The sequence below is a fragment of the Caballeronia sp. INML3B genome, assembly GCF_023631305.1.
GTDB classification, from domain to species: domain Bacteria; phylum Pseudomonadota; class Gammaproteobacteria; order Burkholderiales; family Burkholderiaceae; genus Caballeronia; species Caballeronia turbans.
Genome location: NZ_JALQDI010000005.1, coordinates 113578 through 170406, shown reverse-complemented (window position 1 = coordinate 170406; position 56829 = coordinate 113578). Strand labels below are relative to the sequence as shown.

Annotated in this window: 52 protein-coding genes, 1 tRNA gene and 1 riboswitch (2 of these 54 cut by a window edge); of the genes, 26 read left to right on the top strand and 27 right to left on the bottom strand. The window is 62.7% G+C overall.

Annotated elements, in window-relative coordinates; genetic code table 11:
* Together kdpA and kdpF are read right to left on the bottom strand one after the other, a co-directional pair.
* A protein-coding gene (gene kdpA / locus NCS58_RS05570) for a potassium-transporting ATPase subunit KdpA (RefSeq protein WP_061119867.1) crosses the window boundary here: on the bottom strand, positions 1-1619 show its 5' portion. Its footprint begins 166 nt before the window's first position; only the first 1619 of its 1785 coding nucleotides appear in the window; its start codon is at positions 1617-1619; the stop codon falls past the left edge of the window.
* On the bottom strand, positions 1616-1711 hold the full coding sequence (kdpF, locus tag NCS58_RS05565; protein WP_040049727.1) for a K(+)-transporting ATPase subunit F: 96 nt from the start codon (positions 1709-1711) through the stop codon (positions 1616-1618). The genes kdpA and kdpF overlap by 4 nt, the downstream gene beginning before the upstream one ends.
* Positions 1712-2018: 307 nt before the next feature.
* Here kdpF and NCS58_RS05560 point away from each other — a divergent pair, with 307 nt between their 5' ends.
* The 3 genes from NCS58_RS05560 to xth all read left to right on the top strand — a co-directional run bounded on the left by NCS58_RS05560 (position 2019) and on the right by xth (position 5036).
* Positions 2019-2633 carry a phage integrase central domain-containing protein gene (locus NCS58_RS05560; RefSeq protein ID WP_409241791.1) on the top strand — a complete coding sequence of 205 codons (615 nt, stop codon included), beginning with the start codon at positions 2019-2021 and terminating at the stop codon, positions 2631-2633.
* A gap of 226 nt (positions 2634-2859) precedes the next feature.
* Positions 2860-3825, top strand: coding sequence for an acyltransferase family protein (locus tag NCS58_RS05555; RefSeq protein ID WP_311766296.1), 966 nt, complete (start codon positions 2860-2862; stop codon positions 3823-3825).
* Between the two features lie 428 nt (positions 3826-4253).
* The gene (gene xth / locus NCS58_RS05550; RefSeq protein ID WP_250476511.1) at positions 4254-5036 is read left to right on the top strand and encodes an exodeoxyribonuclease III; all 783 of its coding nucleotides are present in this window, start codon (positions 4254-4256) and stop codon (positions 5034-5036) included.
* An 18-nt stretch (positions 5037-5054) separates the two neighbouring features.
* Here the strand turns inward: xth and ntrC are convergent, their stop codons facing one another.
* Both ntrC and glnL read right to left on the bottom strand, forming a co-directional pair.
* The gene (gene ntrC / locus NCS58_RS05545; RefSeq protein WP_061119872.1) at positions 5055-6539 is read right to left on the bottom strand and encodes a nitrogen regulation protein NR(I); all 1485 of its coding nucleotides are present in this window, start codon (positions 6537-6539) and stop codon (positions 5055-5057) included.
* 109 nt (positions 6540-6648) lie between these two features.
* Entirely contained in the window at positions 6649-7791 is a 1143-nt protein-coding gene (gene glnL / locus NCS58_RS05540) for a nitrogen regulation protein NR(II) (protein WP_061119873.1), read from the bottom strand.
* A 22-nt stretch (positions 7792-7813) separates the two neighbouring features.
* Between glnL and NCS58_RS05535 the strand changes: the two genes are divergently transcribed.
* Positions 7814-7966 (top strand): hypothetical protein, encoded by a 153-nt coding sequence (locus NCS58_RS05535; RefSeq protein ID WP_250476510.1) that lies wholly within the window; start codon positions 7814-7816, stop codon positions 7964-7966.
* Here NCS58_RS05535 and glnA read toward each other — a convergent pair.
* Positions 7954-9369 (bottom strand): type I glutamate--ammonia ligase, encoded by a 1416-nt coding sequence (gene glnA / locus NCS58_RS05530; RefSeq protein ID WP_061119874.1) that lies wholly within the window; start codon positions 9367-9369, stop codon positions 7954-7956. The two genes, NCS58_RS05535 and glnA, sit on opposite strands and share 13 nt — an antisense overlap.
* A 370-nt stretch (positions 9370-9739) precedes the next feature.
* On the opposite strand from glnA, the gene NCS58_RS05525 reads away from it, so the two are divergent.
* On the top strand, positions 9740-10204 hold the full coding sequence (locus NCS58_RS05525; protein WP_250476509.1) for a rhodanese-like domain-containing protein: 465 nt from the start codon (positions 9740-9742) through the stop codon (positions 10202-10204).
* A 9-nt stretch (positions 10205-10213) separates the two neighbouring features.
* On the opposite strand, the gene NCS58_RS05520 is transcribed toward NCS58_RS05525, so the two are convergent.
* The 6 genes from NCS58_RS05520 to hrpA all read right to left on the bottom strand — a co-directional run bounded on the left by NCS58_RS05520 (position 10214) and on the right by hrpA (position 19546).
* Positions 10214-10909 carry a copper homeostasis protein CutC gene (locus NCS58_RS05520; RefSeq protein WP_061119876.1) on the bottom strand — a complete coding sequence of 232 codons (696 nt, stop codon included), beginning with the start codon at positions 10907-10909 and terminating at the stop codon, positions 10214-10216.
* Positions 10906-11733 (bottom strand): molybdopterin-binding protein, encoded by an 828-nt coding sequence (locus NCS58_RS05515; RefSeq protein WP_250538063.1) that lies wholly within the window; start codon positions 11731-11733, stop codon positions 10906-10908. Before NCS58_RS05515 ends, NCS58_RS05520 begins: the two co-directional genes overlap by 4 nt.
* 16 nt (positions 11734-11749) lie before the next feature.
* The gene (locus NCS58_RS05510; protein WP_061119878.1) at positions 11750-12601 is read right to left on the bottom strand and encodes an EI24 domain-containing protein; all 852 of its coding nucleotides are present in this window, start codon (positions 12599-12601) and stop codon (positions 11750-11752) included.
* 78 nt (positions 12602-12679) lie between these two features.
* On the bottom strand, positions 12680-13699 hold the full coding sequence (locus NCS58_RS05505) for a sterol desaturase family protein (protein WP_250538062.1): 1020 nt from the start codon (positions 13697-13699) through the stop codon (positions 12680-12682).
* 84 nt (positions 13700-13783) lie between these two features.
* The gene (locus NCS58_RS05500) at positions 13784-14797 is read right to left on the bottom strand and encodes a beta-propeller fold lactonase family protein (protein WP_061119880.1); all 1014 of its coding nucleotides are present in this window, start codon (positions 14795-14797) and stop codon (positions 13784-13786) included.
* 135 nt (positions 14798-14932) lie between these two features.
* Positions 14933-19546 carry an ATP-dependent RNA helicase HrpA gene (gene hrpA / locus NCS58_RS05495; protein ID WP_250538061.1) on the bottom strand — a complete coding sequence of 1538 codons (4614 nt, stop codon included), beginning with the start codon at positions 19544-19546 and terminating at the stop codon, positions 14933-14935.
* 22 nt (positions 19547-19568) lie between these two features.
* Between hrpA and argA the strand changes: the two genes are divergently transcribed.
* The 3 genes from argA to proP all read left to right on the top strand — a co-directional run bounded on the left by argA (position 19569) and on the right by proP (position 23420).
* Positions 19569-20939: an amino-acid N-acetyltransferase gene (argA, locus tag NCS58_RS05490; RefSeq protein WP_061119882.1), complete on the top strand. Its 1371-nt coding sequence runs from the start codon at positions 19569-19571 to the stop codon at positions 20937-20939.
* Positions 20940-20997: 58 nt separating this feature from the next.
* Positions 20998-21270 (top strand): oxidative damage protection protein, encoded by a 273-nt coding sequence (locus tag NCS58_RS05485; RefSeq protein ID WP_035506430.1) that lies wholly within the window; start codon positions 20998-21000, stop codon positions 21268-21270.
* 674 nt (positions 21271-21944) lie between these two features.
* Entirely contained in the window at positions 21945-23420 is a 1476-nt protein-coding gene (gene proP / locus NCS58_RS05480) for a glycine betaine/L-proline transporter ProP (protein WP_061119883.1), read from the top strand.
* Positions 23421-23471: 51 nt separating this feature from the next.
* On the opposite strand, the gene NCS58_RS05475 is transcribed toward proP, so the two are convergent.
* Positions 23472-23924, bottom strand: coding sequence for a metallophosphoesterase family protein (locus NCS58_RS05475; RefSeq protein ID WP_250538071.1), 453 nt, complete (start codon positions 23922-23924; stop codon positions 23472-23474).
* Positions 23924-24508 (bottom strand): TMEM175 family protein, encoded by a 585-nt coding sequence (locus NCS58_RS05470; RefSeq protein ID WP_250538060.1) that lies wholly within the window; start codon positions 24506-24508, stop codon positions 23924-23926. The genes NCS58_RS05475 and NCS58_RS05470 overlap by 1 nt, the downstream gene beginning before the upstream one ends.
* A gap of 130 nt (positions 24509-24638) precedes the next feature.
* Here NCS58_RS05470 and NCS58_RS05465 point away from each other — a divergent pair.
* Positions 24639-24723 (top strand) — tRNA-Leu (locus NCS58_RS05465).
* A gap of 114 nt (positions 24724-24837) precedes the next feature.
* On the opposite strand, the gene NCS58_RS05460 is transcribed toward NCS58_RS05465, so the two are convergent.
* Together NCS58_RS05460 and NCS58_RS05455 are read right to left on the bottom strand one after the other, a co-directional pair.
* On the bottom strand, positions 24838-25050 hold the full coding sequence (locus NCS58_RS05460) for a hypothetical protein (protein ID WP_062252909.1): 213 nt from the start codon (positions 25048-25050) through the stop codon (positions 24838-24840).
* Positions 25051-25159: 109 nt separating this feature from the next.
* The gene (locus NCS58_RS05455) at positions 25160-25444 is read right to left on the bottom strand and encodes a hypothetical protein (protein WP_061119947.1); all 285 of its coding nucleotides are present in this window, start codon (positions 25442-25444) and stop codon (positions 25160-25162) included.
* Between the two features lie 154 nt (positions 25445-25598).
* Between NCS58_RS05455 and NCS58_RS05450 the strand changes: the two genes are divergently transcribed.
* From NCS58_RS05450 to NCS58_RS05440, 3 genes are all read left to right on the top strand, one after another.
* A complete protein-coding gene (locus NCS58_RS05450; RefSeq protein WP_250538058.1) occupies positions 25599-25955 on the top strand; it encodes a hypothetical protein in 357 nt (118 codons plus the stop codon).
* Between the two features lie 36 nt (positions 25956-25991).
* Positions 25992-26792 (top strand): phosphodiesterase, encoded by an 801-nt coding sequence (locus NCS58_RS05445; RefSeq protein WP_250538057.1) that lies wholly within the window; start codon positions 25992-25994, stop codon positions 26790-26792.
* Between the two features lie 62 nt (positions 26793-26854).
* Positions 26855-28051, top strand: coding sequence for an MFS transporter (locus NCS58_RS05440; RefSeq protein WP_250538056.1), 1197 nt, complete (start codon positions 26855-26857; stop codon positions 28049-28051).
* Positions 28052-28056: 5 nt separating this feature from the next.
* Here NCS58_RS05440 and NCS58_RS05435 read toward each other — a convergent pair whose 3' ends face one another.
* From NCS58_RS05435 to NCS58_RS05415, 5 genes are all read right to left on the bottom strand, one after another.
* A complete protein-coding gene (locus NCS58_RS05435; protein WP_250538055.1) occupies positions 28057-28494 on the bottom strand; it encodes a response regulator in 438 nt (145 codons plus the stop codon).
* A gap of 46 nt (positions 28495-28540) precedes the next feature.
* Positions 28541-29173, bottom strand: a complete 633-nt coding sequence (locus tag NCS58_RS05430; RefSeq protein ID WP_061119891.1) for a response regulator transcription factor — start codon at positions 29171-29173, stop codon at positions 28541-28543.
* A 93-nt stretch (positions 29174-29266) separates the two neighbouring features.
* Positions 29267-29842, bottom strand: coding sequence for a bacterioferritin (locus NCS58_RS05425; protein WP_061119892.1), 576 nt, complete (start codon positions 29840-29842; stop codon positions 29267-29269).
* 194 nt (positions 29843-30036) lie between these two features.
* Positions 30037-30198: a DUF1328 family protein gene (locus NCS58_RS05420; RefSeq protein ID WP_016344888.1), complete on the bottom strand. Its 162-nt coding sequence runs from the start codon at positions 30196-30198 to the stop codon at positions 30037-30039.
* 53 nt (positions 30199-30251) lie between these two features.
* Positions 30252-30428, bottom strand: a complete 177-nt coding sequence (locus NCS58_RS05415; RefSeq protein ID WP_008350561.1) for a DUF1328 domain-containing protein — start codon at positions 30426-30428, stop codon at positions 30252-30254.
* Between the two features lie 149 nt (positions 30429-30577).
* Here NCS58_RS05415 and NCS58_RS05410 point away from each other — a divergent pair, with 149 nt between their 5' ends.
* Both NCS58_RS05410 and NCS58_RS05405 read left to right on the top strand, forming a co-directional pair.
* On the top strand, positions 30578-32107 hold the full coding sequence (locus NCS58_RS05410) for a sensor histidine kinase (RefSeq protein ID WP_250538054.1): 1530 nt from the start codon (positions 30578-30580) through the stop codon (positions 32105-32107).
* 196 nt (positions 32108-32303) lie between these two features.
* Positions 32304-32438 (top strand): entericidin A/B family lipoprotein, encoded by a 135-nt coding sequence (locus tag NCS58_RS05405; RefSeq protein ID WP_016344885.1) that lies wholly within the window; start codon positions 32304-32306, stop codon positions 32436-32438.
* A gap of 187 nt (positions 32439-32625) precedes the next feature.
* Here the strand turns inward: NCS58_RS05405 and NCS58_RS05400 are convergent, their stop codons facing one another.
* The gene (locus NCS58_RS05400) at positions 32626-33408 is read right to left on the bottom strand and encodes a DUF4397 domain-containing protein (RefSeq protein ID WP_061119894.1); all 783 of its coding nucleotides are present in this window, start codon (positions 33406-33408) and stop codon (positions 32626-32628) included.
* Positions 33409-34186: 778 nt separating this feature from the next.
* Between NCS58_RS05400 and NCS58_RS05395 the strand changes: the two genes are divergently transcribed.
* The gene (locus tag NCS58_RS05395) at positions 34187-34519 is read left to right on the top strand and encodes a hypothetical protein (RefSeq protein WP_250538053.1); all 333 of its coding nucleotides are present in this window, start codon (positions 34187-34189) and stop codon (positions 34517-34519) included.
* A 112-nt stretch (positions 34520-34631) separates the two neighbouring features.
* Here the strand turns inward: NCS58_RS05395 and NCS58_RS05390 are convergent, their stop codons facing one another.
* The 3 genes from NCS58_RS05390 to NCS58_RS05380 all read right to left on the bottom strand — a co-directional run bounded on the left by NCS58_RS05390 (position 34632) and on the right by NCS58_RS05380 (position 38825).
* The gene (locus NCS58_RS05390) at positions 34632-36326 is read right to left on the bottom strand and encodes a YadA-like family protein (protein ID WP_250538052.1); all 1695 of its coding nucleotides are present in this window, start codon (positions 36324-36326) and stop codon (positions 34632-34634) included.
* Between the two features lie 924 nt (positions 36327-37250).
* A complete protein-coding gene (locus NCS58_RS05385; RefSeq protein ID WP_250538050.1) occupies positions 37251-37664 on the bottom strand; it encodes a hypothetical protein in 414 nt (137 codons plus the stop codon).
* Between the two features lie 219 nt (positions 37665-37883).
* Entirely contained in the window at positions 37884-38825 is a 942-nt protein-coding gene (locus NCS58_RS05380; RefSeq protein WP_250538049.1) for an EamA family transporter, read from the bottom strand.
* Between the two features lie 247 nt (positions 38826-39072).
* Positions 39073-39217, top strand: a riboswitch (TPP riboswitch).
* A 142-nt stretch (positions 39218-39359) separates the two neighbouring features.
* Between NCS58_RS05380 and thiC the strand changes: the two genes are divergently transcribed.
* The 11 genes from thiC to NCS58_RS05330 all read left to right on the top strand — a co-directional run bounded on the left by thiC (position 39360) and on the right by NCS58_RS05330 (position 53214).
* Positions 39360-41291: a phosphomethylpyrimidine synthase ThiC gene (gene thiC, locus NCS58_RS05375; RefSeq protein ID WP_250538048.1), complete on the top strand. Its 1932-nt coding sequence runs from the start codon at positions 39360-39362 to the stop codon at positions 41289-41291.
* A gap of 262 nt (positions 41292-41553) precedes the next feature.
* Positions 41554-41766 (top strand): glycine zipper 2TM domain-containing protein, encoded by a 213-nt coding sequence (locus tag NCS58_RS05370; RefSeq protein WP_061119899.1) that lies wholly within the window; start codon positions 41554-41556, stop codon positions 41764-41766.
* A 211-nt stretch (positions 41767-41977) separates the two neighbouring features.
* Positions 41978-42469: a hypothetical protein gene (locus NCS58_RS05365; RefSeq protein ID WP_250538047.1), complete on the top strand. Its 492-nt coding sequence runs from the start codon at positions 41978-41980 to the stop codon at positions 42467-42469.
* A gap of 293 nt (positions 42470-42762) precedes the next feature.
* Positions 42763-42891, top strand: coding sequence for a hypothetical protein (locus tag NCS58_RS34165; RefSeq protein WP_284502139.1), 129 nt, complete (start codon positions 42763-42765; stop codon positions 42889-42891).
* Between the two features lie 264 nt (positions 42892-43155).
* On the top strand, positions 43156-44766 hold the full coding sequence (locus NCS58_RS05360) for an L-lactate permease (RefSeq protein WP_061119902.1): 1611 nt from the start codon (positions 43156-43158) through the stop codon (positions 44764-44766).
* 115 nt (positions 44767-44881) lie between these two features.
* On the top strand, positions 44882-45814 hold the full coding sequence (locus tag NCS58_RS05355) for a DMT family transporter (protein WP_250538046.1): 933 nt from the start codon (positions 44882-44884) through the stop codon (positions 45812-45814).
* A 643-nt stretch (positions 45815-46457) separates the two neighbouring features.
* Positions 46458-50081 (top strand): type VI secretion system Vgr family protein, encoded by a 3624-nt coding sequence (gene vgrG, locus NCS58_RS05350; RefSeq protein WP_250538045.1) that lies wholly within the window; start codon positions 46458-46460, stop codon positions 50079-50081.
* Between the two features lie 61 nt (positions 50082-50142).
* A complete protein-coding gene (locus NCS58_RS05345) occupies positions 50143-51468 on the top strand; it encodes a hypothetical protein (protein ID WP_250538043.1) in 1326 nt (441 codons plus the stop codon).
* Positions 51469-51536: 68 nt separating this feature from the next.
* A complete protein-coding gene (locus NCS58_RS05340; protein WP_086961353.1) occupies positions 51537-51794 on the top strand; it encodes a PAAR domain-containing protein in 258 nt (85 codons plus the stop codon).
* Positions 51791-52813: a hypothetical protein gene (locus NCS58_RS05335; protein WP_250538042.1), complete on the top strand. Its 1023-nt coding sequence runs from the start codon at positions 51791-51793 to the stop codon at positions 52811-52813. The genes NCS58_RS05340 and NCS58_RS05335 overlap by 4 nt, the downstream gene beginning before the upstream one ends.
* A gap of 2 nt (positions 52814-52815) precedes the next feature.
* Positions 52816-53214, top strand: a complete 399-nt coding sequence (locus NCS58_RS05330) for a hypothetical protein (RefSeq protein WP_250538040.1) — start codon at positions 52816-52818, stop codon at positions 53212-53214.
* Between the two features lie 270 nt (positions 53215-53484).
* Here NCS58_RS05330 and arfB read toward each other — a convergent pair whose 3' ends face one another.
* The 3 genes in view from arfB to recB are tightly spaced (at most 25 nt apart) and all read right to left on the bottom strand, a layout consistent with a single transcriptional unit that may run on beyond the window.
* Entirely contained in the window at positions 53485-53898 is a 414-nt protein-coding gene (gene arfB / locus NCS58_RS05325) for an alternative ribosome rescue aminoacyl-tRNA hydrolase ArfB (RefSeq protein ID WP_409219257.1), read from the bottom strand.
* Positions 53899-53923: 25 nt separating this feature from the next.
* Positions 53924-55933 (bottom strand): AAA family ATPase, encoded by a 2010-nt coding sequence (locus tag NCS58_RS05320; protein WP_250538038.1) that lies wholly within the window; start codon positions 55931-55933, stop codon positions 53924-53926.
* Positions 55930-56829 carry the final stretch of an exodeoxyribonuclease V subunit beta gene (gene recB, locus NCS58_RS05315; protein ID WP_250538037.1) on the bottom strand. 2805 nt of this gene lie beyond the right edge of the window, so the window shows 900 of its 3705 coding nt (coding positions 2806-3705); the start codon falls outside the window, past its right edge; it ends in the stop codon at positions 55930-55932. Before recB ends, NCS58_RS05320 begins: the two co-directional genes overlap by 4 nt.

The window sequence follows — 56829 nt, the reverse complement described above, 5'->3', positions numbered from 1 at the left end:
GCGAGCGAGCCCGCGATGGCGAGCACGGGCACGATCGAGCCGAAGCGGCCGAACCACATCGCGATGGCGAGCATCGAGTTATAGAACGGCGTGTTCACCGAAAGGCCCGCGAACGCGCTGCCGTTGTTGTTGGCGGCGGAGCTGAACGCATAGAGGATTTCGGAGAAGCCATGCGCGCCGGGATTCGCGATACCCGCGGTGCCCGACGCCGTGAGCACGGCGATCGACGTGCCCACGAGCACGATCAGCGGTGTGAGCAGGATCGCGATCGACACCATCTTCATTTCGAAGGACTCGATCTTCTTGCCGACGTATTCCGGCGTGCGTCCGATCATCAGCCCCGCGACAAAAACCGCGAGCAGCGCGAAGACGAGCATGCCGTAGAGCCCAGAGCCGACGCCGCCGAAGATCACTTCGCCGAGCTGGATCAGCAGCATCGGCACGAGGCCGCCCAATGGCGTCAGTGAATCGTGCATGTTCGCAACCGCGCCGCACGACGCCGCCGTGGTCGCGACCGTGAAGATGCCCGATTGCGCAATGCCGAAGCGCGTTTCCTTGCCTTCCATGTTGCCGCCCGCCTGCGATGCGAAGGCACGCGTATCGACGTGCAACGACGCGTAGAGCGGATTGCCCGCCTGCTCCGCCGAAATCTCGCCGACGCACGCGGCCGCGAACGCGATGGTCATCGCGGCGAGCACGGCATAGCCTTGCCGGCCGTCGCCGACCGTGCGGCCGAACACGACGCACAGCGCCGCCGGGATGATCAGCATCGCGAGCATCTGCATGAAGTTCGAGAATGGCGTCGGGTTCTCGTACGGATGCGCGGAGTTGGCGTTGAAGAAGCCGCCGCCGTTGGTGCCGAGCATCTTGATCGCTTCCTGCGACGCGACCGGGCCCATCGGCAACGTCTGCTTGTCGGCCGTGAGCGTTTGCGTGACGGACTTGCCCTGCGCGTCAGTCGATTGCATCTGATAACGCGTGACCTGAAGCGTCGGCACGTCCTGAGACGCCTTGAAGTTCTGGATCGCGCCCTGGCTCACGAAGACGAGCGCGAAGACGACGGCGAGCGGCGCGAGGATGTACAGCGTCGTGCGCGTGAGATCCACCCAGAAGTTGCCGATGGTCTGCGCCGAGTGCCGCTTGAAGCCGCGAATCAGCGCGACGACCACCGCGATGCCCGTCGCCGCCGACAGGAAGTTCTGCACGGTAAGGCCGAACATCTGCGCGAGATAGCCGAGCGTGCTTTCGCCGCCGTAGTCCTGCCAGTTCGTGTTGGTCACGAAGCTGACGGCGGTGTTGAACGCGGCATCGGGCGTCATGCCGCTCATGGATTGCGGATTGAGCGGCAGCATGCCTTGCAGGCGCAGCAACGCGTACAACACGAGCGCGCCGAGGACATTGAAGAGCAGCACGGCAAGCGCGTAATGCTTCCATGACATCTCGGCATCGGGGTCGACGCCGGCGATGCGGTAGAGCATCGATTCGAGCGGGCGGCCGATTCTGCGCACGACGATCGACGTGCCGTCGAGCACGCCCGCCATGTAGCGCCCGAGCGGAATCGCGAGCGCGATGAGCACGACGATGAAGATCGCCGTCTGCACGAAGGTATTGGCGTTCATTCGAGATCCTCCGCACGCAGGAGCGCGTACACGAGGTACACGAGAAGCAGCAGCGTCGAGGCTGCCGCGAGCCACATCATCCAGGCGTTCATGAGCGGCCTCCGGGCACGCGGCGGCGCAATCGCTCGCAGCCGCCCGCGAGCGCCACGCATAGTCCCCAAAAAAGGACGATGCCGGCGAGGTAAAGCAGGTCCATGTCGTGTTCTCCCCTTGTGTGGTTCAGGACAGGGTCGAGATTAAGGAAATGGACGTAAAGGGCGCGACAAAGGTGGGAATCGGGGCGTAAAAATCGCGTAAACAGGCTGTCGTCACGACACAAGGGCCGCGCGCACGCATCGCGCCGCAGTAGATGCCGGGCACGATCCAGCCGCTGGGAAGCGCGCCGAAAAGGTCCGATCGATTGCCGCGTGGAACGTCTCGGATCTGATCGATGACTTCAAAGACAAGACGCTGAAAGCGCCTCTCGCTGACGGGACGATCTATTACCGAAAGTGGGATCTGGAAAACGTGCTTCGCCCGAAGATCGGCTCGATGGAAGTTCGCAAGGTCACGCCGGCTGACATCATGCACATGCTGGAACGCAGCAAGCGATCGTGGACCGTCTGCAAACGCATCCTCACGACATCGACGCAACTGTTTGCGCACGCCTCAGGGAAGCGGATGATCGACGTCAATCCGTGCGTCGGCATCACGCAGAAGTCGATCATGGGCCCGCGTCCGACGGTCAGATCACGCGTCATGCTATCCGAGGACGAGTTGCGTAAGTTGCTCGGCGAGATCGACGAGACGATCGGCCGCGAGCACGGCCTTGCTCTTCGTGTACTGCTTGCGACATGCGTGCGCACGGTCGAGCTGGCCTACACTGCGCCCACGTTTCTCGGCTACCTCGGACTCGTATATCTCGTGTCCTGGCTGTCGTATCGATACATCGAGTTTGGGGCGGTCAAGGAGTGGAGGGCTCTGCTGCCATCAACGCGAAAGGTCGATGCGGCCGTTGCTGCACCAGCCGACTAGTCGTCTCCCGAGGCTGCATCGCCTGCCGCAGGACGGCCGGAAGACGGTCGTAACCTCAAAAGAAAAAGCCACCCGAAGGTGGCTTGGTGTGACCGGTCTGCACCTGCTTGCCGCCTCGCGGGCGGCTGGTTTGTCACTGGTAAAATGCGCGCTCTAAAACAGGGGGAGCAGTGGCAAAGCGCAGAGTGGATTGGATCGACGCGGCTAAGGGAATCGGCATTTTCTTGTGGTTCTCGGGCACAGCCCGCTCTCCTACGAGAGTCGAGCGTTCGTGTACGCGTTCCACATGCCGTTGTTCTTCTTTCTTTCAGGGTTTCTCGTCGCCAATGCGAATTCGCTTTCAATGGCTGACAAGGCCAAGTCATTGCTGATTCCCTACTTGCTGTTGTGCCTCATACAGCTTGCGATTTTCACGTCTTACGAAAAGGCGCTCATCGACGACCCGACGACGACTGCGCAGGCGATATGGGGTTTTCTGTACTCGTCTGCCCCGGCGCTGAAAATCGACAAGCCATACTGGTTCCTGCCGTGCCTGTTCGTGACCTTCGCGTATTTCAAGCTTCTCACAAGACTAAGGACTACCCGGGGATTAGCAGTAGCAGTCGTTTTTCTTTCGATCGTCGCCTACGAATACAGCTCAATCGCAAGGTCAATGCACCTGCCTAGGTGGCCCTGGAGTTCCGATACAGCATTGATGGCTGTTTGCTTCATGATTGCTGGCTACCTATGCCGGCCGCTGTCGCCCGTTGTCGAGAGTTTGCGAAGACGCACTTCGTTTTGTATCGCAGCGCTTTTATTCTTCTCGGTATGGGTCGTGGTGCAGTTCAATAGCCGAAGCGACATGCTCGGACTCGGCTACGGGCGAAACCTGTACCTCTATGCTGCCGGATCAGCCGCAGGCATTGTTGCCTGCATCTCGCTGGCGCAAGCGCTGTCGCGCGTCCGAGTATTGAAGTGGCTAGGCGAGAACAGCCTCACGCTTTTCATGTTCCAAGGCAACGTTTTAATACTTATCAACGTTGTCATCGGGCAGTTGAACAATGCGCAGATCACTGATTGGCATGTCCAGGACACACTCAAGTGGGGAGTGATCTACGCCCTGGTCGCGATCGTTGCGTTGATGCCGTTCTGTTGGCTTGTCAACAGGTACGCCCCCTGGTTGGTGAGGGGCATACCTCGATCGGCCCCGTAGCGCTGCATCCGTGGCCCGCGCTCGGGCACCCACAGGAATTGACGTGCCCGGGAGACCCAAGCAGGTCGCCGTGACTGTGGTCGGCAGCGCCGGGTGACGCTCGATGAAGTAGATGCGCCCGATCGCGTCCTGGAATCGGCCGGCCGATGTGTCAGGATCTACGCCGTTCACGACCTCGAGGATGTCGTCGTTTTTTGCGCCGACGATCGCTGCTGTGCTCGAGGCAAGCTGGCCCTGCGGTGTGCTCAGATTAGGCGTGCCGTCGGCGTTCGTCGTGCCAATCGAAGTGAGCGCGGATAGAATGGCTGGCGCCCTCCCCCCGCCCGATCGCCCACCAAGGCCCGGGGGGTAGCCAAGTGAATAGCTAGACCCGCGCCCAAGGCGCCCGCCCTCCTCAAAGCCTTACTGACAAAGCCTCTCTGAATCTCGTGAAAATCGCCACCTGGAACGTCAACTCCCTCAAAGTCCGCCAGCAACACGTCATCGACTGGCTCGCGCTCTCGGGCGTCGACGTGCTGTGCCTTCAGGAACTGAAGATGCCCGACGAGAAATTCCCTCGCGCCGAACTCGAAGCCGCCGGCTACAAGAGCTGGTTCGCGGGACAGAAGACGTACAACGGCGTCGGCATTCTGGTGCGAGCGGACGCGGGCTTCGAAGTGGATGAAATCAGCGTGGTGCGCAATATCCCCGGTTTCGAGGACTTGCAGCAACGGGTGATCGCCGCGACGATCGACGGCGTGCGCATCGTCTCGGCCTATTTCCCGAACGGTCAGGCGCCCGGCTCCGAGAAGTTCGCCTACAAGATGCGCTGGCTGGATGCGCTGCGTGAATGGCTGCGCGAGGATATGGCGCGTCACCCGCAGCTTGCGCTACTGGGCGATTACAACATCGCGCCGGAAGACCGCGATGTGCACGATCCGAAGGCCTGGGAAGGACAGAATCTCGTCTCGCCCGAAGAGCGCGCGCACTTCGCGCAGCTCGTCGAGCTCGGCCTGACCGATGCCTTCCGCAAGTTCGAGCAGCCCGAGAAGCTCTTCACGTGGTGGGACTACCGGATGATGGCGTTCCGCCGCAACGCGGGGCTGCGCATCGATCACATTTTGTTGTCGGAACAGCTCGCGGCGCGCTGCACGTCATGTGAAGTGGATAAGGTGCCGCGCAAGTGGGATCAGCCGTCCGACCACGCGCCCGTGATCGCGACGATCGACTGATCCCTGTTCAAGCGCCGCTCACGCGTCGAGATGCAGTTCCTGAATCTTGCGCGTGATCGTATTGCGGCCGATGCCCAGCCGCTCCGCCGCCTCGACCTTGCGCCCGCGCGTGAAATCCAGCGCCTCGCGGATCACCGCGGCTTCGAAGCGGCGCGCGAGTTCATCCATCACGTCGGCGGAATTTTCGCGCAACAGGCGCGCGACTTCGGTGCGCAAGCCGTTCTCCCACACGCTCGTCGCGACGCCCGCGACCGTCGGCGCCGACGCGATCGCGCCGTTCGGCGCAGCGGGCGCCGGCGCCACCGCGCCATCGGAAGAAACGGCAATGACCTCCGGCGCATAATCTTGCCGCGGCGTGAGATCGGGCGGCAGATCCTTCTGCTCGATCACCTGCGCGGGCGCCATCACCGTGAGCCAGTTGCAGAGGTTCTCGAGCTGACGCACGTTGCCGGGAAACGGCAGCGACGCGAGATACGCGAGCGCCGCATCCGACACACGCTTGGGCTCGACGCCGAGATCCCGCGCACTCTTTTGCAGGAAATGGCGCGTGAGCAGCGGAATATCCTCGCTGCGCTCGCGCAGTGCCGGCAGACGCAGGCGAATCACGTTCAGGCGGTGATACAAGTCCTCGCGGAACAAGCCCTGCCGCACGCGCGCATCGAGATTCTGGTGCGTCGCCGCGATCACCCGCACGTTCGCCTTCAGCGGATTGTGCCCGCCCACCCGATAGAACTGTCCGTCCGACAGCACGCGCAACAGGCGCGTCTGAAGGTCGAACGGCATGTCGCCGATTTCATCGAGAAAGAGCGTGCCGTTCTCGGCCTGCTCGAAGCGGCCCTGGCGCATCGCCTGCGCGCCCGTGAATGCGCCGCGCTCGTGGCCGAACAGTTCGGACTCCAGCAGATCCTTCGGAATCGCCGCCGTGTTCAGTGCGATGAACGGTCCGTTCGCGCGTGGGCTATGTCGGTGCAAAGCGCGCGCGACAAGCTCCTTTCCGGTGCCTGATTCGCCCGTGATGAGCACGGTCGCCGCCGAATGCGACAAGCGGCCGATCGCGCGGAACATATCCTGCATCGCGGGCGCCTGGCCGAGCATCTCGGGCGTTTCCGTCACCCGCTCGTCGACGGCCGCCTCGCCGCGCATGCTTTCGTCGACGGCGCGGCGGATCAGCTCGACGGCCTTGTCGACATCGAAGGGCTTGGCGAGATATTCGAACGCGCCGCCCTGGAATGCGGCCACGGCGCTATCGAGATCCGAGAACGCCGTCATGATGATGACGGGCAGACCCGGCAGGCGGTCGCGCACGGTCTGCAGCAGCTCCAGCCCGGAGCCGCCCGGCATGCGGATGTCGGAGACGAGCACTTGCGGGCTTTCTCCTTCGAGCGCGGCGAGCGCATCGCGCACACCGGAGAAACTGCGCGTCGTGAAGTTTTCTCGGGCCAGCGCCTTTTCCAGCACCCAGCGGATGGATTGGTCGTCGTCTACTATCCAGATCGGCTTCATATCGTTCGGCGAGAAGTCTTCGTATGGTTCGGTGTGAGCCCGTCGAAACGGTCAGGCTTCGATGCCTGATGTGTCACGTGCTTCGCGTGACGTCGCTGGTCGATCGTGATCAATTCTCAAACGGCAACAAGATGGCGAATTCGGTGCAACCCGGCCGGCTCTCGACTTCGATCAAGCCATCGTGTTGATGCACGAACGACTGCGCGAGCGTGAGACCGAGTCCGCTGCCGTCTTCCCTGCCCGACACGAGCGGGAAGAAGATCCGGTCGCGGATTTCGCTGGGGATGCCGGGACCGTTGTCAGTGATATGCAAGTCCAATGCCAGTTTGTGCAGCTTTTTGCCGATCGTCACCTTGCGCGCGATACGCGTGCGCAGTTCGATCCGCGCATCGCCCTGAGAAATGCGCTCCTTCAGCGCTTCGGCTGCGTTGCGCACGACGTTGAGGAGCGCCTGAATCAGTTGCTCCTTGTCGCCGCGCAGGTCGGGCACGCTCACGTCGTAGTCGCGCTCGATCGTGAGGCCGCGCGGGAACTCCGCGAGGATCACGGCCCGCACGCGCTCGCATACTTCGTGGATGTTCACATCGCCGACGATATGCGGATGCCGGTGCGGCTCCAGCAAGCGATCGACGAGCGTCTGCAGGCGATCCGACTCCTTGATGATGACCTGCGTGTACTCGCGCAGTTCGTCGCGTTCGCGTGCGCCGAGCTCGAATTCCAGCAACTGCGCGGCGCCCCGGATGCCGCCGAGCGGGTTCTTGATCTCGTGCGCGAGATTGCGGATCAGCTGCTTGTTGACGGCAGTGAGATCGTGGATGCGCTCTTCGCGATCGGTGCGCAGATGGCGCTCGTTCTCGAAGAGTTCGAGCAGCACGTACTCCGACGCCGCTTCGAGATAGCCGACGATGGCGTGCACATGCACCGGCTCGCGGCTTTGACGTTCGAGCACCGCGTCGAGCCGCGTCGCGTTGAAGCGGTTCTCCGCGATCGACGCGATCGTGGTCGCCAGCTCGTCCGCATTCGCGAACAGCTCGGGCCAGTTCATCTGCGTCAGTTGCTTGCGCGACATCTCCAGCATCGCTTCGGCCGACGGGTTCGCGTACGCGATCCTGAGATTGCGCATGTCCAGAACGAGCACGTTCGTGGGCAGCGCCTCGAATCCCGGAAGCAGTCCGCTTGCCGCCAGTTGCGAGTCGTCCGTCAGCGCATCGGCGTGGCCCTTGCGCGCCTTGATCAGGTTCTTTAACACCATCGTGCAATGGTTGAGGTCGTTCGTGACACCGATCTTCTTCTCGATCTATGACATTGCGGCGATTAAAAAAGGGACGGCGCGCCGTCCCTTTTTTTCACTGCATCGCATGCGTCGCGCGCTTCGCCGGACTGCTCGCTTCGAAGCGCGCTCGGGCCATGCCGCTTACAGCGAGTAGTACATCTCGAACTCGATCGGATGCACCGCCTGACGATAACGCTGCAGCTCGTTCGTCTTCAGTTCGATGTATGCGTCGAGCATCGAATCCGTGAACACGCCGCCGCGCGTCAGGAACTCGCGGTCCGCGTCGAGCGCGTCGAGTGCCTGATCGAGGCCCGCGCACACGGTCGGGATCTTCTTGTCTTCTTCCGGCGGCAGGTCGTACAGATTCTTGTCCGCGGCTTCGCCCGGATGAATCTTGTTCTGCACGCCGTCGAGACCCGCCATCATCAGCGCGGAGAAGCACAGGTACGGGTTCGCCAGCGGATCCGGGAAGCGCGTTTCGATGCGGCGGCCCTTCGGGTTGCTCACGTGCGGAATACGGATCGATGCCGAACGGTTGCGAGCCGAGTAAGCCAGCTTCACGGGCGCTTCGAAGTGCGGCACGAGACGCTTGTACGAGTTCGTACCCGGGTTCGTGATCGCGTTCAGCGCGCGCGCATGCTTGATGATGCCGCCGATGTAGAACAGCGCGAATTCCGACAGGCCTGCGTAGCCGTTGCCCGCGAACAGGTTCTGGCCGTCCTTCCAGATCGACTGGTGAACGTGCATGCCCGAACCGTTGTCGCCGACGATCGGCTTCGGCATGAAAGTCGCCGTCTTGCCGTACGTGTGCGCCACGTTATGGATGATGTACTTCATCTGCTGCAGCCAGTCCGCGCGCTGAACCAGCGTCGAGAACTTGGTGCCGATTTCGTTCTGGCCCTGGCCCGCCACTTCGTGGTGATGCACTTCGACCGGAATGCCGATCTGCTCGAGCAGCAGACACATTTCCGAGCGGATGTCCTGGAACGTGTCGACCGGTGCGACCGGGAAGTAGCCGCCCTTCGTGCCCGGACGGTGGCCGGTGTTGCCGCCTTCGAATTCCTTCGCCGACGACCACGGCGCTTCTTCCGAGCCGATCTTCACGAACGTGCCCGACTGGTCCGTGTTCCACTGCACCGAGTCGAAAATGAAGAATTCCGGCTCCGGACCGAAGAAGGCGGTGTCGCCCAGGCCCGAGCTCTTGAGATAGGCTTCCGCGCGTCGTGCGAGCGAACGCGGGTCGCGCTCGTAGCCCTTGCCGTCGGCGGGCTCGACCACGTCGCAGGTCAGGACCAGCGTGGACTCTTCATAGAACGGGTCGATGAACGCGGTATCCGCATCCGGCACGAGCAGCATGTCCGACGCTTCGATACCCTTCCAGCCGGCGATGGACGAACCGTCGAAAGCGTGGCCGCTTTCAAATTTGTCTTCGTCGAATGCCGAGACCGGCACGGAAACGTGTTGTTCTTTGCCGCGCGTGTCGGTGAAGCGGAAGTCGACGAACTTGACGTCCTCGTCCTTGACGAGTTGCATGACGTCGGCCACGGATTTACTCATTACCTATCTCCTGATTAACAAAAGTCGGCGAATCGCTTCGCCGCCCCGACCAATCCTGTACATCAATTCAATCGAGGTTGGAAAAGCAGCTTCCGTGCCAAGCGCACCATCTCTGCGCTAAGCGCTTGAAGCAGCGTGCGTTTTGTGTGAAACGACTTCATTTCCTGCGACGGCCATTAATGCGCTGTCAAGCCGTCTGCACCTTTTCGGTGCGTCCGAGTTTGCTCAGTATTATCGAAGCACCTTTTGGGTGCGTCGCGTCTGACGTGCACCACTTTCGCACATCAGGCACTAAGGCTTTGCCCGCGCTCGGTGGTCCCCGCGTGCCGCGCTAGAATAATTCTTTGCGCTTAACGGAGACTGATGCGCCATGAGCACACTCGAACAACTCTATAGCCAGGCCGGAAAACGCGCCGCCGAGAACAACCTGACCTACGCAGGCGCCTTCTCGCCCGTCGAAGCTTTCGAACTGCTGCAACTCGACCCACGCGCGCGCCTCGTCGACGTGCGCACGCGTGCCGAGCTGGATTGGGTCGGCCGCCCGGCCATCGATGGCGCGCAGTACGCGCACATCGAGTGGATTCGTTACCCCGGCTCGGTGCCGAACGCCGAGTTTATCGAACAATTGAGACAAGTCGCCACCCCGGATACGCCTGTCGTGTTTTTGTGCCGCAGCGCCGCGCGTTCGAAGCTGGCGGCAGTCGCGGCGCAGAAAGCGGGATATGCGCAAGCGTATGACCTGCTCGAAGGATTCGAAGGCGACAAGGATGGGCAAGGGCATCGGAAAACGGTGTCGGGATGGTGTTTCCGCAAGCTGCCGTGGATCGGGGCTTGAGCGGCTTGCTCAGTCCCGCGCGTCGAGCAGTGTCCGCACGCGCCTGACGCTCGCTTCATCCACAGGCGCGAGCCCCTTTCCATCGACACGCACACCCGAGCCGAAGTGCACCGCGCGCACGCCCGTCGATGCGACGAAAGGCGCAGCCGCATCGACGGTCAGTCCGGCGCCCGCGAGCACCGTGCAGCGCTCTCCCGCCGCCCTTTCGACGAGCTTCGCGATCACCGTCTGCGCGTCCAGCACCGACGGCTTGCCGCCCGACGTCAACACGTTCGTCACGGCATCGAATGTCAGCAGCGTATCGAACGCGGCGAAGAGATCGCGAGCTTCGTCGAACGCGCGGTGAAAAGTGAGCTGTAAGCCATCCGCCGCTTCGATCACGCGCGCGAGGCCGTCGTTATCGACATCGCCATTCGCGTTCAGCATGCCCACGACGATCGCATTCGCCCGCGTCTTCGCCACTGCACGCACGTCGCGGATGATGACCGCGTAGTCGTCGGCATCGTAGACGAACGAGCGACTATGCGGCCGCACGATCACATTCACCGGAATGCCGACCGCGTCGATCACCGCTTCGATCAGCCCGATGCTCGGCGTCAGACCGCCCTCGCCCATCGCGGTGACAAGCTCCAGCCGGTTCGCGCCGCCGCGTTCCGCCGCGCGCGCATCGGCGACCGTGGTCGCGATGACTTCAAGCAACGTCACTTCGCTTCCTCCGGCGGCACTTCCACGACTTCGCCGCCCAGCGCGAACACGCCTTCACGCAGCACCTCGAACGCCGCGTTCGCCTGCTCGGGGTCGCCCTTGACGCCCAGGTCGATATGCGAGCGCGCGTAAAGAGCGCCGCGCGCCGCATCGCCGACGCTCGGCAGGCTGAATGCGCGCACGCCGTCGAAATCGCGCTCGATCGTGACCATCAGCGGCGTGATGCGCGATTCCGGCAGGCCGAAGACGAGCAGCGAGCGCTCGACATGCGGCGTCGCGTGATGCAGATGCGCGTACTTCGTGTCGAGCACCCATTCGATCATCGGCCAGGCCATCACCGGAAAGCCCGGCACGAAGTGATGATCGCCGACTGAGAAGCCGGGAATCTTGTTGTAGCTGTTCGGAATGATCTCCGCGCCCTGCGGAAACGTCCCCATGTTCAGCCGATGCAGATTCTCCGGCGACTGCAGATCGACCGGCTTGTCGCCCGCCTGCGCCTGCGCTGCCGTTTCCCGAATGCGCGCGCGGATCAGCTCCGCCGCTTCCGGATGCAAGGCGAGCGGCACGCCCAGCGCTTTCGCGGCGCACTGGCGCGTGTGATCGTCCGGTGTCGCGCCGATGCCGCCCGTCGAAAAAACGATATCGCCGGACGCGAAGGTCCGCGCGAGCGTCGCGGTGATGCGCGCGGGATCGTCGCCGACGTATTCGGCCCAGTCGAGCGACAGGCCGCGCGCACTCAGCAATTCGATGATTTTCGGCAGATGCTTGTCGGTGCGGCGGCCGGACAAAATCTCGTCGCCGATGATGATGACGCCAATGCCCATGTGTGCCCCTTTGTTCTTACAGTGAAACGTCGCGGGATTCGACCGTGATCGCCGGATAACCCGGCTCGTTCGCGCGCAGGCGCTCGAGCGCGTGCAGACAGTAATGCGCGAACCACAGCGCGGAAAACACGAGGATGAACGCATACGCCCAGATCGTCACGGCGGCGACGACCGGAAAGAGCGGCAAGAGCCACACGGACCACGCCCAGAGCATCGTCGGTACGGAACTCAGAAGGCCGCTCACGATGCCGATGGCGAGCAGGGGCCACCGCGCATCGCGCACGATCGCGCGGCGCTCTTCCGCGCTGGCATGCAGCGCGAGCGCGTCGTAAGTCATCACGCGATAGGTCAGCCAGCCCCACATAAGCGGCGGAATCAACGCGAAGAACGGCGGAATCAGCCACAAGGGCAGCGTGACGACCAGCAACACGAGACACACGAGCGTCGTCAGCACCGAGTGGCCGAGACTGCCGTACCACGTGCCGCCGCGCCGTTCTTCGAGCGACGAATAATGCCCTTTCGGCCGTCGCGTGAGCAGCTTGACGACGCCGGGCATCGACAGCGTCGCGATCAGCAGCAGCACCGTGACGACGATGAGCGGCACCGTCATGATGACCACGAGGAATGGCGCGATCACCGCGTGCAGCGACGAGAAGCCGACGGTATCGAAGAGGCGGTACATCGCGGACGTGAGCGCCCAGCCGTCGAGCCAGCTGTTCGCGGCGCCGGTGAGCGTCTGCCAGAAAAACCAGAGGAGCGCGCCCCACACCACGGTGGCAACGCCGAAAGGCATCAGCGTCAGCCAGAGCATGCGCGGATGAAAGACGTTCGCAAGTGCGCGCACGAACGAACGCAGCAGGTCACTCATGCGTGATTCGAAGAAGGAAAAAGAGGAACCGACAGGATAAACCAGCGCCGCACGCGGGCGCTGGTCTCGACGGAAAGTTCAGACGGCCGCCGAGTTGTCGGACGCGGACGCGCCCGCGCGCCGCGCCGAAAGGCGCGCGGCGATGCGTTTGAACGCGAGCCAGTGCTGCTCGATGAAACCGTCGCCGTAGTGCACGGGCTTCACGCCCGGGGCGCCGAGCTGGTCGCGTATGCCGGTCGGCTCGACGGTGCGGTTGAACGATGCCGAGCGGAACAGGATGTCCCAGAACGAGAACAGCACGCCGAAGTTGCAGCCGTAGGTCGTCCCTTCGTGACCGAAGCCGATTGCGTGATGGCGGCGATGGAACGCCGGACTCACGACGATGCGGTCGAAGAGCCACCCGAAGTGCAGCCGGATGTTCGCGTGCTGCACGCTCTGCATGAAATTCGTAATGGCGACGAGCACAACGAACTGCGACGGCTCCACGCCGATCACGAGCGCGACACAGGCGAAGAAGCTCGCCTGCAAAACATCGTCGAGCAGATGGTTGCGATCGTCCGTCCAGAGCGACATCTTCTGCTGGCTGTGATGCACCGCATGCAGTTCCCACCAGATGCCGAAGCGATGCTCCAGGCGGTGATACCAGTAGCCGGCGAAATCGAGGATCAGCAGATAGATGAAAAACGTGACGAGCGGCTGCGTCGTGACGCCGGGCCACAGGTTGTCGATCTCGAGGTTCGGCACGTCATGGATGCGCAGCCAGCTCTGCATCGAATCGAAGAGCGGCTGGAACGTGAAGAAGAAAAACAGATTGAGAATGCCGAGCTTGACCATCCACGTATAGAGCACGTCCACACGCACGCCCTTTCGGTCTTTCCATTCCTCGGCGGGGCGGAACGCTTCGAGCGGGCGCAGGATCGCGTACATCGCGAGCACTTCGAGGACGCCGACAATCACCCAGTAGAGCGCGTCGTAGGTGTCCTCGTCGTAGTCCATCATGCCGATCTTGAACAGCGTCGGCTGCACGACATCGACATAGAGAAGCGTCTGCAGCCAGGAAACGAGACCGTCCAGCGACGAAAGAATGGAATGAAACATGGTGCTCCGTGGTGCTTGGGCCGTCCGGTGCGCCGGCCTTTCCTCAATCGTAGTATAGGGCGCGTAAAGCGCCCTCTGCTCCGCTTATGCCCCGTTGGGCGCCGTCACCGGTGCGCGATTGTAGAAGTAGATGCCGTGCGGCGAGCGGCCGACCTTGATGGTTTCGATCAGCTTACGGTTCGCCAGATCGATCACGCCGACGTGCTTCGCGAAGCGGAACGTAACCCACAGATACTTCTTGTCGGCGGAAAGTTCCATGTCGTCCGGGCCCGGCAGAAGACCGGTGATATCGCCGACGTTCGTGAGCGTGTCCTCGTCGATGATGCTGATCGTGTTCGCGACGCGATTCGACACCAGCACGTGCTTGCCGTCGACCATCGAGCGGAAGTTGTGCGCGCCCTTGCCCGTCGTGATGGTCTTGACGACCTTCTGGTTGCGCCAGTCGACCACGGCCACGTAGTCCGCGCCCGTCATGCCGACGAGCAGGAATTTGTCGCCGGGCGTGAGCCAGACGCCGGCGGGCACCTTGCCGACCTTCATCTTCCATTTCACCGTCTGGGTCGCCAGATCGATCGCGGCTATCTCACCGGACACCTGCAGCGAAATGAACGCGGTCGAACTGTCGTTCGTGAACGCGATGTGGCTCGGCATCGTCGCGAGCGGCAGGCGCTTCGCGAGATTCACGTTCTTGCCGTCGAAATGGTAGATGTCGAGGCGGTCGAGGCGCAGGCCCGTCGACACGAACCATTTCTTGTCCGGCGAAAAGCCGATCTGATACGGATCCTCGATGTCCTGCACCCAGCGCTGGAACGCGCCGGTTTTCGGATCGACGAACATCAGGTTGTTCGACACCGAGTTTGCGACGATCAGCGACGAGCCGTCGGGCGTCGGCATCAGGTGGTGCGGCTCCTTGCCGGTCGGCACGGTGCCGATGACCTGACGCGTGTTTTCGTCGATCAGGCTCAGCGTGGCTTCCGCCGAGTTGAGCACGATCACGTTGTTGGCGAACGCCGCGGTGGCGACAAGAGCGGCGCCGACGGCAAGCGCCGCGCGTGCGGCGGCCGTGCGGACACGGCCGGGATGGAAAATATTGCGCATGGAAAATAGGCTTCGGAAGGCAGGCGTCATTGTAGAACGTTTGCCTCGCGCGGCGCGTTGACCGGGTGCGGCTTTTTGCGCAATACGCTGAAGCGGCGCAAGAAATAGCAGATTTTGCCGCGTGCTGGCCGCAGCCTAGCGCTGCATCGACTCCCAGACCTTGTGGAGCCGTTTCACCGAAACCGGCATCGGCGTGCGCAATTCCTGCGCGAACAGCGACACGCGCAGTTCTTCCAGCAGCCAGCGGTACTCGGAAAGCCGCGCGTCCGCGACGCCGCCGCGCTGCGAAATAGCGCGCTGATAGTGCTGCGCGAGCGGCTGCAAATCGGCGGAAAGACGGGCATCACGCGCCGGATCGGCCTTGAGCTTGTCGATGCGCAGCCCGATCCCCTTCAGATAGCGCGGAAAGTGCGCGAGCTGCGCATACGGCGTGTCGATGACGAAGCGCTTGCTAATGAGCGCGCTCAGTTGCGCCTGCATGTCCGCATACGCCGATGTGAACGTCTTCGCCTGCGCCAGCTTTTTCGCGAGCGCCGCGTATTCGGCCAGAATCGCGCCGACGAGCCGCGCGATCTCCTGCGCGAGCAGCGTCAGGCGGCCTTTGGCGGCATCGCGGCGGGTGTGGAAACTGGCGTCGTCGTCGGGCAGCGGGTCTTGCAGGCACGCGCGATCGAGCGCCGTCTCGACGATCTGGTCACGCAACTCGTCCGCCGTGCCGAGCGCCATGTACTGCATCGACATTTCGCGCAAGCCCGGAAGATTCTTCTCCAGATAGCGAATCGGCTCGCGCAGTTGCAGCGCGAAGAGCCGCGGCAATCCCGCACGATGGATGCGCGCCGCTTCCTCGGGTGAATCGAACACTTCGACGTCGCAATGCGTGCCGCGATCCACGAGCGCCGGATAGCCAAAAAGCGTCTGCCCGCGACGGCGGATTTCCAGCAATTCCGGCAGCTTGCCGAAGTTCCAGGTGGTGAGGTTTTCGTAGAGCGCGGTGCCGACAGTGGCCGGTTGCGTTTGCGGCGCCGATTCCGACTCGCCCGAGAGCGCGTCGAACGCCGCGGCCGACGTCAGCTTCTGAAATTGCTGTTGCGCCTGGCCGCCCAACTCCGCGCGCAGTTGCGCGAGATTGCGGCCCATCGCGAGCTGGCGGCCGTGCTCGTCGATCACCTTGAAGTTCATGAAGAGGTGCGCCGGCAGCGTTTCGAGCTTGAAATCCGCGCTCTTGACGGCGATTTGCGTCTGCCCGCGAATATCGGCGATGAGCGAATCGACGAGCGCGCCCGCGCCGAATTTTGGCCCGGCATGACGCTCTGCGAAACCCGCCGCGTATTCAGGCAGTGGCACGACATGACGGCGCAGTTTCTGCGGCAGCGATTTCAGCAGCAGTTGCGCTTTTTCCTTGATCATGCCGGGAACGAGCCATTCGGCGCGGCGAGCATCGACCTGATTCAGCCCGTAGAGCGGCACCGCGAGCGTGACGCCGTCGCGCGGCGAGCCCGGCTCGAAGTGATACGTGAGCGACATCTCGATGCCCGACATCGTCATGCGCTTCGGGAAGAGGTCGGTCGTGACGCCGGCGGCTTCGTGGCGCATCAGGTCGTCGCGGGAGAGGAAAAGGAGCTTCTCGTTGCCCTCTTTCTTCTGCTCGTCGCGATACCAGCGCTCGAACGCCGCGCCAGTCCACATGCCTTCGGGAATCAGCGAATCGTAGAAGCCGTAGATGAGTTCATCGTCGACGAGCACGTCCTGGCGACGCGACTTGTGTTCCAGCTGCTCGATGTCGGCGACGAGCTTGCGGTTGTGCGCGAAGAACGGCAGGCGCGTATCGAACTCGCCTTCGACGAGCGCGCCACGGATGAACAGCTCGCGCGCATGTTTCGGATCCTGTTTGCCGAAGCTCACGCGGCGGCGTGCGTAGACGGTCAGCCCGTAAAGCGTCGCGCGCTCGTAAGCGACGACCTGCGCGGCTTTCTTTTCCCAATGCGAATCTGAAATCGACGTCTTCAGCAGATGCGCGCCGACAGTTTCCAGCCATTCCGGCTCGATCTTCGCAATCGTGCGCGCATAGAGCCGGGTGGTTTCGATGAGCTCGCCCGCCATCACCCAGCGCCCCGCTTTCTTCAGGAGCGCCGAGCCCGGCCACAGATGGAATTTGATGCCGCGCGCGCCGAGATAATGCGGCTCGTCGTCGGCTTTCAATCCGACGTTGCCGAGCAGGCCGGTCAAAAGCGACAGATGCACCTGCTCGAATGTCGCATCCGAGTCGTTCAGGCGCCAGCCGTGCTCGCGCACGACCGTCAGCAATTGCGAATGCACGTCGCGCCATTCGCGCAACCGCAGGTGCGACAGAAAGTTCGCGCGGCACGCATCGGCGAGCTGCTTGTTCGACTTCTTGTGCGCGACGGCGTCCTCGAACCACTTCCAGATGCGCGTCCATTGCAGAAACTCGGAGCGCTCGTCGACGAACTGGCGATGCGCCTGATCCGCCTGCTCCTGCGCCTCGATCGGCCGGTCGCGCGGATCCTGCACCGACAAGGCCGACGCGATGATGAGCACTTCCTTCAGCGCCAGATGATCGCGCGCGGCAAGGATCATGCGGCCGACGCGCGGATCGAGCGGCAGGCGCGCGAGCTCGCGGCCGAGCGGCGTGAGCGCGTTGTCGTCATCGACGGCGCCGAGTTCGTTCAGCAGTTGATAGCCGTCCGCGATCGCGCGGCCCGGCGGCGGCTCGATGAACGGAAAGGTTTCGATCGCCGTCAGATGCAGCGACTTCATGCGCAGAATCACGGCGGCCAGCGACGAGCGCAGGATTTCCGGATCGGTGAAGCGCGGCCGCGCCTGAAAATCCGCTTCGTCGTAGAGCCGGATACATACGCCGTCCGCGACGCGCCCGCAGCGGCCCGCGCGCTGATTCGCCGCCGCCTGCGACACCGGCTCGATCTGCAATTGCTCGACCTTGTTGCGATACGAATAGCGCTTCACGCGCGCCATGCCGGTATCGACGACGTAACGAATGCCCGGCACCGTCAGCGACGTCTCCGCGACGTTGGTCGCGAGCACGATGCGCCGCGCGTTCGACGGCCTGAACACGCGCTCCTGCTCCTGCGCGGAAAGGCGCGCGAAGAGCGGCAGGATTTCCGTGTGCGGCGGATGATGCTTGCGAAGCGCCTCGGCGGCGTCGCGGATTTCGCGCTCGCCGGGCAGGAACACGAGCACGTCGCCGGGGCCGACGCGGCACAGTTCGTCGACGGCATCGACGATGGCTTCCATCAGATCGCGGTCGGTTCTGCGCTCGTTGCGCCTGGGCGCCGTGCCTTGCGCATTTTTGATCGCCTCGCTTTGCTCTTCAATCGGCCGATAACGCACGTCCACCGGATACAGCCGCCCGCTCACCTCGATTACCGGCGCGGGCTTGTCGTCGCTGCCGAAATGGCGCGCGAAACGCTCGGCGTCGATAGTCGCCGACGTGACGATCAGCTTCAGCTCGGGGCGCTTCGGCAGGATTTCCTTCAGATAGCCGAGCAGAAAGTCGATATTGAGGCTGCGCTCGTGCGCCTCGTCGATGATGATCGTGTCGTACGCGTTGAGCAGCGGATCGGTCTGCGTTTCGGCAAGGAGGATGCCGTCGGTCATCAGCTTGACGGACGCGCCCGGCGCGAGATTGTCCGTGAAGCGCACCTTGTAGCCGACGACTTCGCCGAACGGCGTGCCGAGCTCTTCCGCGATGCGCCTTCCCGTGGCCGAAGCGGCGATACGGCGCGGCTGCGTATGGCCGATGAGACCGCTGCCGCCCGCGCCGAGGCCGCGCCCGAGGGCGAGGCAGATTTTCGGAAGTTGCGTGGTCTTGCCCGAGCCGGTTTCGCCGCTGACGATCACGACCTGATTCGCCGCGATCGCGCGTGCGATTTCCTCGCGTCGGCCGGATACCGGAAGCGCTTCGGGGAAGGTGATCGGCGGAATCGGGTTCGGTGTGACGATGCGTGACGGGCGCGGCGGACGAGGCTCGCGAGCCTCGCGTTCTCGCGCTGCCGGCGCGCGTTCGGCCGCTGGCGCCGAGCCAACGGGCTCGCGACGCGCGCTGGTCGCGGGATGCTCGTTTCGACGCTCGACGCGTTGGGGGTCGTTGCTGCGTGTATCGGCTGCTTTGGGCGGAGCGCCGCTCTCCCGCCGTTCGGCTCGATGTTCCTCGCGCGGCGCACGCGCGTGTTGCGCGCGACGGGCGTCATCGCGCTTTGCTGGTGCGTGCTGCTGAGATTCAGAGCGCGGCTCGCGCGGCGCACGCGCGTCATCGCGTTTCGCCGGCGCGGGCAGTTGCGATCCGGAATGCGGCGCGCGCGCCGGAGCGCGGTCCGTTTTCCCCGCTAGCGCGGGATTCGGCTTCGCCCGATCGCGGGCAGGCGGCGCAGCTTGCGGCTGCTGGGGCGCAGGCGGTCGTTTCGTCGCCGCCGCGGCGCCCTGCTTGCTAGCAGGACTACCGGCCTCGCCGCCCTTCTGAAGCGGCGCAACCGCCGCCTTGCCCGACGGCGCGGACGCGGCCGGCGCGCCCGCCGCAAAGCGTCGCGCAGCGAGCTCTTTCTTGCTCAGCCCCGCAGGTTCGCCGGAATCGCCGGACGCACTCCCGCCCTCCCGCGCATCGCGCAGCAGATTTTCACGCAGTTGTCGCAACTGCTCCTGAGTATCGAGGGATTTATCGGCGGACTGAGACTTGCCCGCCTGATCGGGACGTGATGGACGAGAAACATTCGGCATAGCGTCGCATTATAATCCCGGGATGAATTCCCAAACCGACCTCACGATGACCGCGTCGCCGCCGGCCGCAGAGCCCGAAGCGCCGGATCTCCACGCTCAGTTCGTCGACTGGATGCGCTCTGTCGCGCCGTACATCCACGCGTTCCGGAACAAAACGTTCGTCGTGGCGTTCGGCGGGGAACTGGTGCAGGAAGGTCGTCTGAACGCGCTCGTGCAGGACGTCGGCCTGTTGCACGCGATGGGCATCCACGTCGTATTGGTGCACGGCTCGCGCCCGCAGCTCGACGAGCAATTGAGTCTTCACGGCGTCGAATCGTCGTTTTCGCATGGCCTGCGCATCACCGATGCCCGCGCGCTCGAATCCGCGAAGGAAGCCGCCGGCGAAGTGCGTCTCGACATCGAGGCCGCGATCAGCCAGGGCCTGCCGAACACGCCGATGGCCCACGCGCACATCAGCGTCGTGTCGGGCAACTTCGTGACGGCGCGACCGGTCGGCATTCTGGACGGCGTCGATTTCCAGCATACGGGCGTCGTTCGCAAGATAGACGGCGATTCGATCCGCCAGTCGCTCGCGTCGAACAAGCTGGTGCTGCTGTCATCGCTCGGCTTCTCGCCGACCGGCGAGGCGTTCAATCTGTCGATGGAAGACGTCGCGTCCGCCGCCGCCATCGCGCTGCGTGCCGACAAGATCATCTTCGTGACCGAAATTCCGGGTCTCGTCGATTCGGAAAACGAACTCATCCGCGAGCTGTCGCTCGACGACGCCTATCGCCTGCAGGAAAGCGGCGAGCTGCAAGGCGACACGGCGTTCTATCTGAAGCATACGGTGCGCGCATGCCGCGGCGGCGTGGCGCGCGGCCACATCATTCCGTATCGCCTCGACGGCAGCGTGCTGCTCGAACTGTTCCTGCACGACGGCGTCGGCACGATGATCTCGTACGAGAACCTCGAAAGCCTGCGTGAAGCGACGCCGGATGACGTCGGCGGCATCCTCACGCTGATCGAGCCGCTCGAAAGCGACGGCACGCTCGTGCGGCGCGGGCGTCACCAGATCGAGCGGGATATCGACCACTTCTCCGTCATCGAGCACGATGGCGTGCTGTTCGGCTGCGCGGCGCTCTACCCCTACACGCAGGAGCGCATCGGCGAGATGGCGTGCCTGACCGTCGCGCCGGAAGCGCAAGGTTCGGGCGACGGCGAGCGCTTGCTCAAGCGCATCGAGCAGCGTGCCCGGGCGCGCGGGCTCACGCGCATCTTCGTGCTGACGACGCGCACCGAGCACTGGTTCCTGAAGCGCGGCTTCGTGAAGGTGACCGTGGACGATCTGCCCGAGGATCGCCGGCGCCTCTACAACTGGCAGCGCAAGTCGCTCGTCCTGATGAAACAGCTTTGAATTCGCTTTGAGAAGCGCGAACTGCGCTTCGTCCCCCGATACAGAGGAGAAACTCACAATGGCCCGAATGGTTCAATGCGCGAAGCTCGGCAAGGAAGCCGAAGGACTGGACTTTCCGCCGCTGCCGGGCGAGCTCGGCAAGCGCATCTACGAAACGATCTCGAAGGAAGCCTGGCAAGGCTGGCTCAAGCAGCAGACGATGCTCATCAACGAAAATCGTCTGAACATGGCCGATCCGCGCGCGCGCCAGTACCTCATCAAGCAGACCGAGAAATATTTCTTCGGCGAAGGCGCCGATACCGCCACGGGCTACGTCCCTCCGCAAAGCTGAATTCGCGGCTCGATCGCACTGCTACAACCGGCCCAGAGCGGCCGGTTTTTTGTTGCCGCGCATTGCGCAAAATGTACCGGCTGGACCATCAGGTGAATGGACCGAAATTCAGCGCAATCCTATAGCAGGCAAGGGATCGGGCTGCCGCGGAACCTTGCCAACATCGGCCGGTTTGCACATCGTCTGTCATCGTGTTATCATTTGTTCGTTATCAACAGTAATTCACCATCATTCACGCGCATGAGTCCGGCGTATCGCAGTTCGGACACACCGCGGTAGTGACAGTTTTCATACAAAGAGGCGCGTCGGTTTTTTAGCTGGTCTTGCCAGACTCACGCCGGCCTTTTTCGTCTCAGGTTGTTTTTTCGCCGACGTCGCGGCCCACCCGCGGCAACTCAGGTTTCGCCGGGTTCGCCGTCCGCACGTCAAATTCGTTTGTTTCATCCGAGTGCAATTTCGCGACCCACCGCGAAGCACCGGCACCGCGTTTTCTTTTCGTTCTTCAGCATCTGCTTCCGTCAGATCGCTGCGCGGAGCCATTTGCGTACGTTCCCCGCAATGCAAGCGGCGCCGTCGCGAAACTGCACTGTCCCGGCAATACGCGCTGTCCTGACGACGGCGCGCCCGAAGCTCTTTCGCGAGCTCTCGGGATCGAATACGGAGTTTTTCGAACTATGTCTTCTCTTCACGAGGGCGTTTGGCGCACACACGATTCATCCAGTCAGAAGTCCGATCTCACCCTCGACGACATCACCATCGTCGATCAATCCCTGCTCAAGCGCGCGGTCGGCGCGATGGCCATCGGTAATGCGATGGAATGGTTCGACTTCGGCGTGTACAGCTACATCGCCGTGACGCTCGGCAAGGTGTTCTTCCCGTCGAGCAGCCCGGCAGCGCAGTTGCTCGCGACTTTCGGCACGTTCGCGGCCGCGTTCCTGGTGCGCCCGATCGGCGGCATGGTGTTCGGCCCGCTCGGCGACCGCATCGGCCGCAAGCGCGTGCTCGCGATGACGATGATCATGATGGCCGTCGGCACGTTCTGTATCGGCATCATTCCGAGCTACGAGTCGATCGGCGTGATGGCGCCGGTGCTGTTGCTCGTCGCGCGTCTCGTGCAGGGCTTTTCGACGGGCGGCGAATACGGCGGCGCCGCAACCTTCATCGCCGAATTCTCGCCGGACAAGAAGCGTGGCTTCATGTCGAGCTTTCTCGAGTTCGGCACGCTCGTCGGCTATGTGCTCGGCGCGGGCGTCGTCGCGGTGCTCACTGCGGTGATGTCGGAGCGCGAACTGCTGTCTTGGGGCTGGCGCATTCCGTTCATGATCGCCGGTCCGCTCGGCCTGATCGGTCTGTATATCCGGATGAAGCTCGAAGAAACGCCGGCGTTCCAGCGCGAAGCCGAGAAGGCGGAAGCGGTGGCGCACGAGACGACCAAGGCGCAGTTTCGCGAGACGCTGATCCAGCAATGGAAGCCGCTGCTGCAATGCGTGGGCCTCGTGCTGATCTTCAACGTGACCGACTACATGGCCCTCTCGTATCTGCCGAGCTATCTGTCGGCGACGCTCAAGTTCAATGAGACGCACGGCCTTTTCATCGTGCTCGTCGTGATGGTGCTGATGATGCCGCTGACGCTCATCGCTGGCCGCCTGTCGGATGTCATCGGCCGCAAGCCCGTGATGCTCGCGGGTTGCATCGGCCTGCTGGTGCTGTCGATTCCGTCGCTCTCGCTGATCCGCGTGGGCACGGTCCCGTCGATCTTCGCGGGCATGATGATCCTCGGCGCGCTGCTCTCGACGTTCACGGGCGTGATGCCGTCGTCGCTGCCGGCCCTCTTCCCGACGAAGATCCGCTACGGCGCGCTCGCGATCGGCTTCAACGTGTCGGTGTCGCTCTTCGGCGGCACGACGCCGCTCGTCACGGCATGGCTCGTCGAGAAGACCGGCAATCTGATGATGCCCGCTTACTACCTGATGGGCGCGTCGCTCATCGGTATCGTGTCGGTGCTCGCGCTGCACGAAACGGCGAAGAAGCCGCTGAAGGGCTCGCCGCCGGCGGTGGCGTCGAAGTCGGAAGCGCACGCGATCCTGCGCGGCCATCGCGAAGCCGCCGAAATGGACGACGCGTTCCCGGAAGGCACGGTGCGCGCGTAAGGCGTCAGGCTTTCTGAAGGCGCAAGGCCGGTGCGTGAGCGCCGGCCTTTTTTATGTCACGAGCGCCACGATGCGCACGTCCGGTTTTCCATCGTCTATATCGAGCAACGCGAGCGTGATCGGCAACTTGAAGCGCCGTGGCCCCGCGCTGCCGGGATTCACGAAGAGCACGCCGCCCCGCCGCTCGACGAGCGGCTTGTGCGAATGACCGGTCACGACGACGTCGATGCCATCGAGTTGCTTCGGCGCGTCGGCGATATCGTGGACGACGTGGATCGTCGCACCGCCCAGTTCGATACGCGCGTGCCCGGGCAATCGCGCGACGTCATCGCCGACATCGTTGTTGCCGCGCACGGCGGTGAGCGGCGCAAGGGACGCGAGCGCATCGAGCACGCCGTGCTTGCAGATATCGCCCGCGTGAATGATGTGCGCGCACCCGCGCAATGCCTCGAGCGCTTCGGGGCGCACGAGGTTGTGCGTATCGGAGATGAGGCCGATGCGCATCACGTTTCTTCGTTCGCGAGGATGCGCTCGATGCGTCGATCGGGCACGAGCCATACGGCCGCGACGAGCGCGTAGAGCGTCGCGGCGATCCATGGCTGCCAGAACGACACACCGATGGCGACGAGATAGAGCAGCACCGAAAGCCTGCCCTTGCGGTCCGCGCCGACGGCGCGTTCGAGCGCGGCGTTCTCGCCGTGCATCGAAATGAGCGTGCGGGTGAGGATGTACCACGCGACGGCGGTCATGAAGAGCACGAAGCCGTAGCAGGCGGTCGGCACGGCGGTCAGATGGTTCTCGCCCATCCAGTTCGTGGTGAAGGGAAAGAGCGACAGCCAGAAAAGCACGTGCAGATTCGCCCACAGCACCCGGCCGTTCACGCGCTGGATCGCGTGGCAGAGATGATGATGATTGCTCCAGTAGATGCCGACGTAGATGAAGCTCAGCACGTATGCGCAGAAAACGGGCAGGAGCGGCGCCAGCGCGGCGAAGTCATCGCCGTGCGGCACTTTCAATTCCAGCACCATGATCGTGATGATGATGGCGATGACGCCATCGCTGAATGCTTCGAGCCGGGTCTTGCCCATCGTATGTCCTCGCGCCGAAATCGGTGCCGCCGATTATGCGGGAGGGTCCAGCACTTGTCGAACGGCCTGACGACGGCGGCGGGCGCGGCTTTGGCGCGCTGTCGGGCAATGGTAGAATCGCGTCCGCCCTGCCGGGGTGATGAAATTGGTAAACATAGCGGACTTAAAATCCGCCGCCTCACGGCTTGCCGGTTCGAGTCCGGTCCCCGGCACCAGGCGCGATTGCCCTGCGCCCATTAATCGTTCAACGGCGGTGTAGTTCTAGTTTTCGGTAAAGGATTTGGTCGTCGGAATAACGACCCGCCTTCCGAAATCTTGAGCAAACACCCTCACACCGCATTCAACAACCGCTCTGCATCCCTCACCGCATCGAACAGCGCCTCGATCGCCGTATCGCGGTCGAGCAGGCACACATGCTCGATATCGAACGGCAACGCATCCACACCGATGAAACGCACCGTTCCGCCGAAGCAGTCGCGCGTCTTGCCGCTGCGCACCGACGCGATGTAGTTCGGGGTGATATAGAGGGCAACGGGCGTCATGGCGGCCTCGGCGATGGTCCGGTCGATGCACCAGAGTCTAGCGATGCCCGCCCGCGCGCTGCACCCGCCTGACGCGGGGACTGCTTCCCCCCTTTCGCGGCCCCCGCCGCTACACCGCGTGCCCCAGGACGCGCGCGACGTAATGCCGTCCCCACGCCTCGCCATGCGCGATCGCCTCGGCAACGGTCTCGAAAGGACCGTGGTCGCCCGTCATTTCGCCCGAGTCGTCGGCGAGTGTCGAACCGTGCACCGGTTTCTGGTCGATCCGCGTTACCCGCACGCGGATCGCGTAACCCTCGGACGGAGCCGCGTCCGCGTCGCCGTCGGGCTCGATCGGCCGGGGCGTGGCCTGCATGGCGAGCAAGTAGTCGCCTACTTCGATGTCCTTCTGCATGGCGGTCGTCTCCATCGGTACGCAACGCGCTGATCGAATGACAGTGCCGATTGTGCTACCGCATCGCGCGAGAAAACAAGCGCCCGGTCCGACCCTCGCGCGGCGCGCATGATATAAAGTTTCGCCCCGTCCTCTTTTCGCTTCGACGCCTTCGATGAACCATCGCACCCGCCACCTGCTGCTCGTCCTGCTCACCATTGCCCTCGCTTGTGTCTCGGGCTGCACGTCCTATTACAAGAACGTCGAAGCCTGCAAGGACAGGGTGCGCGCGGACTACCCCGACGCCGCCAGCGCGCCGCTGAAAATCACGGGTTCCGGCGCGAGTTATCATGGCTCGCGCGTGGTCGTGCACGGGACCATCCACACGCCGCCGAAGCCGCCGGCCACCAGGTCGGCGCCGGTGCCCGCGGCCGCCGAATGCACGTTCAGCGAGACGTCGATGACAGGCTTCCAGTGGCTCGTTCCCGCGAAGCTCGCGCCGAAGCCGCCCGTCGCCGCATCCGACGATTAAGTCCGAAATCCGCCCGCGACGAGGAGATCGACGCCCATGCTGCTCGCCCAGATCAGCGATCTGCACATCACGGCGCAGGGCACGCTCGCCTACGGCCGCGTCGATACGGCCGCCTTTCTCGCCCGCGCGATCGGCGTGCTCAATGCGCTCGATCCTCGCCCCGACGCCGTGCTCGTCACGGGCGATCTGGTCGATGCGGGCGGTATCGACGAATACCGGCATCTGCGCACGCTCCTCGATACACTCGCGATCCCGTGGCGCGTCATGGTGGGCAATCACGACGACCGCGCGAATCTGCGCGCGGTGTTCGGCGATCGCCCCGAACTCGCAGGCCACGACGGCTTCGTGCAATACGCGTTCGATGTCGGCGAAGTGCGCGTGATCGCGCTCGACACGCTCGATCCCGGTTCGGGCGCGGGTCGCTTGTGCGCCACGCGCCTCGCCTGGCTCGAAGCGCAACTCGACGCGAGCGGCCAGCAGCCTGTCGTCATCGGCATGCATCATCCGCCGGTCGCGTGCGGCATCGGCTTCATGGACGACATCCGCCTCGCGCCGGACGACAGCCGCGCGCTCGATGCGCTCGTGCGCCGTCATTCGAACGTCGAGCGCATCGTGTGCGGTCATGTGCATCGGGCCATCGGCGTGCGATTCGGCGGCACGCTCGCCTGGTGCGTGCCGTCGACCGCGCATCAGGTGGCGCTGCAACTGAAACCCGGCGGCCCCGATGCATTCGTCATGGAGCCGCCTGCGTTCGGGCTGCACCTGTGGCGCGCGCATCTCGGGCTCGTCACGCATTGCATGAGCGTCGAGCAAGGCGGCGGCCCGCAGCCTTTTTAACGGCGCGCTGCGGCGCTCGCGCGTCTTCAGTATGATCGGCGGCTGATCATCGTCCTCGATTCATGCTCGAATCTCCGCAATCCAATCCTCCGGTGCGCCATCCGCACTATTCGCGCGCCACCCTGTGGCTGCTCGCGACGATTGCGGGCGTCTCGGTCGCGAACATCTATTTCAACCAGCCGCTGCTCGGCGACTTTCGCGCCAGCTTTCCCGACGACGCCCGGCTGATCGGCGCGGTGCCCGCCTCGACGCAACTCGGCTATGCGCTCGGCATGCTCGTGCTCGCGCCGCTCGGCGACCGCTTCGACAGGCGTCTTCTGATCCTGCTGCAGCTCGCGGCGCTGGGCGCTGCGCTCGTGGCCGCGGCGAGCGCGCCCACGCTCGCGGTTCTGATCGCCGCCAGTCTCGCGATCGGCATCGTATCGACGATCGCGCAGCAAGCCGTGCCCTTCTCCGCCGAGCTCGCGCCCGCCGCCGAGCGCGGCCACGCCGTCGGCACGGTAATGAGCGGGCTCTTGCTGGGCATCCTGCTCGCACGCACGGTGTCGGGCTTCGTCGCGCAGTACTTCGGCTGGCGGGCCGTGTTCGGCGCGTCCGTGCTCGCGACGATCGCGCTGGCCGTCGTCGTGATCGCGCGGCTGCCGAAGAGCCAGCCGACCTCGACGCTCACCTACGGCAAACTCCTCGGCTCGATGTGGCACCTCACGGTGGAAAGCCGCGCGCTGCGCGAGGCCGCCTTCACGGGCGGCGCGCTCTTCGCCGCGTTCAGCATTTTCTGGTCGGTGCTCACGCTGCTGCTCGCGGGCGAACCGTTTCACTTGGGTCCGCAGGCGGCGGGGCTTTTCGGCATCGTGGGCGCCGCGGGCGCGCTCGCCGCGCCGCTCGCGGGAAAATCCGCCGACAAGCGTGGGCCGCGCGCCGTCATCTCGCTGTGCATCGGACTGGTCGGGTTGTCCTTCGTCGTGTTCGCGTTCTCGGCGACGAGCATCGCGGGGCTCGTCATCGGCGTGATCGTGCTCGATGTCGGCGTGCAGGCCGCGCAGATTTCGAATCAGTCGCGCATCTACGCGCTCAAGCCCGAGGCGCGCAGCCGCGTGAACACGGTCTACATGGTCGCTTATTTCATCGGCGGGGCGCTGGGTTCGGGACTCGCATCGCTCGCGTGGCAGGCGATGGGCTGGACGGGCGTCTGTCTCGCCGGTCTCGCCGCGACGGGTCTCGCCGGTTTCAGCCACTGGCGCGGGCGCGGCCGGCGATAGGGGATTCAGGTGCGCGCGCGCGCGTAGTCGCACAACGCGTCGAGCACGCGATCGAATTCGAGCGACTTGTCGAAAAAATGATGCACGCCGTATTGCAGGCAACGCTCGCGATAGGTAGGCAGCGCGTGATTGGTGAGCACCGCGACGAACGCACCCGGCGAGCGTGCCGCGCCGCACTCCTTGAGCCACGCGAGCACGTCGATGCCCGAGCCGCGCTTCAGCTGCAGATCGACGATCACCGCGTCGAACGCCTGCGCCGACAGCAGCGCAATCGCGTCGTGCGGCGCATCGGCGAACGCGGTCACGCGCCACGGCCCGAGTGCTTCGATCGCCTCGGTCAGGCTGCGGCGGATGAGCGGCGAGTCCTCGATCAGCAGCACCGCGAGCGGCGCCCGCGGCGTCGGCGGCCCGCTTCGGTCGTCAGTGGTGGTGTGATGGCTCACGTCGGGCGCCCTCCGGCTTTGCTCGCGGATCTCGAACGGTGCGCCGCTATTCGATCAGGCCGTTCTTGATCGCGTAATACGTGAGATCGGCGTTACTGGAGAGCCGCATTTTTTCGAGCACGCGCGCGCGATACGTGCTCACCGTTTTCACCGACAGATGCAGTTCCTGCGCGATTTCCGTCGGAAGCCGGCCGCCCGCGAGCTTGCAGAAGATCTGGAACTCGCGCTCGGACAGCAGCTCGTGCGGCCGTTCGGCGGCGGGCTTGTCGAGCTTGTCGGCGAGCGCATCCGCGATGAACTCCGACAGGTAACGATGCCCGCGCGCCACGGTGCGGATCGCGCGCACGATCTCCTCGGGCGCCGCGTCCTTGTTCAGATAGCCGTTCGCGCCCGCCTTCAGCAGGTTGATCGCGTACTGGCTCTCCGGGAAGCCCGAAAGCATCAGCACGCCCTGCTCCGGCCGGATCTGCTTGATCACGCGCAAGGTATCGACGCCGTTCTTGTCGGGCATCGCGATGTCGAGCAGCACGACGTCGAACGCCTGCGCGCGCACGAGCGCGATGGCTTCGTCGCCGGTGGCGGCCTCGCCCGCGACTTCCATGTCGGGTTCGTCCACGACGAACTGCCTGAACCCGCTGCGCACGATCGCGTGGTCGTCGGCTATCAGGACTCGAATCATTCGCGTCGTCCGCGCTGCCGGACGTTCTTGTAGTAGTTGATCGGTCATTTCATGCAGGCGCCGGATACGCGTTGCGTATCCGGGGCATCGCCCTTACCCGTTGCGGCCTTCCAGCAGGTCCGCCATGTCGTCGGCGTGCTCTTCCTCGACCGCCAGAATGTCTTCGAAGATGCGTCGCGTCGTGACGTCCTTGTCGCCGAGATAGCGGATGATCTCGCGATACGTATCGATCGCGATGCGCTCGGCGATCAGGTTCTCGCGGATCATGTCGATCAGATCCTTGCCTTCGCTGTACTCGGAATGCGAGCGCGACGAGAGCCCGTCCGGCGCGAAATTTGGCGCGCCGCCCAGTTGCACGATGCGCTCGGCGAGCGTATCGGCGTGTTCCTGTTCCTCGTTCGCATGCTCGAGGAATTCCTGCGCGACCGCTTCCGAGTGAATGCCTTTCGCCATGAAGTAGTGGCGCTTGTAGCGCAGCGTGCAGACGATTTCGGTGGCGAGCGAGTCGTTGAGCAGCTTCAGGACCGTCTCACGGTCCGCGCCGTAGCCCTCCGTCACCGCGCCTTCGTCCATGTGCTGGCGCGCATCGGCGCGAATTTTCTCGACATCGAGGACAAAAGCGTCCGTGGACTGGTTCGACCCGGTATTTACAGCAGACGATTTGGACATTTGGTTCGCTCCTCTGTGATGGGTGACATGACGTTTCGCTGGAGCAGGTCCTTGCAATGCGGCGCGCATAGACCGCTCCTATCCAATCGAAAAGCCGGATGCATGCGCCATGCCTGATCGCTCGAAAAAACCGCGCGACGGTCGTGACTTTGGCGCGCGGCTTGATGGTTCACGGCTTTCGCCCTATCCGGGCGTCACGTCCGGAACACGCCGAGCAGCAGGGTGACGACGAACACGACGAGGAAAATGAAGAAAAGGATCTTCGCAATTTCCGCCGCGCCGGCAGCGATCCCCGTGAAGCCGAACACGGCGGCGATGATGGCGATGACGAAGAAGACAGCAGCGTAATGAAGCATGTGAGCTCCTTCATGATTGGTCGGAAACGATCGGCGATGCTCGCCAAGCGGCGCTAATCGATGGCTTTTTTCGTGACGACGAAGCCCAGCACCAGAAACACGACGCACAGGATCAGGAACAGCACGAACAGGAATTTGGCGATGGCCGCGGCGCCGGCAGCGACGCCCGTAAAGCCCAGCACGCCGGCGATCACGGCCACGATCGCGAAAAACAAGGCCCACTTCAGCATGATCGTTCCCCGTAGTGAATGGATGACGGAACCATGCTAGCCATGCCCGCCGCGCGGCGCATTCGGGCAGGCTCCTTTTTTGCTGTGGGAATCCACCGACACTCGCTTTCAAATCGGCTGCCTAAGTGAAACGCCGAACTTCCGAGACCATGAGCCACGTACCGCGCGCCGCGATACCCACGATACCCACGATGCCCGCGATCCTGCCGGACGACCCGCCGCCCTTCGCAACGGACGCGCCCGACAATTCAAAAGCGCCGGCGCCCGCCGGCCTCGCGCGCCGCGCGGCGCGTTTCAACGAATGGATGCGCCGCTACAGCTGGGCGGTCGCGATGACGGTCGCAATCGTCATCACCGTGGGCGGGTTGATCATTCTCGAATCGGGGCGCATCCGGATCGCGTCGGAATACGAAACCGCCCTCGAAGCGAAGGGCGCCACCGCGCAGCTTTCGACGCTCGCCGCCGATATCGCCACCCTCACCGCCGACGAGCGCGGCTTCGCGCTCAAGGCCGACGGCGCGTTCCCGGCGCACTTCCGGGAAACGGCGCAGCGCGTGCGGCGCACGCTGGCGTGGCTGGATGCGTACTACCGGCGCATCGGCGACGACACCGCCCTCGCGAGCTTCGCGCAGATCCGCGCCGCCGCCGACGATGAAATCGCGCAAGGCACGGCGCGCCTCGCCGCGCCGCCGACTGGCGCCGCCCTGCGTGAGCGCGCGCTCGCGCTGCCGGCGCCCGACACGAGCGCGACGCTGGACGCGGCGCTGTCGCTGTTGCGCCTGAACGAAGAACAGCGCGCACAGCACGCGCTCGACGCAAGCCGCGCCGATCAGCGCATCTCGACGCTTTGCGTCGCGGCATTGTGTGCGCTCAACATCGTGTTGTTCATCCTCCTTTTTCGCAATCTGGGCATTCAGCTCGACAAGCAGGCGCGCGTGCAGAAGGCGCTCATCACGCAGCAGGAAGAGCTGGATCAGCTCGTGTTCGCGCGCACGCGCCAGCTCGAAGCGCTCGCCTGGCACCTGCAATCGGTCAGCGAAAACGAGAAGACGGAGCTTGCGCGCGAACTGCACGACGAGCTCGGCTCGATCCTCACCGCGAGCAAGATGGATGTCGCGTGGGTGCGTGGCAAGCTGAGGGACAGCGAGCCGGCGATGGCCGAAAAACTCGCTCGCGCGCTCGGCAATCTCGATCAGGGCATTGCACTGAAGCGCCGCATCATCGAGGACATGCGGCCGACCGTGCTTGCCAGCTTCGGTCTCGTGACCGCGCTGCGCTCGCTCGTCGACGAAGCCGCGCAACGCAACGGCTGGAGCGTCGAGTTCGATCTGCCGGGCGATGACGTGAAGCTCGGCGAGGCGATCGAGATCGCCCTCTTCCGCGTCGCGCAGGAGACGCTGACGAATGCTGCGAAATACGCGCGCGCGAGCCGTATCCGCGTGACGCTTCGTGTCGATGAAGAGAACGTGTCGCTCTCGATCACCGATGACGGCATCGGCATCCGGCCGCAGGATCTCAAGCGCACGCAGACGCACGGGCTCGTCGGCATGCGCCAGCGCGTATCGGCGCGCGGCGGGCGCTTCGAGATCGAGCGCGCGTCGCCGCATGGCACGGCGATCAGCGTGTCGATGCCGCGCGAGCGCAGCGCGGGCGCGTCGGTCGCCATGCCGTCCGCGTAGGACGATGCCGACATCGAATGCAGACGCCGCCGACAGGAAAATCGCACGCGTGCCGACAGCCTGAGACCGCGCGCTTTTTTTATGATTGTTCACACAGGTAAGCGGGGGCGACGGGGCGACGACAAGGCGCCCGTCATTCGACACAATGCGCGAACTCAATTCCTGTCACGCATTTCAACTCCAAAGGGGAATAAACATGACTCGACTCATCGCTCTACTGCTGATTGCAGGCACGGCGGCTCTCGCGGGCTGCAACACCGTTTCGGGAGCTGGCCAGGACATCTCGAAGGGCGGTCAGGCCATTTCGAATTCCGCCGAGGAGCACAAGTAAGCGGCGACGTGCGCCGCGTGATCGCGGCGCACGCGCTCAGGGCGTTCCATAGCGTTGAGGTAGTTCCCTGTCTTCCCGCCACGTTCGCGTGGCGGGATTTTTTTCGCGTCGCCCTCGCGCGCGTGACGGGCGAAAAAAAACCCGGCCGATGCGCGCGGCCGGGCTTCGTCGCTTCAGGCGCGAAACGTCATTGCGTGTCGGGCAATTCCAGCGCCGGCTGTTGCGTGTTGCCGCCCTGCGCGACCAGCACGCGGATCTTTTCCGGCACCAATTGCGAGGCCGCATTTCCGGAAGGCAGCGTGGTCACGAGCCAGTCCGCGTTGTTGACGAGATCGAACGAGGCCGACTTGTATACCGGCGTCTTCGAGCCCGGCAGCGTCGCGATCAACTGATACGTGCCGCCCGAGACATAGATGGAATCCTGCGTCGTCGCGGGCACGGCGTTCTTGTAGGCGACGCCCGCCATCGTCGGGCTGACGCTCGCGATGTTCGTCCCCGGCGCGACGAGATAGACATCGAGATTCGGCGCGTTCGTCGACGCGTTGAAGGCGCGCACGCGTGCGCTGCCCGAAAGCAGGCCCTTGTCGAACGGATCGTCGATCACCGCGATCGACGGCACGAAGCCCGCGTCCGGCAGCGCGATCACCGTGTACTCATGCCCTTTCGCGGCGTTCGAGATGCTCGTATCGGTGGCGAGTTGCGTCGTCGTGTTCACGGCCGCGTAGGAGAAGCTGTGCTGGCCCGTGTCGATGTTCGCGAAATTCGTCACCGCCTTGTAGGCGAGATTCGGCTGCAGGATCTTGGCGTTGTCGTAGAAGTCGACGTTCGGGCCGCTCGGAATCGCGTGAATGAAATGGACCTGCGGCTGGGTGACGCCGATTTCCTTGCCCACATCGTCGGAGCTTCCTCCGCAAGCGGAGAGCAAAGCGGCGACGGCGGCGAGCGCGGCAGCGGTGCGGATGAGCTTCATGGTTCCACCTTCCTTTGTTTTGATCGTTCTCTGAGTCCGCGGCGTGCTTGCGTGGCGCGTACTGCGCATTCGCGTTCGACGTCGCGACTCTCCCGGGTTGACTTTCCTCGGCCGTCGGTGGCGTTGTCAGCTTCGATGACACCGCCATGACGGGTGAAGGCATTGAGCAATCGACGTGCCCTTGATCGGTGCGTAATCGCTCGGCGAGGCCGCAAAGCCGTGCGAGAGAAGGCTTTGCTTTCGTTAGAGGATTGCTTCGGGAGAGGAGATGCGGAAGGTGGACGAGATGCGCAGACGCGCCATTGTTGGCCGAATCTTACAAGCGGCGAAGCGGGGTTCACTCACCGAAATTTTCGGGTACGAGTGCCGTCAAGTCAGATCGGCGGTGCCTCGTGATGGGAGTTTGGGAAAGACGACGGCGCAAACCCACGTTCGCTCTTTCTTCCGTGTCGTGCTCCAGTTCCCAAATAACGACGCGACGCGCGTCGACTTGCGACAAGGACAAGTACAGCTCCGCTCCTGTCACTGCCTATGGCATTCGGACCGGATGTCGACACAAGCCCGACCGCGATCCCGTATCTGCACGCGGAACCGCGCGCAGCGCAACGATGGTCGAAACGTCTCGCCGGCCTGCACAACTCGTCGCTGCCGCGTATCGGCCTTGCATGCGCCGGCAGCACGCTGATACCGGAAGTGGACGCGGGACGAAACATGCCGGTCGAGATTCGACGCGCTCATCTCGTGGCCGCATGCAGTTTGGATCAGCTTGCAGAAACCAGTGAGCGACGCGAAGAAACTGCTACGCCGGCAACGTGCTCATATCGTCGACTGGATCAATGAGATAGAGTATTTCGCCGATACGGCCGCGCTCGTCGCATCGCTGGATTTCGTGGTCTGTGTCGGCACATCCATAGCCCATCTCGCTGGCGCAATGGGCAAGCGCGTATGGTTGCTCGATCGGCATCGAAGCTGCTGGCGCTGGATGCGTGATCATGGAGACACGCCGTGGTATCCGGGCATGCGGATTTTCAACCAGAAAGAACGCGGCGATTGGGATGAAGTGTTAGCACGCGCCTTCGCAGAACTGCAACAGGACGCCTGGCGGTTGTAGTTCCTGAATGGCGTTACAAGCGGTGAACCCGGGCATACCTATATCGGTGTGCCCGGGTCCGAGAGTCGTCAAATGGAACTGGCGGAATGCCGCCAGTTCTATCGACGTGCGCTTACCAGCGGTAGCCTGCCTGAGCCTTGACGGCAGTCGAACCGCCATTCGCCGACGAAACACCGACGCCGAGGTTCAAGTTCATCGTCACCTGATAGGCCGCGGCGACGCCGACGGCGGTCGCGCTACCGTAGTTGCCAACTGCCACACCGGCCCACTTCTCGCCCGGGTTGAGCACCGGAATGCTCGGGATGGCCAGGGTCGATGCCGCTGCGCGATCAGCGTAGCGTTCCATGTCGTGCTTCGCGCCTTCGATTGCCTGTTCGGTGTAGGCGTTAGCGCCTGCGACGGCTTGATCGGTGTAGGCGTTGGCCTGCGAGATCTTGTCGTTCAACTGATTGACGTTGACCGCATCCGTGCCTTGCGTGCCGGCCGCGACGTTCGTGATCTGACGTTCGCTGCCTGCCGCGCCGACGGAGACCGTGTTCGCGCGATCCGCGACGGAGTTCGCGCCGAGGGCCACCGAGTTGTCGGCGTTGGCGCTGGCGTTCGCACCCATGGCAGTGGCGTGGACGCCCGCTGCCGTGGCGGTTTCGCCGGCTTCGCCGCTCGCCGCAAAGAGCGAGTCGGAGACTGCAGGCGCGGCAGCGCCGAGGACCATCGGAGCTGCGGCCCGCATGGTCGAGCGGAGCATCGTGCCTTCGACACGGCCATTGCCGTCGCTCTGGAGCGCGAGGATGTCGGCGGTGTTTTGCGCGACGAGCTGGCTCACGGCGTTTAGCTGGTTCATGTTCACGGCGTCGTTGCCGTGAATGCCATCTGCGACGTTTGTTATACGACGGTGGATATTGAGCATGCCACCGCCGACGCTGACAACGTTCTGCTCACCACCGTCTTCACTGGAGGCGCCTATAGCGACAGAGCTGCGGCCCAATGCACTGGCGCCTACTCCGATAGCTGTGCTAGAGCTACCTTCCGCGTGAGCATCACTGCCGATAGCGGTAGCGCCACCGTTCGTGGCGATTGCATAGTCGCCAAAAGCCGACCCTCCTGAGACTGCCGAGGCCGACCGGCCGACGGCCGTCCCCCAAGAGTCTGCTCGCGCCTCCGTGCCTACAGCAACGCTATCGCCCCCCGACATCGCATTCGTTCCGAGCGCAACGCCGTTCCATGCTGCGAAACCTCCAGCGCCGAGTGCCACGCCTCCCTGGTCGGTACGGGCGCCTATGCCGATAGCAACCGTCCCGTCGAACGCAGAGGAGTTCGATCCGATGGCCACAGCGTCGCCGCCAGCGGAGCTTTTGGCTCCCACCGCAACGCCTGAAGAATCAGCGCTTGAATCAGTGCCCAAGGCAACGCCGTAAGGGTTCGCATGCGCTCCCGTACCAAACACAGCACTGTAAAATTCAGCAGATGTATCAGCACCTACAGCGACGCCCGATGGGCGCGATTGAGCATTATTTCCAATAACGACGGCCGGGCCCTTCGAACCCTCGACAAAGAACGCGTTTGCGTGATTACCGATCACCACGCTGTCCGGAATATTAATGAGCCCTACGTCGCCAATCATTACTCCGCTTGAACCTATGTAACTGTTATCGCCAATAACGTTGAGACCATCGCGCGTGACGGACGATTCCACCCAATTATTAAAACCTATGATCGTGCCAGCCGAGACGTTTGCCGTCGCGAGCACCGCGATGCTGCCGAGGATCGCCACCGTTACCGGCTTGAATCGGAAAGAACAGAACCCCATGATTAAATCCTTTTAATAGTTAATATGATTTACACTGCGCTGCGTTCGGCTCCAAGCGAAGTGGTCGCCAAATGCAGCATTCTTTTCGCTCACGCGAAAATCACTTTCCAGCCTTGAGTGTTTAAGATCTTCGGGCCATGAACTGAAACCGTGCTGTGTTACAGTGATGCTGCGACGTCAGGGCCTCATCCTGCCGATTGCGCCTAGCTCGCTATTGAAGGCGATCGTCTTGGTGCGACGGTGCTGTCCGAACTCATTTCTTATCGCAGCATAAATTGAATAACGCAACCTGAGTGAGTAAATCACTTCATTGCGAAGACAGTTGTCGGTTTCGATCCCTGTGCGACTGTGCGCTTTTTTTATGGCTCTTCATCAGCCGATTCAGATGTCTTATGTGATTAACATTAGTTAGCATTACTATTTGATTGCCGATCCAGCATTATAGAGAGACGATTGAAAGGAGGGCCTCATCTCTTCCTTTTTTACCAATCTGCCTGCGTTTTAGGCATTAGCGCATTTCGTTATAAATGGCGGCTTGCATTAACGGGGGCAACGTGCCATCAGCCTGTTCACGGACGCCTAATCGCCAAGATCTTTTAGGGGTTTTTTACGACCAAGCGTTCGCCGGGAACGTCCGATGAAACAGTTTCGCGATTTCGTCACTCAATGGCGAGCCGTTCGACAGGTGTATAAGGCAGAGGAGGAACCGATGTATTAGGCCGGGTGCCCAACGAGGGCGAAGCGCATTCTGCGCTTAAACGGCAGTCCGACGCACGAACGCTCGAGCGCGCCTTCCGGATATGCCTTCGACGGCTCGCGTCAAGCTCTAGACTCATCTGTTCGCCATGATGCGTCACCAGTGCGCGAAGGACGGGCCACATACCCACGTAGTGCACCATGAAGCTCGTGGGCGTCTGAAGCTGATTAGGCGTGTTGAGCGTCGTGCAATCGAGTAACTCGTCTTCGGCGGCCATGCCATTGCGCCGCATTACGTGAATGAAAAGATCTTGATCGCCGCCGTTCGAGTAGACGGACGACTTGTCCGCGAATCTCGCGACCACCTGCTGATCTGCGATCCTCCATCAGCGTTTCGCATCGGATATCGGTCAAAAGCAGGGAGTCTTGCGTCAGCAGCAGAACAAGATCGCCCTCGGCGCAGGCACGCAGGGTCCGCAACAACACCTGGTATTTCAGGATCATGCGCATTTGCAACCAGCCGATCGCGCTCGCATCGACGTATTCGTGTGCGTACCCCTGCCGCGCGCAATAGCGGCGATGGTTCTCAAACGACGCGCGAGCGTTAACGTCGGTGAAAAAACTGATGACGTGGGTGGCCATGGCGATGCTCCGTGTTGCCGCGTGTCGGCTCCGCGACGCGCTCTGGCCGCTGATTCTGTCCGGCGCTCGGCGCGCGGGCAAGTACGAAGACAGATTGTTTCACCCTGATGGTCCGAAGACAGAAGTTCGGGGGCGCCCGAATATCCGCGCCGCGATACGGACACCCAGCCCAGCGATTACGGACTCGCGACGATTACGCGCTCTTCGGCAAGAAGTCTGTCAAGCCAGCCCCCGCCGCCGATAATCGAACCAAAAAGAAAGCCCCACGGAAAGCAAAATAACGACCGTCGCAATCACGGTCCATTGCGTGACGACTTCGCCGAGCAACAACGCGCCCAACATGACCGCGACCACCGGATTCACATAAAGACAACTCGTCGCGACAATCGTGCTCGTATTGCGAATCAGAAAGTTATACGCGACATATGCAGCCATCGATCCGATCACCACGAGATACACGAACGAAAATCCCGCGCCGACGCTCATGTGCGTCAGACGCTCGCCCGACGCCAGCGCGATCGCCGTCGCGATCAGCCCGCCCAGGCCGATCTGCAAGGCCGTCGACATCAGCAGATCCGACGGCTGCCGCAGACGCGTCGCCAGATGCGCGCCGCCCGCCCAGAAAATCGCGGCGCACAGAATCGCCAGCGTGCCGACAGTCGAACTCGGAGAAGGATCGCCGTGGTTCAGCAGCACGATGCCGATGAGACCGAGCGCCACCGCGAACCATTCGCCTCTCGCGACGCCGCGTCCGCTGAGCGCGGTGAAGATCGTCGCGAAGAGCGGCACGGTGGCCACCATCACCGCGGCCGTGCCGGTGCCGACCGTGCGCATGCCGTAGGCCATCATCCCGCTCGACAAGCCCTCCAGCAAAGTGCCGACGATCGCCGCATTGCGCACTTCCCGCGCGCTCGGCCACACCGCCTTGCGATGCACGGCGATCGCGAAGAGCCCGACCCCGGCGCACAGGTTTCGCAGGCCGCCGAGCATGAGCGGCGGGAACGATTCGAGCGACAGATGAATCCCGAGATACGTCGAGCCCCACACGAGATACACGACGGCCAGCGCGAGCGCGACTTGCCCTTTGAAGGAGCGCGGCGCACGAAACGGAAAGCGGTCGGGGAAACTGAACGGCAGGCGCGGCGGCGGCAGAGCGGACATGCATTACTCCGCGACGGCTGCGCGCCGGATGACTGCGAGAGAGACCGGGAAATACGCTGCGGCAACTACCAGACTGGACGGCATGACGGAACGAAAGAAGTGCGGATTGCGCCGAGGAGAGACCGCGCAATCCCCCGGGAAAACCCCGAGAATTCGCGGCGCTCGACATTATGCAGTAAGCACGGAACGCGATTGCACAACTTTACGAATGGTTGCCAAGACGCTACGCCGCGGTGTAACGTGTCGGCTGCTAACGCGGGGGTCCTGCGTTGCACATCGTGATTTCGATCATCGGTTCATTCGACGAAATCGCTTCGTGTGGCGTGGGTGAGAAATACCCTTTGAACCTGATCTGGATAATGCCAGCGCAGGGAAGCGTTCGGGTTCCATGGTTCGCAGCATCCAGGCCACTTCTTCCGGACCCGTACCTTTCCATCTCGTTCCTCCCTGTTTAGCTCCTGAATCAGCCGAGCTCGACGGCGTTCGTCCGCGTCGAGTCCGGATAAAACCGTCCCACACAGGAGAGACAGCCACATGAATGCCAACCCGAAATTCCTGTCCGAGAATGCCGTCGTCGATGCCGCCGCCATCGCGCCGCTGCCGAACTCGCGCAAGGTCTACGTGACCGGCTCGACGCCCGACATCCGCGTGCCGATGCGCGAAATCACGCAATCGGACACCCCCGACGGCTTCGGCGGCGAGAAGAATCCGCCGGTGTACGTGTACGACACGTCCGGCCCGTACACCGACCCGGAGGCGAAGATCGACATCCGCTCGGGCTTGCCCGCGCTGCGCCGCGCGTGGATCGAGCGTCGCGGCGACACGGAGGAACTCGCGGGACTGTCGAGCGAATTCGGCCGCGAGCGCGCCGCCGATCCGAAGACGGCCGAACTGCGCTTCCCCGACCTGCATCGCCATCCGCGTCGCGCGGTGGCCGGAAAGAACGTCTCGCAGATGCACTACGCACGGCAGGGCATCATCACGCCGGAGATGGAGTACATCGCGATCCGCGAGAACCAGCGGCGCGCCGAATATCTCGAAAGCCTGAAGAAGAGCGGCCCGAACGGCGAAAAGCTCGCGGCCATGATGGGCCGCCAGCACCCCGGCCAGGCGTTCGGCGCGGCGGCGTTCGGCAAGGACGGGCTCCAGGCAATCACACCCGAATTCGTGCGCGAGGAAGTGGCGCGCGGCCGCGCGATCATCCCGGCGAACATCAATCACCCGGAAAGCGAGCCGATGATCATCGGACGCAACTTCCTCGTGAAGATCAACGCGAACATCGGCAATTCGGCGGTGACCTCCTCCATCGGCGAGGAAGTCGACAAGATGACGTGGGCGATCCGCTGGGGCGGCGACACGGTCATGGATCTCTCGACGGGCAAGCACATTCACGAAACGCGCGAGTGGATCATCCGCAATTCGCCGGTGCCGATCGGCACCGTGCCGATCTATCAGGCGCTCGAAAAGGTCAACGGCAAGGCCGAGGACCTGACGTGGGAAATCTTCCGCGACACGCTGATCGAGCAGGCGGAACAAGGCGTCGATTACTTCACGATTCATGCGGGCGTGCGCCTCCAATACGTGCCGCTGACGGCCAACCGCATGACGGGCATCGTGTCGCGCGGCGGCTCGATCATGGCGAAGTGGTGCCTCGCGCATCACAAGGAAAGCTTCATCTACGAGCACTTCGAAGACATCTGCGAAATCATGAAGCAATACGATGTCTCGTTCTCGCTCGGCGACGGCCTGCGCCCCGGCTCGATCTACGACGCCAACGACGAAGCGCAGCTCGGCGAGCTCAAGACCCTCGGCGAACTGACGCAGGTCGCCTGGAAGCACGACGTGCAGGTGATGATCGAAGGCCCCGGCCATGTGCCGATGCAGCTCATCAAGGAGAACATGGACCTGCAACTGGAATGGTGCGACGAGGCGCCCTTCTACACGCTCGGGCCGCTGACCACGGACATCGCGCCGGGATACGACCACATCACGTCGGGCATCGGCGCGGCGATGATCGGCTGGTTCGGCACGGCGATGCTCTGCTACGTCACGCCGAAGGAACACCTCGGCCTGCCGAACAAGGACGACGTCAAGGAAGGCATCATCACCTACAAGCTCGCGGCGCACGCGGCGGATCTGGCGAAGGGTCATCCGGGCGCGCAAGTTCGCGATAACGCGCTGTCCAAGGCGCGTTTCGAGTTCCGTTGGGAAGACCAGTTCAACCTTGGCCTCGATCCGGACAAGGCGCGCGAATTCCACGACGAAACCCTGCCGAAGGATTCGGCCAAAGTCGCGCACTTCTGCTCGATGTGCGGCCCGCATTTCTGCTCGATGAAGATCACGCAGGACGTACGCGATTTCGCCGCGAAGCAGGGCTTGAGCGAAAACGAGGCGCTCGCCAAAGGCATGGAGACGAAGGCGATCGAATTCGTGAGAAAGGGCTCGGAAATCTATCAGCCGACCTGATGCTCGTTTTTGGCTGACAACGGCCTTTCGCACAGCGCGTGCGAAAGGCCGTTTTTTTATGGGGACCGGGCGCAATGTCTTGTCGCGCCTGGAGGAAAGATTGATCTGATGATTCAGGCACCTTTTCTGCTGAAGATGTGCACGAACCGGCGAAAACATGGCGGCCCCCCTTTGGGCCGACGCCGAAACGGTTGCACCGCGTCGCGCGTAGTCGCGGGCGAACCGGAGCCGATTCATCTCATCATCGAATTGGAGAGTCGACATGAAAAACATCAAACAGATCGGCGCCGCTGCAGTGGTCGTTGCGTTTCTGGGAGGATTGACCGCTTGTAGCGACATGACCACGCGTCAACGGGATACCGCCATCGGCGCTGGCGTCGGCGCGGCCGGCGGAGCGGTGATCGGCGGCAGCGCACTTTCGACGCTGGGCGGCGCCGCCGTTGGGGGCATCATCGGGAATCAGGTCGGCAAGTAGCGAAACCGTTGCCTGTGCGGCGAAGTGTTCCGCTTCGCCGCCATAAAAGAGTCCGCCGTTTCAAATTTGTTACAGAAAAACGCTGCGGTAATGCTTTGTCACATGACGCCGCACGCTTGCCCCTCATCGTTGGCCTAAGCTGTTTCTTGACGGACCGTTCGATTTTCATCGATCCCGGAGTCCGGCCAGCCGTAGTGCAAGGAGCAGCATCATGATTTCCGCCCGCAGCATTCCCGGACCCGTAACGGCCGCCGCCGCGCTCGCCGTCGGGCTTCTTCTGAGCGGGTGTTATTACCCTTACGGCTATCCGGCTTATCCATCCTATCCCGTGACCAGCGCGATCTACACGCAGCGCGAATTCACGGTGCCGGCGTCGGGTGCGGCCGTCGCTTCGTCGCCTGCCACCCTTCCGCCGCAATACGAGTACGCAGTCGGCTCGCCCTATTCCGACTACTACCAGACCTATCCGTACCCTTATCCGTACTATCCGCCGTACGCCGCTTACCCGGCTTATTACCGCTATGGCTACGGCTATCCGGCGGTCTCGTTTGGATTCGGTTATTGGGGCGGCGGCGGTTGCTGCTGGGGCCACGGCGGGCACGGCGGCGGTTGGCACGGCCACGGCGGCCACGGCGGGCATGGCGGAGGCGGATGGCACGGCGGCGGCGGCAGCTGGCATGGTAGCGGCGGCCACGGCCACTGAGCGCGGTGCCGCGCGTCGGCGCGCGCGACATGCGACGGAAAATCGTTTTTTCCGTCGCCCCGTAACAGGGCTGCAACATTTTCTGACGCGCACACGCCTTCGCGCGCGGATCGCGCGACTGTGCGCCCGGACACTTTCCTTATCCGACAAGGCTTCGGCACATTTCGCCAGACGATTGGCACAGTTCTGGCTACATAGGTCCCCTATTCGCCACGCCGCAATGGCGATCCAAGCACCTAGCAGCAAAACTTCGCGCGCATCATCGGCGCACTTTCCGTATCGGGGGATCGGACATGATGGCCTTTATGTTTTTTTTGCTGTGGATGCTTGCCTCGCTCGGCCTGTTAACCGTGTGGGTGTTCCGCCAGACGCCTCCTGCCGGCCCTGACGATCGCGCGCCCGATGCGGTCGCCAAAGGCTGACGCCCGCCACTTACGCACGCTCCCGCGCCACTCGCGCATCGACGACGCGCCCCAAGCGGCGCGCTTCGTCACGCCCGCGCCCTACGCCACGCCGCAATAACCGGCATTCACGACTTGACGCAGGCCGTTCGCGCCCTATTCTTAGTGGGCGCGTTTATGCGTTTGCTTAAGTCGGCGGCCGACTCCTGCTGAACATCAAACTCCACGCGCATCGCGGCTTTGCTTCGCGCCGCTTCGGCTCATGACAAAGAGAAGGAGACCCTGATGTTTCACCAGCTACTCACCCCGATCGCCAATTCGCTGTTCGCGTCCTTTATCGTCGCCGCGCTGCCGATCATCCTCGTGCTCGTGCTGCTGGGCTGGGCGCGCCGCCCCGCGTGGCAGGCATCGCTCGCCGGATTGATTCTCGCGTTCGTGATCGCCGTGGCGGGCTGGCGTTTCCCGGCCGGGCTCGCGCTCGATTCGGTCGCGGCCGGCGCCGTCTTTGCGCTGTGGCCCGTCATGTGGATCGTCTTCGCCGCGATCCTGCTCTACAACGTCGCGCAACGCTCGGGGCGTTTCGAAGCGTTTCGTCTGTGGATGGTCGACAACCTCCCGAACGACCGGCGCATCGTGCTGGTGGTGATCGGCTTCTCGTTCGGCGCGCTGCTCGAAGGCATCTCGGGCTTCGGCACGCCGATCGCCATCACGAGCTCGCTGCTGATTCTGCTCGGCTTCCCGACGCTGGAAGCGCTCACCTTCACGCTGATCTTCAACACGGCGCCGGTCGCGTTCGGCGCGCTCGGCGTGCCGATCACCGTGCTCGGCGCGGTCACGCACCTGCCGACCGACGCCCTCGCGAAAATGGTCGGCCGCCAGTTGCCGTTCTTCGCGTTCTTCCTGCCGTTCTACGTGATCGGCATCTACGCAGGCTTTCGCAACATGACGCGCGTCTGGCCCGTGCTGCTCGTCTCCGGGGGCGCGTTCGCGCTCACGCAGTTCGTGACGTCGAACTACATCAGCTATGCGCTGACCGACGTGCTCTCCTCGCTCGTCTCGCTGATTCTGACGATCGCGTTCCTGCGCGTGTGGAAGCCCGTCGCCGACGAGCGCTTCGCCGTAAACGTCGAGCGCCTCGGCGATAAAGACGACAAGCGCGCGGCGCTTTCGGGCGGCCACGGCTGGGTGCCGTGGATCGTCGTGTCGGCGGTCGTGATCGTGTGGACGGTGCTCAAGATTTTCCTGATCGGCGACGTCAAGGTCGCGTGGCCCGGACTCGACAAGGCCGTCTATATCACGCTCTATAAGCAGCCGTATGGCGCGATCTGGGACTTCCAGCCGCTCGCGACCGGCACCGCGATTCTGGTGGCGTCGATCATCACGGCGCTCCTCGTCAAGTTGCCCGCGCGCGAGTACGGCGCGGCGATCGTGGATACGTGGGTGCAGACGCGCATCGCCATTCTGACGGTCGCGACGATCGTCGGCCTCGCTTATCTGATGAACTACTCGGGCATGAACTACACGCTGGGTCTGGGCGTGGCGTCTGTCGGGCCGTTCTTCCCGCTCGTGTCCGCGTTCCTCGGCTGGGTGGCGGTGTTCCTCTCGGGCAGCGACACGTCGGGCAATGCGCTCTTCGGCAATCTGCAGGTGGTCGCGGCGAACCAGCTGAATCTGAACCCAGTGCTGATGGCGGCGACCAACTCGTCGGGCGGCGTGATGGGCAAGATGATCTCGCCGCAAAACATCTCGACCGGCGTGGCGACGACCGAACTCAAAGGCAAGGAAGGTCTCGTCTTCGCGCGCACATTCAAGCATTCGATCCTGCTCACGATCGTGCTCGGCGTGCTCGTGTGGCTGCAGCAGAACGTGCTGACGTGGATGATTCCGCCGCATTGAAATCGCGGCGCCTTTCTCCCGCTTCTTGCGCTTTCGTTCGGCGGGCGTTTTATCGGTATGAGCGCGGTGCTAACATGCGCGGACTTTTGATGAGCATCCCGAAGTCCGCCCTGTTATGTCACCCGCCAATCTGTTGCAACTGATCGTGCTCGCCGCCTTGTGGGGCGCATCGTTTCTCTTTATCCGCGTCGGCGTCGTCGAATTCGGCGTAGCGCCGCTGATGGCCCTGCGCGTCGGAATCGGCGCCGTGTTTCTGATCGCGATGCTGCTGGCGCGCCGCCCGTTCGCCGCCACTGTCGCGACACTGCGCGCGCGCTGGCTTCAGTTGCTGGCCGTCGGCATTCTCAACTCCGCCGCGCCCTTCTGTCTCTTCGCCTATGCCGAACTGACGCTGTCGGCGGGCGCGACGTCCGTCATCAACGCGACGACGCCGCTCTTCGGCGCGCTCGTCGCCTTCCTGTGGCTGCGCGATCGCCTGACGACGGCACGCACGATCGGCATGGCAATCGGCTTCGCGGGCGTGCTCGTGCTGGTGTGGAACCAGATCGCGCCCGGGCACGCGGGGCATGACGCGGCGCTGCCGGTGCAGGGCATCCTCGCGGCGGCCGCGGCGCTCGCGGCGTCCGCGCTCTACGGCGTCGCGGGCAACTTCGCGAAGAAGTATCTGATGGACGTCGACGCGATGACCAACGCCGCCGGCAGCATGATCGGCGCAACGCTCACGCTTGCGCCCATTGCGTTCCTCACGTGGCCCGCCGCGCCGGTTTCCGCCCACGCGTGGGGCGCGGTGCTCGCGCTCGGCATTGGCTGCACGGGCATCGCGTACTTCATCTATTTCCATCTGGTCGCGGTCGCGGGTCCGGCCCGCGCGATGACCGTCACCTTCGTCATTCCGCTCTTCGGCATTCTGTGGGGCGCGGTGTTTCTCGGCGAACATGTGTCGATTGCGATGATCGCGGGGTGTGGGATCGTGCTTGCGGGGACTTCGCTTGCTACCGGCGTTGTGAAGCGTGTGCCGTTCATTGGGCGGCGTAAGCTTGCGCCGTGAGCCAGGCTTCTGCCAGGAACGCTGGACGCCGCGGCGATTTCTTCGTTTTCTTGCTTCTGCATACCGTCGACATCGTTCGCGCTCTGATGGTCAAAGGCACCGGCGGCGCGCTGCCGACTTCCATCCCGGTAATCGGATCGCCAAGGAACGAAAGCGCTCCATGCGCTCGTGAATAGCGTCGAGTACCGCAAACAGCGGCGGTCCGTTCTTGTAGTTCGACCGGCGCGTCGGTTCGATATCCCCGCGTGCGTGCTGATGAATAAGGACTTGACCGGCGAGACGCTCGCTTCGCTGCGCGGGTGCTTCGGCTTCGACCTGGAACAGGTGGAGCGGCGCGCAGCGGCCCCCGATTGCTAGCTCCGCCGGCCATTCGATTTGGGCAGTTCCTATTTTCGATTGCCCGAAGTCAGGCATCTTTCACCACGAATTGATACACAAATTCTCTCGGCCGCGCGTTAGCCTCCGTATCGCTGACGGCTCGCGCTCCGAGTCGTCGGCCACTTCGGATTCCGGAATACCGAGCTGGTGCACAAACCCATTCAAAATGATCGGCAGGTTTCCTGAAGTTGAGCATTGCTTTGGACTCGCTGCGGCGGGTCTTTTTTGTTTTGGCTACGCGCTTTTAGCCAAAAAGGAGGATTAGTTGAATCGCAGAGACGAATACTTTGAAAGACGTGAGCGCGCTTTTCAAGGACAGCATCAGCCCTACTTTCTTGAGATAAGGAGCGCGCCGAGTTCGGCCACGGCGGATGTCTTCAGCATTGAGGGCGAGGAAGCCATCGGGCAGGAGAGCCGCTACACGATTCAGTTCACGCACGCATCGCACGACTTGTCCCAGCGCGAGTATCTGGGCAAGCGGGGTTCGCTTCTCGTGCAGCCGCCGCATGACCCGACTCGCCAACTCAAGCCCGATCCGGCACGTCACAAATTTGGCGTAATCACAGGCTTCTCCAAACTCTCGACTTCAAAGAACCAGAGCGTCTACGAAGTCGTACTGGAATCGCGCCTCGCGCTGCTTCGCAACACGCCGAAAGTGCGCTTCTTCTTCGACAAGAGCGAGCCGGAGGTCATGCAACAACTCCTGAAGGAGCATGGCTTCAACAAGATTTGGGCGCGCGTGGAGATGAATCTGTATCGGACGTATCGAAAGCGTCGCATCATCACGCAGTGGCACGAATCCGACCTGTCGTTTTTGAAGCGCCTCTGCGAACGCACCGGTATCTGGTTCGTCTGCGAGGAAGGCGAAGATTGCGAAGTCGTTCGCTTCGGCGATGACCTCACGCATTATCGGCGCGACGCCGAACATGAGAATCGTCCGTTCGAACTGCCGTTCCGCCCCGAGGCCGGAATGGAAACGCAGGGCTCGGAGTCGGTGATGTCGCTGGAAATGCACGCGGTCAGCATTCCTACGTCCTATCACGTGCGCAGCTACAACTACCGGCAGGCTCCATATCCGATTGAGGCGACCGAACAGATTTTCGCCAAGGATGACGACACCAGCACTTACGGCGAAGCGTCGAAAGCTAGTCTGGCGATCGAAACCAAGGAGGACGCGCAGCGCGAAGCATTGTTGCGCCGTGAGGCGGCAGAGGCCGCGCAAATCGAATACCGGGGCACTAGCGATGCGTTGGATGTGACGCCCGGCACCGTCATCGCGTTCACTAACCACACGCTCGCCGATGCGAAGTATGGGCTGCTGATCGTGAGCATGAAATGCAGCGCTTCACGCAAGCAAGGGTACAAGGTCGAGTTCACCGCGGTTCCTTCCGACCGGCTGTATCGGATGCCTTTGCGCGAGTCGGAATGGCCATGCATCGAAGGCACGATTACCGGAACGATCGCGTCGACGCCGGGATTTAGCGGTCCATATATCGATGGACATGGCGAGTACATCGTCCAGTTTCACGATGACCGGGAGCAGCGTGTAGCGGGTCTGAATAGCTGCTTGCTGCGGCTTGCCAAGCCCTTTGCGGGAAAGTGGCAGACCGGCTTTCACATGCCCTATGTCCCGGGTTCGGAGGTTGCCGTCGCATTCTTTGCGGGTAATCCGGACCTCCCTTACATACTCCATGCGCTGAATAACTCGCAGGATACCGACCCGGTTCATCAGGAACACAAGTGGCGCACGCGCAACGTCGTCATCCATACGATCCGCAATAACACGATTCAGGTCGAGGACCGCGAGAATCAGGAGCATATCAAGATCGCGACTGAGCCGGGTAAGTCGCAATTGAATCTCGGTCATGCGGTCAGCAGTGGAGACCAACCCAGAGGTTTCGGTTTTGAGCTGCGGAGCGATGAAAAAGGGGCACTCAGAGCCGGTCAGGGTCTGTTGATCTCGACCGAACCGCAGAGCAAGGCGCAAGGACAGATCACGGACACGAGCGGCGCAACGGCGCTGTTCGAGCGCACGCAAGCGCAGGCCGATGCGTTGGCGCAAGGTGCGGTTGCATCGAAGGCCGAAGTCGCGGATTTGAAGGCCGAGAATCAATGGCTCAAGGACGAACTCGCCGACATCAAGAAGCAGGTCATTGCGCTTTCAGCGCCGCACGGCATCGGACTGGCTACGCCGGATCGCGTAATGATCGGTGCGGGCAAGGACGTGAGCGTCGCGACCTCTCGCGGGTTCAATGTTAGTGCGTTCAAGAACGTGACCATTGCCGCGCGTGAAGTGCTGTCGCTGTTCGCGAACACGATGGGTATTCGCATGTTGGCCGCCAAGGGGCCAGTTGAGATTCAAGCGCAATCCGATGTGCTGGCGCTTGCAGCGCAGAAAGACGTGATCGTAACGAGCGCCAACGGCGCGGTACATGTGCGCGCCGACAAGGAGCTTGTGCTCGAATGCGGCGGCGCGTATGTCGAACTGAAGGACGGGACTATCACGCTTGGTAGCGCCAAGCCACTGCAACTCAAGCTTCCGGGCATGAAGAAGTCTGCGGCGGAAATCATGCATCTTGCCGGTCCAGCGTTCGCGCCTACAGTCGTTCCATTCAAAACGGGGTGCGACGCGTGGATGGGTTCGGAAAGCTTCGCCGAAAAGACCACGCCGCCCGGATCAAAGTTGGTGAATTGGGAATCGCCTGCCAATACGGGGGCAGAACCTGCCGCGCCGGCACCTAAGACGTCATCGGCGTCAACTCGAAAGGCAACATCGAAGGCGGTTAAAGCCAAGGCACCAGACACTACGCCAACGATCCCGGACGACTCGCCAGACTCACCGAATGCGGACCACGATTCGGCGAATGAGCCGAAACTCCCGGCCACCTCAGGAGAGGAAGAGCCTAAGCCGATCAAACTGGACAAACAGGTTTGGTGTGGTTGGACGTTACCTAATCTCACTTCCGAGATTAAGGAGACTACCAAAACCCAGCGATATTACAGCGTGGATGAACAAAATGAACCGTGGCCGGTAAGTGCTCCGGGGTCGCCGCGTTCGTTTGGAGGCGGCGTCCTTTCCACAAAATTCGAGCTATCTTACGAGGCAGAAACAAAGACATTATTTGCGACCGTACGCATAAATATCACTCCGGTCGATCTCGTAAAAGCCGATGCTTCTGGAAAACCTATCCTCGTTGATGGCAAGAAGCAATCTGTTCCGTACCACACTAATCGTCATTGGAAGGGAGTGGCCGCTGAAGCAGGAACACCTATCGCCGGTGGACTCGTAATGGAGTACAGAGAAAATATTGGCGAACATTTCAACGTCGAAGCTAAAAAACGTCAAATCGAAGCAATTCTTAATGGTCACAAAAGCCAGCTAATTCTCGAAGGTTGCTCAAGAGGGGCAACCTGCGGGAAGCGGGTGCGTGTTAGTTTCAGGGTGGACTTCAGACTTCCGATCAACGGAAAGTTCGCGGATGACGGAAAGGAAATACATAAAGAGATCAAACTATTTCCGGAAGCAGTTCGCGCGGACTCTTCATCGTGGGGGGAACGCAATGGCGTCGCTGTGAACGATGTCTTCGTTCCCTCCGCCGAAGGAAGCGTCGTTGCACATGAATGTGGACATTTATTCAATTTTCCCGACGAATACTGGGAATTTGGTGGGTGGGTGCATACTCGTTACATAAAAAATAACGAGCTTGACTTCGAAGCCGGCAAGGCACTTGCAGGCACTCAAGTGTGGCAAATGAAATCAGTACCAAACCTGATGGGCGGCGGTGCGTGGGACGCCGCAGGAAAGATCTCGCCTTATTATCTCGAATACGTGAGAAAGCACTTTTCGGAGATTAGCGGAGTTATTTGGAAAATTGGCTATGATGCATAGAAAAAAATACTCATCGAGCTATACACGCGCTTTAATTCTACTTCGTATTGGGATATTGAGTATGAGCATTTTGGCAATGGGATCTAATGCTGCTGAGAGCGACGCAGAGGGTTTTTCCGTTACACGCTTAGGCGATCAAGCGTTTTCAACAAATTACATCGGCGTTAGATTGCCAATTGGAAAAATTTACGTTGGGTTAATGGAGGCTAGCGCCCGATCAGACATCAGCGGTGCTGGAATCTATGAGGGTAGGCTGTCCAAGGATGAACTCCTACAAGCACAACAGATTCATCAAAGCCTATGCAAGGCGGCGAAAGAAAGCCCCAAAAATGAACTTTCGATGATCGAACCTGCCGAGCTTTTTTCTGTTGACTGCATGGAAGAAGGACGGATTGAAAATCGTCAAGGCAAAACCTATGAATTATCCCGAAAACTGGCACTTCTTATCGACGATTTTTATGAAAGGGCCGAAAAAACTTATCTCAAAGATGGGCGCATTATTTCAAAAATTGACGCGACCGTCGAAAAGCTAACGCGAGAAGGAAATAGTTTTTCCGTGTCAGTAAAATTTATCAACAACGGCTTGTTTCCTATCAAAGTGGACAGTCCGGCGCAGTGGAATAAGAATTTTTATCACCTGAACATAAGTGCAAAGCGCTTGAGCAGTGATGATATCTGGGCGATGGATTTAACAGGATTAATCCCTTCCAATGCCGGTAAGCTTGCATGGCAAGAGCGAACGTCACCCGACGGCGACGTCATCAAGTATATGACGATACCGTCCAGAAGCTCGATGACGCTTGACTTTATAGTGACGCCGAATAAGAAGATAACGAAAGGTACCTATGATTTATCCGCCTCGATAAATATGTACGCCAATGTCGTGGGTTCAGCGAATATGGGGCGTGTAAATTTTCACTCGGACTGGAGTAACCCAACTCGAACGACATTCGATCGCGACTACCCCTCGACACCGCAAGAGTGGAAGGATTTCGAAGCGCGTAAGGCTAAGGAAGTGTCTTTCCTAATGCCCGGCGCGACGCTGGCCGAATCCGGCTACTACCGCGCTGCGTCGATTGCCGGAACCCGCGATCAGTTCGTGAGGAAGTTCGAGCAAGGCACCGCTGCGCCCGACCTTGATTTCCAACGCTGGGACCGTTGGGAATGGGAGGCGGATCTAGCTCGCGCGACCGTCTGCAAACCCGGCGAGACGTGCCCGCGCGAGGGTCGCTGGATACTGCGCGCGAAAGACTACTCCTACGGCAGCAAGGGCGATCTCACTTACCCACAGCATCAGCAACTTTTCCGGATGGGCGAGCAGAGTCGCTCCATTGATGTTGCCAACGTCGATGGGTCGAGACTCTTCTGGGAATGGTTGAGCGCGTAACGCGCCGCCGATCCTGTCCAAGCCGGGGCATTGCGCCCCGGCGTCCTATCTGTTCCTAAAGATTGAACATGAAAAACCCAGTATGCAAAGGCGATCCGACCTCACATGGCGGCGTCGTCAAAACCGCCTCTTCCAGCTTCGACATTGATGGGCGCATGGTCGCGCTGCTGCATGACATCGTTACGTGCCCTCAACACGGAGACAACCCCATCATTGAAAGCGGCGAAGGTTATGAGGAAGACGGTCGCAAGTGGGTCGCCGATGGATGTCTGACCCGATGCGGCAGCGTTGTCCACGCTACTACCAAGGGAATGGACATCGCATGAGGACATGGCGCGTTCCAAACGTTCCCGAGGAAAAGCACATCGAACCGCCGTCCATCTGGATAGCGGTGTTTGCCTTTGTCGTGCTGCTCATAGCGGGCTTCATCATCACGATTCTGAACTGGAAACAAGGCGCCTCGATCGTATCGGCGAAGTTTTTTGGCTTTGCGCTGGGCCTGCCGCTTCTGGTCTGGGGCGCGCTCTGCGGCTTGCTCTATCTGCCATCCGAAGACTGGAACGACCGCGCAGACCTGTGGAATTTTCTTTGTACAGACAACTTCAACAATTGGCGCGCGTGGTCACAGTGGAACCTGTGCATTCTCGATACCGTGACGCTTACGCCCGAGGTTGAGCTTGCCGAGCGCGTCCTCGGGCTGGAGGGAAGCGCACCGACGAACAAAGGCAAGGTGCTGAGCTTGCAAGCCGAAGGGGATGTCATCGTTGATACGAAGCTTGAGGACGTTCTGACGCAACTCGTTACGCCCTTTGTCGGAACGCTTCAGCGCTTCACCGGAAAGCGAACGGTGCATATTGCCCTTCAGTCAACGCAGGATGCCCATTTGGCAGTCTTGCGCACCGTGCTTCAAAGGCTGGAAATCGCGCATGAGCACATCGCCCTGTCTCGCTACACGATGAAGGACATGCCGAGCATTCTTGACGAATGGATGGAAAACCAGAAGGTGCGCTATGACTACGGCTATCGAGAGCGAAAGATCATGCCGGACCTATGCCTGATGCTAGCGTGTCAGTTCAACGAGGACGGCGCCCCCACGGTATCCGAGGCGGCGCTCGGGCTTCTGTTCGGCTCGTGGCAGATGCTTGAAGATACGAAGCTTAAAGTCAAGGCGCGGCTGTTCCGCTCAATTCCCACGACGACCGACGAAATCGCCGCTGCCCTCAAGACATTGCAGACGGCCGAGCGACGCCCCTTAAACGGCTGCGCAATCTATGGGTCAGCAACCTGGCGAAACGGGACGGTCATATCGTGCGGGCCATTGCGAAGGATAGCGAACCGGCTCTGACCTTGATTGACCTCGATGAGGCGCTAGGCGTGCCGGGACCGGCTAGTCCGCTGCTGTTGCAAGCGCTGGCCGCACAGACGGTTCAATTCGGACAGGGGCCGCAACTGGTCGCGATGCCGGACGCTGAAGGCTTACGCTTGAATCTCGTGGGGAACGGCTACGCCGAGATTGCAGAGGCCAAAAGGCCCGAACCCGAATTTTGGCCGGTTTCGTATGCAGCGGTGTTCGGGTCTCTACTGCCCCTGATAGAAGTCGCGATGATCGCATCGGATGCCGGCGCCGTCTGGACATGTAGCGTTTTAGGCGTGGGCCTTCTGCTTTTTCTTGTAGGGATTCCAGCAGGGAGGGTATTCAGGCTTCGGGGCGTGTCGCGAGAGTTCTACGAGCGTGCGCGGGGATAAGCGCGGCGGGCGGTTGAGCGTTGGAAGGCCATGCCCGCCTCTGTCGCATACGTTGATATTAACGATGGTACAAGCGGACAGCATTACAGCCGCTGCAATCAGCACGACCCCGAATGCAATGCGGCAACATGTTTGCGCAGTCAACCGATACGCCAGTGAAAACCCGGACCGCCGCCTGGCATCGCTAAAAAATAACGACGAACTTACGATCGTTGATCGTTACTAGAAAGACGCTCGCCGCTTGTCCTTCTGCTTCCGATCAAGTCCAACTCAATCCCCCCGCACCGGCCCCCTTCCCGCCTTGATCGCACCGCGCTTCACCTTGCTCTCCACGCGACGCCGTTGCGATGCGCGCGTCGGCTTCGTCGCGATCCGCTTGCGCCGCGTGACGGCGACACTCCGAATGAGCTCATCCAGCCGCGCGAGCGCCGCCGCGCGATTCATGTCCTGCGTGCGATGCTCCTGCGCCTTGATGACGATCACGCCCTCGCGCGTGACGCGGCTGTCGGTGAGCGCGAGCAGGCGATCCTTGATGTGCTCCGGCAGCGACGACGCGCGAATGTCGAAGCGCAGATGGATCGCGCTCGACACCTTGTTGACGTTCTGACCGCCCGCGCCTTGCGCGCGCACGGCCGTCAGCTCGATTTCGTTCGGCGGCACGGCGAAGCTGTCGGTCATCGTCATCGGTCGGCTCCTTGTCGTCCTGCGTTCATGTGAGACGCCGCATTCTCGCGGCGAGCCCGGAATCGCGCCGCGTCGGCTCCCGGACGGCCTGCGCGAAGATCGCCGCCGAGCCGATCACTTCGACCCTGCGCTTCGCACGCGTGATCGCCGTGTACACCAGCTCGCGCGACAGCACGCGCACGAACGTGCCGGGCAGCACCAGCGCCGCGTGCTCGAATTCCGAGCCTTGCGATTTGTGCACCGTGAGCGCGAACGCGGTGTCGTGCGGCGGCAGCGCGGCGGGCGACACGTAGCGCAGCGCGCCATCGGCCATGCGGAACGCGACCCGCAACGAGCCGTCCGCGCCCGGCAAAGCGATGCCGATATCGCCGTTGAAAAGTCCGAGCGCATAGTCGTTGCGCGTGACGATCACCGGCCGTCCGGCGAACCACTGTGCACCGAGCGCAAGCGCAATGCCGGCCTGCTCGCGCACTTTCGCCGCGATGCGCGCGTTCACTTCATCGACGCCGCGCGGCCCCTTGCGTGTCGCGCACAGCACGCGGAAGCGATTGAGCGCGTCGAAGAGCCGCGTGTGATCCGCTTGTGTGCCGTCGAGCACGGCGCAGAGCGCATCGGCATACGGCGCGAAGCCGTTGGCGAGACGGGTGAGCGTGCGCTCGGACAGCGCAGCGTCGCCGTCGTCGAAAAGCACGGCCGCGCGCGCGCCGGATGGATCGAGCGCATCCAGCGCGGCCTGTTCGTCGCCGTTGCGAATCGCGATCGAAAGACGCCCGATGTCCGAGTCCAGCCCGAAGCGATAATTCTTCTGCAGCCAGACGACGCAATCGGTGAGCGCGGCTTCCCCTTCCTTGCCGGCGTCGCCCCAGTCACCGGGCAGCGTATCGAAGAGCGCGCCGTAGCCTTCGGAATCGTCGACGGGCGCGGCGTCGAAAAGTCCCAGTTGCGGCTGGCGCTTCGGCATTTCCGCATGCGGCAACGCGGCTTCGAGCCGCTTCGCATCGATCGAGAGTGCCGAGGCGATGCGCGCCACACCCGCGGCGCTGAACGATGGCTGCGCGCTCAACTCGGCGAACACCGCGCCGGCTTCCACGGCCGACAACTGATCCTTGTCGCCGAGCATCACGAGACGGCTCGCCGGCGCGACCGCTTCGAGCAGATGCGCCGCGAGCGCGACGTCGATCATCGAGGCTTCGTCGACGACGATGACGTCATACGGCAAAGGATTGTCGCGATGATGCCGGAAGCGCCCGTCCGACTGCACGCCGAGCAGCCGCTGCAAGGTGAACGACGTCCGCGGCAGGCGCCCCGCGAGTTCCGGCGGGAGTTTGTCCGCGCGTTCGATGAGCGCCTCCTGCATGCGCTGCGCGGCTTTGCCGGTCGGCGCGGCGAGCGCGATGCGCAGTTCCGGATCGGCATCGAGCAGGCACGCGAGCACGCCGACCACCGTCGTCGTCTTGCCGGTGCCCGGCCCGCCGCTCACGATCGTGAGCCGTCCGGCCAGCGCCGAGAGCGCGGCGACGCGCTGCCAGTCGATGTCGTCGTCCTTGCCCGGACCAAAATAACGCGCAATGCGCCCGGCTTGTTGCGCGATGTCCTCCCGCGAGACGGGCGCGCGCGCATCGCGCGAGCGTTCGACGAGCGCCCGGGCCAGCCGCCGCTCGTAATCGAAATAGCGCGCGAGGTAAAGCCGCCCATCCTCGTCGATGACGAGCGGCAGCAGATCGGCGGCGTCCGCGCGTGCGTCACTGCGCGCGAGGCACGCGACGCCGCTCGCGAGCAGCGCGTCGCGGGCTTCGGCGAAGCGTGCGTCGTGACGCCGGGCGAGCGCGGCGAGCGACAGGCACACGTGGCCTTGCGCGGTCGCGCGGCTCATCGCGAGCGCGGCGCGCTCGGCCCACAGCACGCCGCGCTCGTTTGCGCCCAGCCGCGCCGCGAGCGCGCTCAGGCGTCGCGCGAAGCCTTCGGCGAGGGCCGCGCTTTCGTCCGCAAGCGCGGGCACGGGGCGCGCCGCTTCAATTTCATCGAGCGTGCTCATGCCGCGCCTCCCGACATCAGGCGATCGAGCGCTTCGACGAGTTCCAGCGACGGGCGTCCGCAATGCACGCCGCTTGCCGATTCGCCGTCACGCCAGCCGGGACGAACGCCGCGCACGAAGAGATACAGGTACCCGCCGATATGCGTGTCGTATGCATAGTCCGCCAGACGCGCGCGCAAGTAGCGATGCAGCGCCACCACGTAGATGAGCGCCTGAAGGTGATACGCATGGTCCGCCATCGCCGCGGCGAGCGGCGCGGCGGCGTAGTCGGATGCGGCATCGCCCAGATGATTCGACTTCCAGTCGATGATCCAGTAGCGGCCTTCATGCTCGACGATCATGTCGATGAATCCCTTGATGAACCCGCGCAGCGCGCCGTTTTCGAGCGCGACGTCGGGAAAGCCGTGCGCGGCCAGCAAACGCCGCAACGCGGTGAAATCGAGTGCTTGCGCCGGAAACAGAAACTCCAGCTCGTTCATGCGGCGCGTCATCGCGATGGTTTGCAGCCGCATGGCGGGCGCGATCTCGGCGGCGACCGTATCGGCGAGCAGGCGCAGCATCATCGGACGCAGGCGCGAAGCGAGCGCTTCCGGCGCGGGGGTCGGATGCTCGTGCAGCGCGCGCTCGACGGCAGCGGGCCAGCCGGATGGCTCGGTGAAATCCGCAAGCTCGAACATGCGATGCAGGCACTCGCCCGCCGCCGCGCCGCGCGGGAACGCGAGAATGTCGTCGGGGGCGAGTTGCGAATCGTCGCGTGGGGACGCCGCTATTCGCGCGGCATCATCGAGCGCGGCGAGTTCGTCGTGATCGGGACGCGCTTCGACGGGCTGCGCCTGATTCGCCTCGTCGCGTGCGCCGGCCGCGATCAGCGCGCTGAAACTCGCCATCCGCCAGCG

Excerpts from the sequence above, each read along its gene's own strand:
- kdpF (WP_040049727.1), bottom strand. The coding sequence starts at position 1,711 with ATGAACGCCTGGATGATGTGGCTCGCGGCAGCCTCGACGCTGCTGCTT.
- ntrC (WP_061119872.1), bottom strand. The coding sequence starts at position 6,539 with ATGAAGCCGATCTGGATAGTAGACGACGACCAATCCATCCGCTGGGTG.
- glnL (WP_061119873.1), bottom strand. The coding sequence starts at position 7,791 with ATGGTGTTAAAGAACCTGATCAAGGCGCGCAAGGGCCACGCCGATGCG.
- glnA (WP_061119874.1), bottom strand. The coding sequence starts at position 9,369 with ATGAGTAAATCCGTGGCCGACGTCATGCAACTCGTCAAGGACGAGGAC.
- NCS58_RS05525 (WP_250476509.1), top strand. The coding sequence starts at position 9,740 with ATGAGCACACTCGAACAACTCTATAGCCAGGCCGGAAAACGCGCCGCC.
- NCS58_RS05515 (WP_250538063.1), bottom strand. The coding sequence starts at position 11,733 with ATGGGCATTGGCGTCATCATCATCGGCGACGAGATTTTGTCCGGCCGC.
- NCS58_RS05510 (WP_061119878.1), bottom strand. The coding sequence starts at position 12,601 with ATGAGTGACCTGCTGCGTTCGTTCGTGCGCGCACTTGCGAACGTCTTT.
- NCS58_RS05505 (WP_250538062.1), bottom strand. The coding sequence starts at position 13,699 with ATGTTTCATTCCATTCTTTCGTCGCTGGACGGTCTCGTTTCCTGGCTG.
- NCS58_RS05500 (WP_061119880.1), bottom strand. The coding sequence starts at position 14,797 with ATGCGCAATATTTTCCATCCCGGCCGTGTCCGCACGGCCGCCGCACGC.
- hrpA (WP_250538061.1), bottom strand. The coding sequence starts at position 19,546 with ATGCCGAATGTTTCTCGTCCATCACGTCCCGATCAGGCGGGCAAGTCT.
- argA (WP_061119882.1), top strand. The coding sequence starts at position 19,569 with ATGAATTCCCAAACCGACCTCACGATGACCGCGTCGCCGCCGGCCGCA.
- NCS58_RS05485 (WP_035506430.1), top strand. The coding sequence starts at position 20,998 with ATGGCCCGAATGGTTCAATGCGCGAAGCTCGGCAAGGAAGCCGAAGGA.
- proP (WP_061119883.1), top strand. The coding sequence starts at position 21,945 with ATGTCTTCTCTTCACGAGGGCGTTTGGCGCACACACGATTCATCCAGT.
- NCS58_RS05475 (WP_250538071.1), bottom strand. The coding sequence starts at position 23,924 with ATGCGCATCGGCCTCATCTCCGATACGCACAACCTCGTGCGCCCCGAA.
- NCS58_RS05470 (WP_250538060.1), bottom strand. The coding sequence starts at position 24,508 with ATGGGCAAGACCCGGCTCGAAGCATTCAGCGATGGCGTCATCGCCATC.
- NCS58_RS05460 (WP_062252909.1), bottom strand. The coding sequence starts at position 25,050 with ATGACGCCCGTTGCCCTCTATATCACCCCGAACTACATCGCGTCGGTG.
- NCS58_RS05455 (WP_061119947.1), bottom strand. The coding sequence starts at position 25,444 with ATGCAGAAGGACATCGAAGTAGGCGACTACTTGCTCGCCATGCAGGCC.
- NCS58_RS05450 (WP_250538058.1), top strand. The coding sequence starts at position 25,599 with ATGAACCATCGCACCCGCCACCTGCTGCTCGTCCTGCTCACCATTGCC.
- NCS58_RS05445 (WP_250538057.1), top strand. The coding sequence starts at position 25,992 with ATGCTGCTCGCCCAGATCAGCGATCTGCACATCACGGCGCAGGGCACG.
- NCS58_RS05440 (WP_250538056.1), top strand. The coding sequence starts at position 26,855 with ATGCTCGAATCTCCGCAATCCAATCCTCCGGTGCGCCATCCGCACTAT.
- NCS58_RS05430 (WP_061119891.1), bottom strand. The coding sequence starts at position 29,173 with ATGATTCGAGTCCTGATAGCCGACGACCACGCGATCGTGCGCAGCGGG.
- NCS58_RS05425 (WP_061119892.1), bottom strand. The coding sequence starts at position 29,842 with ATGTCCAAATCGTCTGCTGTAAATACCGGGTCGAACCAGTCCACGGAC.
- NCS58_RS05420 (WP_016344888.1), bottom strand. The coding sequence starts at position 30,198 with ATGCTTCATTACGCTGCTGTCTTCTTCGTCATCGCCATCATCGCCGCC.
- NCS58_RS05415 (WP_008350561.1), bottom strand. The coding sequence starts at position 30,428 with ATGCTGAAGTGGGCCTTGTTTTTCGCGATCGTGGCCGTGATCGCCGGC.
- NCS58_RS05410 (WP_250538054.1), top strand. The coding sequence starts at position 30,578 with ATGAGCCACGTACCGCGCGCCGCGATACCCACGATACCCACGATGCCC.
- NCS58_RS05405 (WP_016344885.1), top strand. The coding sequence starts at position 32,304 with ATGACTCGACTCATCGCTCTACTGCTGATTGCAGGCACGGCGGCTCTC.
- NCS58_RS05400 (WP_061119894.1), bottom strand. The coding sequence starts at position 33,408 with ATGAAGCTCATCCGCACCGCTGCCGCGCTCGCCGCCGTCGCCGCTTTG.
- NCS58_RS05390 (WP_250538052.1), bottom strand. The coding sequence starts at position 36,326 with ATGGGGTTCTGTTCTTTCCGATTCAAGCCGGTAACGGTGGCGATCCTC.
- NCS58_RS05385 (WP_250538050.1), bottom strand. The coding sequence starts at position 37,664 with ATGGCCACCCACGTCATCAGTTTTTTCACCGACGTTAACGCTCGCGCG.
- NCS58_RS05380 (WP_250538049.1), bottom strand. The coding sequence starts at position 38,825 with ATGTCCGCTCTGCCGCCGCCGCGCCTGCCGTTCAGTTTCCCCGACCGC.
- thiC (WP_250538048.1), top strand. The coding sequence starts at position 39,360 with ATGAATGCCAACCCGAAATTCCTGTCCGAGAATGCCGTCGTCGATGCC.
- NCS58_RS05370 (WP_061119899.1), top strand. The coding sequence starts at position 41,554 with ATGAAAAACATCAAACAGATCGGCGCCGCTGCAGTGGTCGTTGCGTTT.
- NCS58_RS05365 (WP_250538047.1), top strand. The coding sequence starts at position 41,978 with ATGATTTCCGCCCGCAGCATTCCCGGACCCGTAACGGCCGCCGCCGCG.
- NCS58_RS34165 (WP_284502139.1), top strand. The coding sequence starts at position 42,763 with ATGATGGCCTTTATGTTTTTTTTGCTGTGGATGCTTGCCTCGCTCGGC.
- NCS58_RS05360 (WP_061119902.1), top strand. The coding sequence starts at position 43,156 with ATGTTTCACCAGCTACTCACCCCGATCGCCAATTCGCTGTTCGCGTCC.
- NCS58_RS05355 (WP_250538046.1), top strand. The coding sequence starts at position 44,882 with ATGTCACCCGCCAATCTGTTGCAACTGATCGTGCTCGCCGCCTTGTGG.
- NCS58_RS05345 (WP_250538043.1), top strand. The coding sequence starts at position 50,143 with ATGAGCATTTTGGCAATGGGATCTAATGCTGCTGAGAGCGACGCAGAG.
- NCS58_RS05340 (WP_086961353.1), top strand. The coding sequence starts at position 51,537 with ATGAAAAACCCAGTATGCAAAGGCGATCCGACCTCACATGGCGGCGTC.
- NCS58_RS05335 (WP_250538042.1), top strand. The coding sequence starts at position 51,791 with ATGAGGACATGGCGCGTTCCAAACGTTCCCGAGGAAAAGCACATCGAA.
- arfB (WP_409219257.1), bottom strand. The coding sequence starts at position 53,898 with ATGACGATGACCGACAGCTTCGCCGTGCCGCCGAACGAAATCGAGCTG.
- NCS58_RS05320 (WP_250538038.1), bottom strand. The coding sequence starts at position 55,933 with ATGAGCACGCTCGATGAAATTGAAGCGGCGCGCCCCGTGCCCGCGCTT.